Consider the following 56,109-nt stretch of genomic DNA (forward strand, 5'->3'; position numbering starts at 1 on the left):
CGGCCCTGGTAGGACTCCTTGAGTCCCGCGTGCGCGACCACGAGGCGCCCGTCGTCGAGCACGAGGTGGGAGACGAGGTCGCGGCAGAACTCCGCGACCTCGCGCCGGAACTCCTCGGGCTCCTCGGCGAGCTGCGCGAGCGTCGTCTCGAGGCCGTGGGAGACCTTGACGTCGCGCCCGCCGAGCGCGCGCACGAGCTTGTGCTCGTGGTTGCCCGGCACCGCGAGCGCGTGGCCCGCCCGGACCATGCCCATCGCGAGGCGCAGCACGCCCGGGGAGTCGGGGCCGCGGTCGACGAGGTCCCCGAGGAAGATCGCGCGCCGGCCCTCGGGGTGCGCGGCGTCGACGGGCCGGCCCGCCTCGTCACGCACGACGGCGTACCCCAGCTCGCCGAGGAGCGCCACGAGCTCGTCGAGACAGCCGTGCACGTCGCCGATCGCGTCGAACGGGCCGTGCTCGTCGCGACGGTCGGTGAGCAGCGGCGTGCGCACGACCCGCGCGGCCGCGACCTCCTCCTCCCCGCGCAGCACGTGCACGGTGCGGAACCCCTCGCGCTGCAGGCTCTTGAGCGACGACCGCAGCGCCGCGCGCTGCCGCGTCACGACGTGCGCGCCGAACCCGCGGTCCGCACGTGCCGCGTTGCGCTCGACCGCGACCTTCTCGGGCACGTCGAGGACGATCGCGACGGGCAGCACGTCGTGGGCGCGCGCGAGGGCGACGAGGGTCTTGCGGGCCTCGCGCTGCACGTTCGTCGCGTCGACGACGGTGAGCAGGTTCACCTCGAGCCGCTTCGACACGATGGTCTCGAGCACCTCGAAGGCGGCCTTCGTGGCCGCCTGGTCGTTCTCGTCGTTCGACACGAGGCCGCGGCACACGTCCGACGACACCGTCTCGTACGGGCCGAAGTGCTCGCGCGCGAACGTCGACTTCCCCGAGCCGGAGACGCCGACGAGCACCACGAGGCTCGACGCGGGGACGCGCAGGTCGCGCGTCGGTCCCGCGTTCTCGGCCGCGTGCTCCGTCGTGTTCTCGGCCGCGGGCTCGCTCGTCCGCGATGTCGTCCGCTCGCTCATCGGGCCTCCTCCCCCTCGCGCGTGTCGGCTCCTGCCGCGGTCGGCACGTCGTGCACGACGGCCCCCTCCGGCACGAGCGTGAGGACCACCAGCTGCGTGGGCGCCCCGACGTCCGGCGCGAGCGGTCCGACGTCGCGGTGCTCGACCGCGTACCCGTACCGCTCCGCGGCGTCGCCCGCCCACGCGCGCAGCACGGCGCGCGTCCACTCGAACCGGTGGTCGGGGTGCCGCACCCGGCTCCCGCCCGGCCCGTCGAGCAGGTTCGGGTAGTGCACGTTGTACTCCGCGTTGGGCGTCGTCACGACGACGGTGCGCGGCCGCGCGTGCCCCAGCACCGCGTGCGCCAGCGCGTCGAGGCGCGACGGGTCGACGTGCTCGACGACCTCCATGAGGACCGCGGCGTCGAACCCCGTGAGCCTGTCGTCGGTGTACGTGAGGGACGACTGGAGCAGGCGCACGCGCTCGCGCTCGGCGTCGCTCGCGTCGTGCAGGCGCAGCCGGGCGGCCGCGCGCTCGAGCTCGCGCGCGGAGACGTCGGTGCCGAGGACGCGCGTGAACGTCCGGTCGGCGGCGAGCCGGCGCAGGAGCATGCCCTCGCCGCAGCCGAGGTCGACGACGGTCCTCGCGCCGACCTCGTGCAGCACCCCGAGCACCGCGTCCGCGCGCTGCCGGGCGAGCGGCGGCTCCGGCACGTCCGCCCCGGGTGACGTCGCGCCGTCGGGCGAGACCTCGCCGTCGGGCTCGGCCACGTCCGCGGGCGCGGCGCCGTCGAGCGCGGCGAGGCGCGCCGTCGCGTCCTCGACGTAGCGGCGCTGGTGCGCGAGGTAGCGGCGCAGGATCCGCGCGCGCTCGGGGTGGTCGGCGAGCCAGCCGCCGCCCGCGCGCACGAGCTTGTCCACCTCGTCCGTGGACACCCAGTAGTGCTTCGCGTCGTCGAGCACGGGCAGCAGCACGTAGAGCTGCGCGAGCGCGTCGGCGAGCCGTCGCGTGCCGCGCAGGCGCAGGTCGACGTACCGCGAGGCGCCCCACGCCGGGACGGCCGGGTCGAGCGGCTCCGCGGTCGCCGTCACGTGCCAGCCCAGCGGCTCGAAGAGCCGGCGCGCCAGGTCGGGCCCACCCCGGCAGGGCAGGGACGGGACGTGCAGCTCCAGCGGGAGCTCGACGTCGGGCAGCCCGGGCCGGGCGTCGCACCGCCCCGCCATGGCCGTCGCGAACACCTTGCCCAGCGCGACGGCGACCATCGACGAGGCGGCGTACGGCCGGTCGTTGACGTACTGCGCGAGGGCGAAGGCGTCGCCGCCACCGAAGCGCTTGTTCCGCACGATCCCGACCGGGTCGACCTCGAGCAGCAGCGCGACCTCGCACCGCGCCGCCGTCGCCTCGGGGTAGAACACGTGCGCGCGGCCCACGGGCAGGTCGAACACCTGGGCACGGTCCGGGTGCTTGTGCAGCAGGAACCCGAGGTCGGTGGCGTCGTCGAGCGTCCCCGGGGACGCCGTCGCGGCGAGGGTCACGAGCATGGGCGCCATGGTGTCATCCGACGCCGGGCAGGGCACCGGGATTGTGGACGGCCACGCAGCCTGTGGACGGCCACCGTTTTCAGCCCCTCCGCCCATCGACGCGGACGCTCGGGAGGTCTACCGTCGAACCACGGGCGCCGCTGCCCACGGCACGCGCCCGGCCAACGTCCAGCCGGCGGCCGCACGTGGTCGCCACGGCCGAGTGCGGGCCTTCGGGCCCGGGGGACGACCGCAGGGAGCGTCGGCGCTCGGCCGGAAGGGGCGCGCGAGCGGGACCGGTGTACCGTCCGGTGCATGACCGACGTCCGCAGCCGCACCCACGCCCAGGCCGTCGACGCAGCGATCGAGCTCTTCACCCGCAAGGGGTACGAGCAGACGACCGTCGAGGAGATCGCCGACGCCGCCCAGGTCAGCCGCGCCACCTTCTTCCGCCGCTACGGCTCCAAGGAGGACGTGGTCTTCGCGGACCACGAGCTCCTGCTCGACGAGGTCGTCGTCATGCTCGCCGCGACGCGGCCCGTGCCCGACGCGGAGGGCCGGCTCACGCCGGACCCCGCCGTCGACCCGTACGTCGAGGTCTGCCGCGCGGCGCGGCTCGTGTTCGACCACCACGTCGGGCAGCGGGAGACGTCGCTCGCGCGGTGGCAGCTCCTCCAGCAGGTGCCGGCGCTGCGCGACCGCGAGCTCGTCACGACGCACCGCTACGAGCGCGCCTTCACCGCGTACCTGCGCGACGCGCTCCCGCCGGACGAGCGCCGGTCGACCGCGTCCATCGCGTTCGCCGCGTCGGTCGTCGCCGTCCACAACGCGCTCCTGCGCCGGTGGCTGCGCTCCCCCGACCAGGACCTGCGCCCCCAGCTCGAGGAGGCGTTCGCGGACCTGCGCCGCGCCGCCGTCGGCCGGTACGCCGCGCCCGACGGCGCCGCCCAGGAGCGCAGCGGGGACGGCACGCCCACGGCGCGCCGCGTCGTCGTGACCGTGGTGGACGCCGACGCGGACGCGCAGGGCGTCGCGGACGACGTCGCGCGCGCCGTCCGCGACGCGCTCGCGTGACCAGCTGAGATCGGCAGCTTCTGCCGAGTTCGGTCATCGCGACTGCCGACCTCGGTCGTGTGTGCCGATGTCGCGTCGAGCGACCGGTCGGCGCGGCGTCGGGGAATGCGCCGGTAGCATCAGCGGTTGCAGAACGCAGTACGCACGAACGTGCTCCGGGGTCGGTGCAATTCCGAGCCGGCGGTGACAGTCCGCGACCCGCGCCCACGCGCGGTTGACCTGGTGGAACTCCAGGACCGACGGTGACAGTCCGGATGGGAGGAAGCACGTGCGGCGCGGCCTTCCTCGGCCGGGCTCTCGCGAGCCCGCGCGACGGGGCGCGGCCTCGCCGTGGTGAGCGACGCCGTCGGGCCCTCGTGGCCCGGCCCCGCCGCCGGCCCTCACCCCGGAGCACGCGTGCCCGGGAGGACGAGGACATCCGATGGACCTGATCCACGCGCTGTTCGACGCGCAGCTGACGATCGGCGACCAGCACCTGCTGTGGCGCGAGATCGTGGGCAACGGGTTCGGCCTGGCGTCGGCGCTGGGCGGTATGCGGCGCAAGGTGTGGGCGTGGCCGGTGGGCATCGTCGGCAACCTGCTGCTGCTCACGGTGTTCCTCGGCGCGGTCTTCGCGACGCCCAACCCCGTCAACCTGCTCGGCCAGGCCGGGCGGCAGGTCATGTTCGTCGTCGTGTCGGTGTACGGGTGGGTGCAGTGGCGCCGGACCCAGGCCCGGCTCGGCGAGACCGACGCCGACAGCCACGGCGTCGCGGTCGTGCCGCGCTGGGCGTCGTGGCGCCAGCGCGCGTTCCTCCTCGTCGCGCTCGTCGGCGGGACGGCGCTGCTCACGCCCCTGTTCCGGGCGCTCGAGTCTTACGAGCCCGTCTGGGCCGACGCGTGGATCTTCATGGGCTCGCTGCTCGCGACGTACGGCATGGCCAAGGGCTGGGTCGAGTTCTGGCTGATCTGGGTCGCGGTGGACGTCGTGGGCGTGCCGCTGCTGATCTCGGCCGGGTTCTACGCGTCCGCGTTCATGTACGTGTTCTACGGCGCGTTCACGCTCGTCGGGTTCTTCGTGTGGTGGCGCGTCAACCGGCGCGCGACGGCCGAGGCCGAGGCGGCGGGTGCGCCCGCCTGACCCGGGTGCCTGCGGCCGGGTCAGCCGCGGGTCAGTCCTCGAACAGCATCCGGTCCGACGGCGCGGCGCGGCTCGCGCGCAGCGCCGGGTCCGTGCACAGCGCCTCGACGAGCGCGTCGCTCCCGCCCACGTAGGTCGCGGCGGCGTCGATCTCCGTCCCGACGAACCACGACCGGTCCTCGGGCCACCACAGGTTGGGCGGCTGCTCGTGGTCGCGGAACGCGCCGGCGTCGGCGAGCGTCCCCGTCCACAGGTGGTACTCGCGGTGCGGGAGCAGGAGCATCGGGGCGGCCGGGCGCTCGACGAGCGTCGGCGCGAGGTGCTCCCACGCCTCGGCGACCGCGCGCTCGATCTCCTCGGGGGTCGGCCGCGGCTCGTCCTCGGGCCACCCGACGAGCGGCGCGACGCCCGAGCTCGCGCGCGGGTCGGTGCCGTGGTCGTAGAGGAACGCGTGGCCCGTCCACAGGGCGAGGTGCACCGCCTGGTCGCCGGTGAAGGGTGCGAGCGCCGCGGCCAGGGCGTCGGTCCGCGTCGCGAGCGTGACGTCGTCGTCCCAGCCCGGGTGCGGGACGCACGCGTACGCCGCGTAGCCGCGCGGGACCGTGCCGTCGACGCGCGGGCCGAACGCCCCGAGGCGCGGCGCGATCCACGCGCCCGCGGAGGCGTCGTCGTCCCAGGTCACCCGGTCGGCCGTCGTCGTCACGCGCGCACCCTACGACGACGGGAGCGCGCCGCTGAGCCCGATCTCGTTGCCGTCGGGGTCGCGGAACACGGTCTTCACGACCCCGCCGTCGTAGGTCTCGCGGCGGTCCGGCTCGATGCCCCGGCCCGACGCCGCGGCGAGGAACGCGTCGACGTCGTCGCGGAACACCGTGACGACGCCGTGGCCGGCGTGCTCGGGCACCTGCTCGACGACGAGCCACCGGTGCTCGGCGAGCTCCCACACGGACTCGGTGGGCGTCGCGACGAACGTCGGGTCCGACCCGAGCAGGCGCACGTACCAGTCGCGCGCCGGGTCGTGGTCGCGCACGTGCATCGTCACGAACAGGTCGAGTGCCATCTCTCGACGGTAGGACGGAGGTCGCGAGATCGCACGGCGCCGTGGATCCGGTGCGATACGCCGTCTCAGATTGACTGATACCGGGTATCGCTGCACTATGGGAGAGACCGCCGCCGACGCCGGGCCCGCACCCGGGGACCCGCGCCGGAGCCGGTCGCGCACGACCGACCCCAGCCGCCCTCCCAGGGGAGCACCGATGCCCACCACCCCGATCATGCCCGGAGTCACCGAGCCCACCTACGACCTCGCGACCCCGCTCGACCTCGACTACGCCGGCGCGTTCGCCGACGCGACCGAGGAGGACCGCGCCCACCAGCAGCGCGTCCGGCAGTTCGTCCAGGACGAGGTGCTCCCGGTCATCGACGACTACTGGGAGCGCGCCGAGGTCCCGTTCGACCTCGTCAAGCGCATGGGCGAGCTCGACCTCCTGCGCGACGGCGTCGACGTCGAGGGCCGCCCGCGCGTGAGCCTGCTCGGCGCGGGCCTCGCCGCGATGGAGATGTCGCGCGGCGACGGCTCCGTCGCGACGATCTGCGGCGTCCAGGGCGGTCTCGCGCTGCGCAGCATCCAGATGCTCGGCTCCGACGAGCAGCGGGGGAGGTACGCCGAGCCCATGGCGCGCGGGGAGATCCTCGGCGCGTTCGCGCTCACCGAGCCCACCCACGGCTCGGACTCCGTCTCGCTCGAGACGACGGCGCGCAAGGAGACGCGCGACGGCGTCGAGGGCTACGTGCTGAACGGCGAGAAGAAGTGGATCGGCAACGGGTCGTCGGGCCACATCACGGTCGTGTGGGCGCGCCTCGTCGGCGACGCCGAGGACGGAGCCGACGGCCAGGTCCACGGGTTCGTCGTGCCGCAGGACACCCCCGGCTACACGGGCACGACCATCACCGGCAAGGTGTCGCTCCGCGCGATCTGGCAGGCGCACGTCGTGCTCGACGACGTGTTCGTCCCCGCCGAGAACGCCCTGCCCGGCGCGCGGTCGTTCAAGGACACCTCGCGCGTGCTCTTCGCGACGCGCCTCGGGGTGGCGTGGGCCGCCGTCGGGCACGCGGTGGCCTGCTACGAGGCCGCGGTCGCGTACGCGACGCAGCGCGTCCAGTTCGGGCGCCCGCTCGCCGCGAACCAGATGGTCCAGGAGCGCCTCACCAAGATGCTCTCGACGATCACGCAGCTCCAGCTCCTCGTCGCGCAGATGACGCGCCTCGACGAGGCGGGGACGCTCACCGGCCCGCAGGCGTCGCTCGCCAAGTACACGTGCACGCGCGGGGCCCGCGAGGTCGCGGCGAGCGCGCGCGACCTCCTCGGCGGCAACGGGATCCTGCTCCAGAACCGCGTCGCGCGGCACTTCGCCGACATCGAGGCCCTGCACACGTACGAGGGCACCGAGTCGGTCCAGGCGCTCATCGTCGGGCGTGACATCACGGGCGTCTCCGCGTTCGTCTGACGGTCCCGAGGGCGCACGCCCTCCCCCTGCTCCCCGGCGCCGCTCGCCCCTCCTCGCGGCGCCGGGGCTCCTTCCTGTTCGCCCCGTCTCCTCGCCCTCCCCGGATCGGAGTCCCATGAGCACCGCCGCCAGCCCCCTGCCCGACGTCGCCGTCACCCCCGAGGACGAGGTCACCCCGGTCCTCCTGCACGGCGCACGCACCCCGTTCGCGCGCTTCCGCGGCGCGCTCGCCTCGCTCTCGGCCGCCGAGCTCGGCGCGCACGCGATCCGCGGCGCGCTCGCGGCCGCGGGCGTCGCGCCGGAGCAGGTCGACACGGTGATCGTCGGGCAGGTCGTGCAGGCGGGCGCCAAGCAGGGCCCCGCGCGCCAGGCCGCGATCCTCGCGGGCCTCGGCTGGGACGTGCCCGCCGTGACGATCAACAAGCTGTGCCTCTCGGGCCTCACCGCGATCATCGACGCGGCCCGGCTGGTCCGCACGGGCGAGGCGAGCGTCGTCGTCGCGGGCGGCCAGGAGTCCATGACGAACGCCCCGCACCTGGTCGTGGGCTCGCGCGCCGGGTTCGCGTTCGGGGACGTGACGATGGCCGACTCCCTCACGCACGACGGCCTCAACGACCCGTTCAGCGGCGAGGTCATGGGCGAGCTCACCGACCGCGGCTGCGCGACGCGCGGCATCGGCCGCCCCGAGCAGGACGCGTTCGCGCTGCGCTCGCACCAGCGGGCCGCCGCGGCGCGCGACGCCGGGCGCCTCGCCGAGGAGATCGCCCCGGTCGAGGTGCCGCAGCGGCGGGGCGAGCCGGTCGTCGTCGAGCACGACGAGGGCGTGCGCGCCGACACGACGCTCGAGGCCCTGGAGCGCCTGCGCCCGGCCTTCGTGCGGGACGGGACCATCACCGCCGGGTCGAGCTCGCCGCTGTCCGACGGCGCGGCGGCGGTCGTCGTCGCGAGCCGCGCCTTCGCGAAGCGCAACGGCCTGCCGTGGCTCGCCGAGATCGGTGCGGCGGGGCAGGTCGCGGGACCCGACAACTCGCTGCACTCCCAGCCGGCGCGGGCCATCGAGGCCGCCGTGCAGCGCGAGGGGATCGCCGCGGCGGACCTCGACCTCGTGGAGATCAACGAGGCGTTCGCCGCCGTCGCGCTGCAGTCGGTCGCGGACCTCGGCATCGACGCGGACGTCGTGAACACCGACGGCGGCGCCATCGCGCTCGGCCACCCCGTCGGCGCCTCCGGCGCCCGCCTCGCGCTGCACCTCGCGCTCGCGCTGAAGCGCCGTGGCGGCGGCGTCGGCGCGGCGGCGCTGTGCGGCGGGGGCGGGCAGGGCGACGCGCTGATCCTGCACGCCTGACGCCCTCGTCGGGCACGCAAGACCCCGCCGCACGCGCTTGCCCGAGCGACCCACCCGACCCTGGTGCACGATGCTGCACCAGGGTCGGCGCGTTCCGGTCTCCGCGGTGTGACGCAGATCGCGCCGAGGTCGGCCGGAACCGCGTCATGGATCGCGTCGGGCGCGGTCTCTCTCCCTGGAACCACCCCGACGAGAGGACCGCCATGACCACCGTGACCGAGGCAGCCCGCCGCACCGCGAGCCGCGCGCGGCACTCGCACCTGTCCGCCGCCGCCGTCGTGCTCGTCGGCCTCGTCGCCGGTTTCGCCGCGGCGCCCTACCTGCTGGGCTGACCCGGACCGCCGTCCGGCGGGCGCTCGCCGCGGAACGAGTCGACGAACCCCCAGACCGCGCTCCCGACCCCGCTGAGGCAGAGGATCGAGACCAGGGTCAGCATCAGCGCCTCGGCGGCGTCGCCCGCGAGCCAGGCCTGGACCGCGCCCGCCACGACGAAGGGGCTGACCAGAGCGCACAGCACCAGCACCGCGACGGCCCACCAGCGGCGTCGTCGCTGGTCGCGCGGCGGCTTCGAGAGCCCGTAGTGATACAGCGCCACGCCCGGAGCCTACGGCTCGACGGCAGGGTCGCGGGCGTCCGCCAGCCGCTCCTCGAGGCGGTCGAGCAGCGGGACCTGGCCCGCGACGACGAGGCCGCGAGCCCGTGCGAGCGGGAACCAGCCGGCCCGGTCGAGCTCGGGGAACTCCTGCATCCGCCCCGAGCGCGGCGGCCACTCCAGCGCGAACGTGTTGCTGGAGATCGCCGCGACGTCGAGGTCCGCCTCGCGTGCCCACGCCGCGACGAGCTTCCCCGCACGCTGACGCACGGTGCCGAGGTCGAGGTCGGGCGCCTGCGCCGCCGGGGCCGGGACGCCGAGCTCCTCCGCGAACTCGCGCAGCGCCGCGGCGTGACCGTCCTCGCCCGGCTCCACCTCGCCCTTGGGGATCGTCCAGCCGCCCGCGTCCTTGCGCGCCCACAGCGGTCCGCCCATGTGCCCGAGGAGCACCTCGACGACGTCGTCACGGAACCGGTAGAGCACGAGCCCTGCTGACTGATTCACCCCTCCTTCCTACACAGCCGACGGCGGGACGGCCCGTCGGGGGCCGTGCCCCGGGTTTCATCGTGGGCGGGTCGTGGTCCTGGGTGGGCGGGCCGGGCTCCTTTCCCGCCGTGGTCGTGGGTGAAGGCGGGGGCCGGGTTCGTCGCCCGCCGTGGGCCTGTGGGTGGCCGCGCGTAGCGTCGGTCGCCTCAGGACCAGACCGCAGGAGGGGACGACCATGACCACGCCGAGCGTCACGCACCTCAACCCGGCCGGGCTGCACCGCAACCCGGCCTTCTCCCAGGGCACGATCGTCGAGACCGGCCGCACGCTCTACGTCGGCGGCCAGAACGGGACCGACGCCGAGGGCGCGATCGTCGAGGGCGGCATCGCGGCCCAGACCGCGCAGGCGCTGCGCAACGTCCTCGCCGTGCTGGCGGAAGCGGGCGCGGGGCCGCAGGACGTCGCGCGGCTCGCCGTCTACCTCGACCCCGAGGCCGACCTCATGGCGGGCTTCGCCGCCGTCGGCGAGGTCTGGGGTCCGCACCCCGCGGCGGTGACGGTCCTCCGGGTGGGGATCGGCCGGCCCGGTGCTCTCGTCGAGATCGAGGCGGTCGCGGCCCTGCCCGCCTGAGCCGCTCGGGCTGACACCCCTCTCCACGGGCGTGCGGCAATAGCCCCGCCGACGATCGGGCCGTCGGTACGGAACCGCCCCCCTCTCCACGGGCGTACGGCCGTAGCCCCGGCTACCGTCCGGGGGTGCCCGCCGACCCTGCCCTGCGCCGCTCGCTCGGGCGTGCCAGGAGGCGCGCGCTGGGGAGAGCCGCGGCGTACGGGATCGCGGCCTCCGTCCCGGTGCTCGTGCTCGCGTGGCTCGTGTGCGCGGAGTCGGGGCTCGTCGTCGGGGCCGACCGCGCCGCCGTCGCCGCGGCGACCGGGTTCACCGGCGAGCGGCCCGCGTTCGAGCGCACCCTGCTCGTGGGGCAGGAGGTGCTCGCCGCACGGTGGATGAACCTCGCCGCGATGGGCGTGTGCCTCTGGGCGTGGCGGCGCCACGGCCTCGGGACACGGGCAGCCTGGGCGGCCGGGACGATCTGGGGCGCGTGGGCGCTCGGGCTCGGCGCGAAGGAGCTCGTCGACCGCGCGCGTCCCGTCGTCGAGGACGCGGTGACCGTCGTGCCCGGGTCCAGCTTCCCCTCCGGGCACGCGATGAACGCCGCCGCCGTCGGGGTCAGCCTCACGGTGCTCGTCTGGCCGCTGCTCGGCCGTCGTGGCCGCGTGGCCGTCGTCGGCGGCGCGACCGCGCTGGCGCTCGTCACCGCGGCCGACCGCGTGCTGCTCGGCGCGCACTACCCGTCCGACGTCGTCGGCGGCATCCTCTTCGGCGGCGCCGTCGCGGGGGCGTCCGCCGTCGGCTACCACGGGTGGACGTCCGCCCGGTCTGCCCGCTCTTCCGGCTCCGCTCCCAAGAACGAGGTCTGATGCATCCCTTCGTGCACCGCTACGAGCTCGACACGTCCCGACCCACCGCGAAGGAGGTGCTGCGCGACGTCGGGCTCCGGGCCTTCCTCCCCGGCGCGGTCCTGTGGGTCCTCATCGTCGCGACCGGTTTCCTCGTGACCGGTCCGCTGGGCAACCTGCCCGGCGAGGTCGGGGTGAACCGGTGGCTCGAACAGCGGCGCACGCCCTTCTGGGACACCGTGACCGACCTGTTCTCGCTGATCGGGACCACCGAGTTCATCATCGGCGGGACGGTGCTCACCATCGCGCTCGTCTGGTGGCGCACGCGGCAGTGGTGGTTCGCCGTCGTGCCCGCGCTCGCCGTCGCGCTCCAGGCGCTGATCTTCCTCACGTCGTCGATCGTCGTCGGGCGCGAGCGCCCCGACGTCTCGCGGCTCGACGAGGCGCCGCCCACGTCGAGCTTCCCCTCCGGCCACACCGGCGCGTCCGCGGCGTTCTACCTGACCCTCGCCCTGCTCGCGCAGCGCATCACGCATCCCGTCCTGCGCGTCGTCGTCACGATCCTGTGCTGCCTCGTGCCGCTCGCGGTGGGCCTCTCCCGCCTCTACCGCGGCGCCCACGGCCCGGCCGACGTCGTCGTCGGGCTGGTCAACGGCGTCGTCTGCTGCATCCTCGCCTGGAACTACCTACGCCGCGACGTCCGCACCCAGCGCTGAGGGCGACGCCCACCGCGCGAGGTAGAGGCCTGGCCAGACGAGGTAGAGGCCTGGTCGCGCGAAGTAGAGGCCCGGTCGCCCGAGGTAGAGGCCCGGTCGCCCGAGGTAGAGGCCCGGTCGCCCGAGGTAGAGGGCTGGTCCGCGAGGTAGAGGCATGGTCGGCCGAGGAAGAGGCATGGTCCCGCGAGGTAGCGGCCTGGTCGGTGCGCCTGTCCCCGAACGACGACGGCGGGCCCGGTCCTGAGACCGGGCCCGCCGTCGTCGTGCGGTGGTCGTCCGGGCGATGCGCGCGCCCGGACGACCCGTCAGATCACGCGCAGAGACCCACCGGGTCCCACGAGCCCCACGTCACGGACCCGGGCAGCTCGCCCTGGGTCCACCACTGGGCCGTGTAGTTGACCCCGGCGCGGGACACGGTCTGCCCGCCGGTGTAGACGGCCTCGCGCGACCATGCCGGGGCGCAGTCCGCGACCTCGACCTCGGGCGCCGTGCCGCAGGGACCGATCTTCTTCCAGGCGTTGGACGCGCCCGGCTCCTGGTTGCGGGTCCACCACTGGGCCTTGTACTCCGAGCCCTCGTGCGAGACGACCTCGCCACCGGTGTAGACGCCCGTGCCGTACCAGGGCACCGCGCACTCGTCGGCCACGCCGGGACCGGGGGTCGCCGCACGGAACGTCGAGCCCAGCGCGTCACCCAGCTCGTTGCGGTAGTCGCCCGAGAGGTCCCACCACATCGCGCCGCCGTAGCCCTGCGTCGCGACGAACTCGGCCTTCGCCGTCACGGACGCCGGGTCGTCGTAGCTCCACCACTGGTCGCCGTCGTAGAGCCAGCTCGCGCCGATCTCCGGGTCGAAGTACTGCTCGCCGTCGAACGACCGCAGCTCGGCGTACGTCTTGGTGCCGACGTAGCCCGCGGCGGGCTGCCAGCCCTGCGAGCCGTCCTCGACGCCGTACCAGCCGTGGCCGTACGCCGCGAGGCCCGCGTTGACCTGCGACGGGTCGGCGCCCGCGTTGACGTACATGCCGAGCGCGCCGTCGAGTCCGAGGCCCCAGTTCTGCGTGCCGTCGGGGTGCAGGTTGCCCTGGTGGCCCGTCTGGTTCGGTACCCAGCCGCCGTGGAAGTCGTAGCCCTGGACGTTGAGGAAGTCCACGACGGCGAACAGGCGCGGGTCGAGCCAGCCGCCCTGGCCCGCGTTCCAGCCACCGGCCGGCGCGAACGCCGTGAGGAGGTAGTCCTCGCCGTTCGCCGCGCCGCGCGCGTCGAGCGCGGTGCGGAACTCCTCCATGAGGAGCAGGAAGTTCTCCTTGTCCTCGGGACGGGCGTTCGCCGTCTCCCCGCCCGTGACCGGCCACTCCCAGTCGATGTCGATGCCGTCGAAGATGCCGGCCGCGGCGCCCGGGCCGCCCTTGCCGTCGACGACCGGCAGGTTGCCGTCGATGTACAGGTCGAGGCACGAGTCGACGAGCGCCGTGCGGCCCTCGGCCGTGGATGCCGCCTCGGAGAAGTTGTCGGACCAGGTCCAGCCGCCGAGCGAGATGAGGATCTTGGTGTCGGGGCTGACGGCCTTCAGCTTCTTGAGCTGGTTGAAGTTGCCGGCGAGCTTCTGGCCGGGCTTGTCGGCCTTGCCGTCGACGGAGTCCTTGGCCGCGACCTCCGCGACGAAGTCGTTGAGGGGGTCGCCCTCGCCGGGGACGTCGGCGATGTCGCACACGAGGTCGGTCGTGACGTTGCCGAAGGCATAGTTGATGTGCGTGAGGTCCTCGATCGCGCCGGTGCGGACGAGGTCGGCCACGTGGAAGTCGCGGGTCACGCGCGAGTCGGCCATGACGTAGCCGACGCTGCGGAACCCGTTGATGTCCGACGGCCCGGCGACGGAGGCCGCTGGCTTGGCCGTGGGCTGCGGCGCCGCCACGGCGGGCGACGCGAAGGTGGCCGCGGTCAGGGCGAGCGCCCCGGCGACGGCGGTGGCGGCGACCACGCGCGAGCGGGTGGTCGGTGCGGGCGAGGTCTTGGCGAGCGAGCGGCCCGAGGAGGCCGCGCTGGGTGTCGATCGATCGTTCATGAAGGCCTCGTTGCTCTTCGGCCCGGGCTGGGGATCCCGGGATTTGTTCGGTCTCCTGCAACTTACCTGGACAGGAGGTGTTTACGCCAGGGTCCGAACGAAAATCGCCCGCTCGTGGGTTTGTGTCGGACGGTCGACCCGCAGCCCGTGGACGCCCGTCCAGGAGCCGGCGTGGGCCGGCTCCTCGCGGGGGCCGGTCGCACGCTCCCCCGTCGCCGTCCGCCGAGACGTCTTAGCCTGGAAGCGGCCCGTACTTCTCATGCGACGCGCGCGACGAGGGAGTGACTGCGGTGAGGCAGGAGCGGAGCGACATCCAGACCGGTGAGACGAGAACCGGGACAGGCGGGATCCAGACAGGCACGACGGCGAAGGTCGCCGTGGTCGGGGCCGGCTCGGTCGGCGCGACCTTGGCCTACGCCGTCCTGATCCGCGGGGCGGCGCGCGAGGTGGTCCTGTTCGACGTCGACACGGCCAAGGTCCGCGCCCAGGCCCTCGACCTCGCGCACGGCATCCAGTTCATGCCCATGGCACGCGTCGAGGGCTCCGACGACGTCGCGGTCTGCGCGGACGCGGACGTCGTCGTCGTCACCGCGGGCGCCAAGCAGCAACCCGGGCAGACGCGCATCGACCTCGCCGCCCGGACCGTCGGCCTGGCGCGCACGCTCATGCCCCAGCTCGTCGAGGTCGCGCCCCACGCCGTCTACCTCATGGTCACCAACCCCGTCGACGTCGTCACCTACGCCGCCCTGAAGTACTCCGGACTGCCGCGCGCGCAGGTCCTCGGCTCCGGCGCGGTTCTGGACTCGTCACGGTTCCGGTACCTCATCGCGGACCACGTCGGCGTGGCCGTGCAGAACGTGCACGCCTACGTCGCCGGCGAGCACGGCGACACCGCCGTGCCGCTGTGGTCGTCCGCGACGATCGGCGGCGTGCCGCTCCTGGAGCTCGACCCGTTCGACGGCCGGGACCCGCTGACCGAGGAGGTGCGCCGGGCCATCGCGCACGACGTCGTCCACTCCGCCTACGACATCATCGCCGGCAAGGGCGCCACCGCCTACGCGATCGGCCTCGCCGCCTCCCGCGTCGTCGAGGCGATCACCAACGACGAGCACCGCGTCATGCCGGTCTCCTCGCTCCTGAACGGTTACCGAGGCATCGACGACGTGTGCCTCTCCGTCCCGACCATGGTCAGCCACGACGGCGCCGGGACCCTGCTGCGGACACCCTTGTCCGACGGCGAGCTCACCGCGCTGCACCGGTCCGCCGACGCACTGCGAGCCGCGGCAGCCGAGGTCGGGCTCTGAGGGGAACGTGCGGCTAGCGGTGCCGCCCCAGGAAGCGCCGACGGCGACGTCGACCCTCGGCAGGCGCGTCCGCACACGACCACGCCTCCGCCTCCGCGGCGCGTGCGGCCCGGCGGCGGGCCCATGCGGCGACCGTCTCGTCCACGTCCCGCGGCATGGTGACCAGGGGCGGGCCCGCGGGCGGCTGGTAGCGGCCGCGCAGCACGCGCCGGTTGAACTCCTCGACCTCGTGCCGCACGTCTTCCTCGACCCAGATCTCGTCGAGGCGCTCGTCGAGCGCGGCGTCTTCTCTGCGCAGTTCGATGGAGGGTGGGAGAACCACGAGCCGCTCGCGCTTGACGAGGTTCTTCAGCCACCAGTCGGGGTCGTAGCGGTCGGGCATGGGGAGCGGCTTGCCGCTGCCGGGCAGGTCGTCGAACTCGCCGCGTTCGATCGCTCTGCGGATGTGCATGTCGGCCAGCAGGGCGATGGCCACCTCGTCATCGATGGCGACCGCGCACGGGTTGAAGAACGCCGGGGGCGGGTGCGGGTCGGCCATCGCTGCTCCGTTCCGTCGTTGACAATACGGCTGTATTGTGTCACGCGAATCGTCAACGAGGGGGGCCTGAATGCCGAAGCTGGTGGACTACCAGGAGCGTCGCGCGGCGATCGCGCGTGCGCTGTGGCGCGTCGTCGACCAGCAAGGCTGGACCAAGGCCACGATGCGCGAGGTCGCGAGCGAGGCCGGGGTCTCGCTCGGGCACGTGCAGCACTACTTCGCGTCACGCACCGCGTTGTTGACCTTCGCGATGGAGTTCGCCGCCGAGCAGACCGCCGACCGCGTCGCGCGAGGACTGGCCGCGCTCGACCAGCCCCCGCACCCGCGGGACGTGCTCCGGCTGGTCCTCGTCGAGATGCTCCCCCTGCACCCCGATGCGCGGGCGTCGAGCCGCATGAGCGCCGCCTACGTCCTGGAGGCGCTGCACGACCCGACGCTGCGCAAGCAGGCGAGCCTCGGGCTGCGTGACGGCCGCGCCCTGTTGGAACGGCTCGTCCGCGAGGCGATCAGGCAGGGCCAGATCGCACCGGACCGCGACCCGGACATCGAGACGGATCTCCTTCTGGCGCTGACCGGGTTCACTCCGCTGCTCGAGCTCGATGTGATCGAATCCCAAGCTGCGCTCACAGCGATCGACCAGCACCTGAATCGCCTCTTCGCTGGCGCAGGACCGCGTTCCCTGCGGTAGTGCCAGGAGGTCGGCCCAGATCGCGATGTCAGGTGTCGAGCCAGCCTAGGTCAACGAGACCTCGTCGCGTTTCGCCCGAGTCCGACGGAGCGCCCAAGGCCGCGGAGTAACGCAAGCGGACCCTTCGTGCGAGAGTAACGGTGGGCTTGGCGCGTTCCACGCCGTCGGATGGCCGCGTCAGAAACGACCTCTGACTCGCGACGGCTCGCGGGCGCAACTCGGATGGGATTGTGCGCGACACCACCCGCGCTTCCGTTCTCCGCTACGAGCGCCGCGCATGGCTGCATCGTGGGTCGCTTCTGCGGCGCTTCGTACCTGGCAGGACAGGTCCGCGATGTCTGGCCGACAGACTGACATCTCAGATGCTGTTGCGGCCGCAGGCCAGATGGCCAGATGCGCGACGCCCTTTGGTAGCACTGAGGGACACCGATTTGGGCGGGCCGTGGACTGCGAGAGTTCGTGCGTGACGCGGGCGTCCGGGTCGTCGGCGCGGCCGGCGACTCTTGGCGAGGTCAGCGGTACTGGCGGTAACGCATGGTCAATACCTGGCGAGGCGGTCTCGGGATGCCACCGAGGCCGCCCTTACTATATGGGCGCCTCGACGGGTAGGTGTGCGGAGCGCGGGGCTCGCCCGGAGTGCAGCCCGCGCGCGAGCGACACGATTGAGCCAGCATTGACAGCCCTCGACCCATCGGGGCCGAGGACGCATAGCGCGTGCCCCGTCCAGAACGTGTTTGTCGAACAGCTAGGCGTTCTCTGCCGCGCCGTCGTCTACGGCACTCTCGTCGCCTTCAACTTCACCTTCAGGCTCAGAACTCTTCAGGTTCCTGAGCCGAATCCTGTTGTGCAATTCGACTCCAAGCGAAGTCACGCTCCAATACTCACCCTTGTCCGAAACCCCGTGCCGCCGCCTCGACGGCTCGACTAGACCCAGCGCCATGAGATCTGCCAGCACCTCCTGCGTCTGGTTCTTTGCAACGATCCACCAAGCTCGATTCATCTTGTCTTCGCGCAACTCCATCGCCAAGAGTCCGGCCGCCTCCATCAGTTCGACTTCAGTCAAGAGAGACGACGAGAGATAATGAAACAGATCGAGCAGGTTAGTTTCTGCATCGCTCCAGTCGGAATCAGCCTTAGAGTACTTGTAGCTCAACTCCCTCTTATAGCCAGAGATCTCGTCGATCAAGCTATTGAGCTCGGATCTTTGGTCTGCTTCGCGGCTTGCCTCAAGCTTAGAAATCTCGTTACGCAGCCGCGCATTCTCTGCGCTGAGCCTGGTGAGCTCATCAGCAGTCTCAGGGCTCATCGACGCCGCGCCTCTTGACCAGCCTTCCCTTGGATTCGCCGTGAACGCCTTGGATAGGGATATCGAGACGCGCCCGTACAAATCGTCAGCACTCTTCCAGAAGCTAACGGGCTTGGATCTCACCAGGTCCTTAAATTCTCCCAATAGCTTCACCTCAGGGTTCTTTCGGTCGATCTTTGCCGGTGGCCACTCGGCCGAATCGTCGATCACAAACCCCAAGACAGGCACTCCGCATGAGACCGCATACTCATACTCCTTACGAGTAAAGCTCACGCCCTCGACAATCGATCCGTATCGGTGCGCCACAATTACGCAGTAGTAGTCCGATTCTTCGATATGCCGCTCAATAATCTTCCATTGCTCCTCGTCGGCGGCACTAAACATCTCCATTCCGACAGGAATGTGGCCCATTTCGAGAATCGCCTTGATGACTACATCCCGCTCCTCCTTTAGATCCTCGAACGTAGAGCTCACGAAGATCTGATACTTCTTCTCACTCATTCGCCTGCCCCGCATCTCTACGACCCACAACCTGACCTTCCTGCCAAGACCGTCCGTAAATCCGACCGTGGAACTCTGAGATATCCAGGCTAGATCGAGCGTCATCGCGCCGCTCCGCGATGCCATGCGCGAGTGGGAGGACCGCCCCACCCTCGCTCGCGGCCGTCGCAACGTCACGATCCTGCCGCAGATCGTAGACATGTTGCTCGGTACCGGGCTGCGGATCGGCAAACTCCTTGCGATGCGGGATGCGGACGTCGACCTCGATACCGAGGTCCCAACGCTCATCGTCACCGGGAACCGTCGTCCGGGCGGAGGGCTGGCTCGTGCGGCAGCCCATGCCGAAGTCCGACTCGTCACGGCGCACGATCACGCTCCCCGCGTTCGTCGTCACCGCGATCCGCGAGGCGCTGGACCTCGGGCTGGACGGCGGTCCGGACGCCCTGGTGTTCCCGTCCACGCGGGCCACTCCGCGCTCCCCCAGCCGAGTGCGCGACCAGCTCCGCGAGGCGCAGGCCTCCATCGGCACCACGGTCACCCCGCACGACTTCCGCCGGACCGTGGCGACGCAGGTCGCGAACTCCACGACGATCGGCAACGCGACCGCGCTGCTCGGCCATGCCAACGAGGGCACGACCGTCCGCCACTACGTAAAGCGCACGCACGTCGCACCGGACCTGCGGGTCGTCATCGACCAGCTCGTCCAGCAGGCCGCAGCCGACGACCCGCAGGGCAAAACGGAGTAAAAGCGGAGGGCCGGGCACGGCGAAGGGCCCCACAACCGCAGGATTCTGCGGGTGGGGCCCTTCGGGTGGCGGTAGCGGTGGGATTTGAACCCACGGTGGACTTTCACCCACACACGCTTTCGAGGCGTGCTCCTTAGGCCGCTCGGACACGCTACCTTCGCCGGGAAACCCGGCCCAGGAAGGATACCTGGTCAGACCCCCGGACACCGAATCGGCCGGTCACGCCGCCCGATCTGACGCCCGGGAGCCCACCATCACGATCCGCCGAGCGCGTCGGCGAACAGCGGCGTGACGTTGTCGATCGCGTAGATCACGGCCGTGGGCGTGCCGAGCGAGAAGGCGTTGGAGAGGTCCTTGTCGTCGAACACGACGTAGCGACCGTCGGCGACGGACGGCACGGTCTGGAAGATCGGGAGCGCCTCGACGTCCGCGGCGGTGAAGCCGATGGGCTGGATGACGGTGAGGTCGGCGTCGAGCAGGTCGACGTTCTCGGTGCCGAGGTTCGCGGAGAACTCCTCGCCGGCGGCCTCGTCGATCTCGGGCTTGGTCTCGAACCCGAGGCCCTGCATGAACTCGCCGCGGCTGGACGTCGAGACGTAGGCGCCGAAGCCCTCGGCCCAGTACGACCCGATGACGGCGGTCTTGCCCGCGAACTCGGGGTGCTCGTCGCGGGCGGCGACGAACGCGTCGTCGACCTCGGCGAGCAGCTCGTCGCCGGCCTCACTCCGCCCGAGCGCGGCGGCGATCATGCCGACCTGGTCCTCCATGGGCGTGAGGTAGGCCTCGCCGCCCTCGGGGATGGCGACGGTCGGCGCGATCTCGGAGAGACGCTCGTACCGCTCGGGGTCGCCCGACGACTTCACGTCGAGGATGACGTCGGGGTCGAGCACGGCGATCTGCTCGTACGACGGCTCGAGCGTCCCGATGATCTCGGGCGACTCGTCGTACGCGCCGTCGAGCCACGGGCCGACGCCGTCGCCGCCGAACGCGAGCCAGTCGCTCGCCCCGACGGGCTGGACGCCGAGCGCGAGCGCGGTCTCGGCGTCGCCCCAGCCGAGGGCGACGACGCGCTCCGGCTCCTCGGGGATCTCGACGTCCCCGAACGCGGTGGGGATCGTCACGGGGAAGGCGTCCGCGGCGCCGTCGGCGCTCTGGCTGCCCGACGGCGCGGCGTCGCCCGAGTCGTCCCCGGACGCGCACGCGGCGAGCGCGAGGACGGCGAGCGCGGACGTCGCCGCGAGCGCGCGGCGCAGGGTGGTGCGGTGCATGGGACTCCTCAGTCCTCGAAGATCTGGCCGACGGGCTCGCGCTTCTCCGCCTGGAAGCGGTCCTCCGCGCGGCCGTAGGCCCAGTAGCCGGAGAGCGACAGGTCGGCGCGCGGGACGCCGCGCTCGGCGAACACGCGGCGCAGCGCCTTCATGGCCTCGCGCTCGCCGTGCGCGAAGACGTGCACGCGGCCCTCGCGCCACGCGAGGTCGGCGACGGCGTCGGGCAGGAGCGTCGTCGTCCCGGCGGGCGCGTCGCCGCGCAGCACCCAGGTGACCTCGACGCCGTCGGGCGCCTCGAGCGGGAGCCGGTCCGCCTCGGTGCCGACCTCCAGCACGGCGTGCCCGACGGCGTCGCGCGGCATGGCCTCGAGCGCGGCGGCGATCGCGGGGAGCGCGGAGTCGTCGCCCGCGAGCAGGTGCCAGTCGGCGTCGGGGTCGGGCGCGTACCCGCCGCCGGGGCCGGAGAGGACGATGCGGTCGCCGGGCTTCGCGCGCGCGGCCCACGGCCCGGCGAGGCCCTCGTCGCCGTGCACGACGAAGTCGATCGCGAGGCGCTGCGCCGCCTCGTCGACCCACCGCACCGTGTATGTGCGGGTCACGGGCAGGTCCTCGGGCGCGAGCGTCTCGCGCAGCGCCGCGATGTCGTAGGGCGGCTCCAGCCCGAGCTCGGGCTTGGCGAAGATGATCTTGACGTACTTGTCGGTGTGCTCGTTCGTGGTGAACGCGGCGAACCCCTCGCCCCCTGCCACGACCCGCACGAGGTGCGGGGAGAGCCACGCGGTCTCGAGGACCTCGAGGACGGTCTGGGGGCGGGCGCGCCGCGGCGCGGGCGCGGTGGTGGTCGACATGACAACCTCTCGTCGGTGACTTAGGTGAGGCTAACATCACGGCTCGTGCCCTCGCCGTGACCCCGGTCACGAGGCCGCGAGCGCCGCGGCGGCCCGCGTGACCTCGACGCGATGCCCCGCGGAACGGGACTCATACACACGGCCTGTGCCCTCCACAGCGACCGCACAGGCTCCTCCGGCGGAATGGGAACGTCCTCGACCACGGCGCCCAGCGCCCCGGCACCCGGAGGCCTCGTGTCCCAGCCCGTCCTGTACCTCGTCGACCTCGTCGCGGTCACCGTCCTCGCGTTCGGCCTCTACTTCCCGCGTCACCGGCGACGCGACCTCGTGGTCGCGTACCTCGGCGTCAACGTGGGGGTGCTCGCGGTCGCGGCGACTCTCGCGACGAGCAGCGTGGGCGCCGGGCTGGGGCTCGGGCTCTTCGGGGTCCTGTCGATCATCCGGCTCCGCTCGACCGAGCTGTCCCAGACCGAGGTCGCCTACTACTTCGCTGCTCTCGCGCTGGGCCTCCTCGGCGGCCTCGGCGCGACGACCGGTTGGCTGTCCCTCGCGGGCACGGCGCTCGTCGTCGGCGTGATGGCCGTCGTCGACCACCCGCGGGTCCTGCGCCGCGCGCAGAGCCAGAGCGTCGTCGTCGACCGCGCCCTCACCGACCGCGCCGAGCTCACCCGCCACCTGGAGGAGCTCCTCGGCGCGGAAGTCCGCGGCGTGAGCGTGCAGCGCCTCGACCTCGTCAACGACACCACCTGGGTGGACGTCCGCTACACCGAGCCGCGCACCGGCCGTCGTGCGACGCCGGCTCCTGCCCCGGCAGCCGCCGCGCCCCTCCCCGTGCCCGACGGCGCACTCCGAGCCTCGCACGAGGCGGCGCCCTTCGCGCCGATCGCCCCGGCGATCGCGCCGACGCCTCCGACCCCGGCAGGGGCCACGACGCCCGGCCCGGCAGCCCGGCCCGAGCGGACCGAGGCGCGCGCGTGAGCCCCCGGACCGTGACGGCCGACGACCGCGTCCGCGCCGTCCTCTACCCGCTCGACGGCGTCGGCCTGGACGAGCTCGTCGACGCGGCCGCGCTGCTCACCCGGGTCGACCGCAAGTACGTCCTGCCGGTCGACGACGCGGTGACGGTGCTCGACGCGCTCGCCCGGACGGCCCCCGCTCGCGTCCTCGAGATCGACGGCGCGCGCAGCGCGGCGTACGAGTCGGTGTACTTCGACACCCCCGACCTCGCGTCGTTCCGGCTCACCGCGACGCGCCGCCGTCGGCGGTTCAAGGTCCGCACCCGCACCTACCTGGACTCGGGCGCGAGCTTCCTCGAGGTCAAGACCCGGGCGGCGCGCGGCACGACGCTCAAGCAGCGCGTCGCGCACGACGGGTGCCCGACGGCGCTCGGCGCCGACCGCACGTTCGTGGGCCGGACGCTCGCGGCCGAGGGCATCGAGGGCGTGCCGGAGCACGCGCTCGCGCCCGGCCTCGTGTCGCGGTACCGCCGCACGACGCTCCTGCTCCCCCGGGCCGACGGCGCCGCACGCGCCACCGTCGACACGGGCCTCACGTGGGAGCTCGACCAGCCGGGCGCGCACGCGCCGCTCGCCTGGTTGGTCCCGCACCTGGTGGTCGTCGAGACGAAGGGCGGCTCGACGCCGTCGGACCTCGACCGCCTGCTGTGGCGGCACGGCCACCGGCCCGAGCGGATCTCCAAGTACGGCACCGGTCTGGCGCTCCTGCGCCCCGACCTTCCCGACGGCCCGTGGCGCCGCGTGATCCGCCGCCACCTCTCCCCCTCCCCCGACGCGACCGCGCCCGCGGGGACCACGACCCCTCCCGCCCGCACCCCCGGGCACGACGACAGGAGCCTCTGATGCGCATCCGCCGACCCCTGACCACCCTGGCCGTCGCCGCGGCGGCCGCCGTCCTCGCGAGCTGCTCCGTGCTGGGGAGCGGCGCGACCACCGACAGCGCCTCGACCGACACGAACGCGACGACCACCGCGAGCGTCGTCTCGGACGCCGTCGCCGGGCTGACCCCCGACGAGGCCCGCGCCGACAACGCCGAGGTGACGGTGGACGACACCGATCTCGCGTACGACGAGTCCTCCGCGGTGACCGTCACGCTGGACGGCGACACCGCCACGGCGGACGGCGACGGCGTGACCGTCGACGGCTCGACCGTCACGATCACCGCCCCCGGCACGTACGTGCTCAGCGGCACGCTGGAGGGGCAGGTCGTCGTGGACACCGCGGGGGACGGGCTCGTCCAGCTCGTCCTCGACGGCGCGGACGTCACCGCGACGACGAACGCCGCCGTGACCGTGCAGGACGCGGAGAAGGTCGCCGTGATCCTCGCCGACGGCTCCACCAGCAGCCTCAACGACGCCGAGACGTACTCCGCCCAGGACGCCGACGGCGAGCCCGACGGCGCGCTGTTCTCGACGGCCGACCTCGTGATCGGCGGCGACGGCGCGCTCAGCGTGACGTCGCACGCGAACGACGGCATCGTCTCCCAGGACGGGCTCGTCATCGCGGGCGGTGACCTCACCGTCGACGCGGGCGACGACGGGATCCGCGGCAAGGACTACCTCGTCGTCACGGGCGGGACGCTCGACGTCACCGCCGCGAAGGACGGGCTGAAGTCGACCGAGGACGGCGACGAGACCCTCGGGTTCGTCGACGTGCGTGGCGGGACGATCACCATCGCGTCGGGCGACGACGGCGTGCAGGCCGTCACCGACGTCGTCGTCTCCGGCGGGACGCTGTCCGTGACCGCCGCGGGCGGTGCGGGCGCGGCCGTCGCCGAGGACGCCTCCGCGAAGGGCCTCACGGGGGACGTCGGCGTCGTGCTCGGCGACGACGCGACGGTCACGCTCGACTCCGCCGACGACGCACTGCACTCGAACGGCTCCGTGTCCGTCTCGGGCGGGACCGTCGAGCTGTCGTCGGGCGACGACGGCGTCCACGCCGACGGCGACGTCACCGTCTCGGGCGGCGACCTCGCCGTCACGACGTCCGTCGAGGGCATCGAGGGCGCAGCCATCACGATCGCCGGCGGCGACCTCGACGTCACGGCGAGCGACGACGGCCTCAACGCGACCGTGGGGTCGACGACCGCCGAGACAGCGACCGCGACCGACGGCGCGACCGACGGCACCCCGCCGGAGATGCCCGCCGACGGCCAGATGCCCGAGCCCCCGCAGGGCGGCGAGCTCCCCGACGGCACCGAGATGCCCCAGGGCGGCCCCGGCGGCATGGGTGGCGGCATGGACACCGACGACGGCTCGACGCTGACGATCTCCGGCGGCACCCTCACCGTCGACGCGGGCGGCGACGGGATCGACTCGAACGGCTCGCTCACCGTCACGGGCGGCGAGATCGTCGTCCAGGGTCCGACGAACGACGGCAACGGCGCTCTGGACGTCAACGGCACGTTCACGATCAGCGGCGGCTCGCTCGTCGCGGCGGGCAGCGCGGGCATGGTCGTCGTGCCGTCCACGGACTCCGCGCAGGGCTGGCTCGCGGCGGACGTGTCCGCGAGCGCCGGCGACACCGTCACCGTCACGACCACCGACGGCACCGTCCTCACCGAGCGCACGGTCACCAAGGACACCGCGAACGTCGTCGTCTCCTCGCCCGACGTGACGACCGGCGAGACCTACACGGTCACGACACCCGCCGGCTCGACGACCGCCGTCGCCGGCGAGTGGACCGGCGGCGGCATGGGCGGCCGGACCGGCGGGGGCCGCCCGGGCACCCAGGACGGCACCACGACCCAGGACGGCACCACCGAGTCCTGACCCGTCCAGGCCCGAACGCTCTGCCCGGCGGCCACCACAGGCCGCCGGGCAGAACGCTGCCCGCCGACGCTGAACCGTGGTCGTTCCTTCAGCCTTGCGGAGTCGGGTACGCGGCGTCCTCGAGTCTCAAGCCCGCGGGTCGGGTCCGCGGCGCGGGTGGCCTCGGTGCTCGGGGCTGCGGCGCCGTCACCCCGGTCACTCGGCCGTGGGTTCGAGGAGCGCCGCTCTGACGCCCCTTCGCATCCGAGCCCACCCCCACCGCTCGGCGATCGTCTCGCCCGGGACGTCGGTCGCCGCTTGCGACCATCGGGTTGCCCGCCGGAGCAGGGTGCCCGTGGCGGCTCGGCGCGAGGCCGACCAGGCCGTCCTGGTGGGTCGAGCAGGCGACGCGGGTTCGTCCCGCGCGCCGGACGCGCCCGAATCACCTGCTCGACGTGACGGCGCCGCGACCGGCGACCGTCCCGCGCGCGAGGTCGCGCGGCCTGGGCCGAACGCACCCGCGGGCGGTCGCCCACGGTGAGGACCGACCAGGGCGGGACGACGTAGGGCGGGGTGGGTGGTGGTGCCGCGTCGTGGCGGGCCTGGCGGGAGCCGCGAGGAACGAGCGGCGGATGGTAGACGCGGCACCACCACCCACCCCGCCCACCCAGGGCAACCACACGCCGTCGAACACAGAAACCACGGCTCTACCTCGCGCGACCACGGCTCTACCTCGCGCCGTCGTACCGTGGGAGACGTGTCCACCGACCCGACCGCGCCGTACCCGAGTGACTCCACCGAACCCTCGACCTCGTCCCCCGCGCACGTGGCGACGTCGGCGGCGGACCTGCCGCGGTCGACCGTCCCGACCCTGACGTCGCGGCTCGCGTGGCGCCCGAGCCAGCCGCCGCCGTCGGGCACGGAGCCGGAGCCGCCGCTGGGGACGGCGGAGGACGCGGTGCGGCTCCTGCGCGGGCTGCGGGTGACGGCCCTGACGGGCGCGGGCCTGTCCACGGACTCGGGCATCCCGGACTACCGCGGTCCGGACTCGCCGCCGCGCAACCCGATGACGTACCAGCAGTTCGTGCAGGACGAGGCGTTCCGGCGCCACTACTGGGCGCGCAACCACGTGGGCTGGCAGCACGTGCACCGCACGCAGCCGAACGCGGGCCACCGTGCGCTGGCCCGGCTGGAGGACGCGGGGGTGCTCGTGGGGCTGATCACGCAGAACGTAGACCTGCTGCACGAGGACGCGGGCAGCCGGAACGTCATCGACCTGCACGGCCGGTACGACCGCGTGATCTGTCTCCAGTGCGGGCGCGTCATCTCGCGCGAGCACCTCGCGGACCGGCTGACGGCGCTCAACCCGGGGTTCATCGAGAGCATCGGCGACGTCGCGGACGTGGAGATCGCGCCGGACGCGGACGCGGTGATCGAGCAGACGTCGCACTTCCGGCCCGCGCCGTGCGAGTTCTGCGGCGGGGTGCTCAAGCCGGAGATCGTGTACTTCGGGGAGAACGTGCCGCGCGAGCGGGTGGAGCGGGCGTACGCGATGGTCGACGAGGGCGACGCGCTGCTCGTGGCGGGGTCGTCGCTGACGGTGATGAGCGGGCTGCGGTTCGTGCGGCACGCGGCGAAGGCGGGCAAGCCGGTCGTGATCGTCAACCGCGGCTGGACGCGCGGCGACCCGCTCGCGACGCTCAAGGTCGACGCCGGCACCACCGAGACCCTCACGACGCTCGCTGCGACCCTCCCCCGCTGACGCCGAGCACGACACGAGCCCGCGTCGAGCACGACATGAGGGACGTCATCCGCTCGATAGCGACCCTCATGTCGTGTTCGGCGGGGGTCAGCGTCAGCGCTGGGTCGCGAAGAAGGCGCGCAGGAGGCGGGCGCACTCGTCCTCGCGGACGCCGCCCACCACCTCGACGGCGTGGTTGGCGCGCTGGTCGCGCACGAGGTCCCAGACGGAGCCGGTCGCGCCGGCCTTGGGGTCCCACGCGCCGAGCACGAGCCGTTCGACGCGCGCGAGGACGAGCGCCCCGGCGCACATGACGCACGGCTCGAGCGTGACGACGAGCGTGCAGCCCTCGAGCCGCCACTCCCCGCGCGTCGCGGCGGCCTGCCGCAGCGCGAGCACCTCGGCGTGCGCGGTCGGGTCGCCGGTCTCCTCGCGCCGGTTGCGCCCCACGCCCAGCAGCCGCCCGTCCGGCCCGACGACGAGCGCCCCCACGGGCACGTCGTCGCTGGCGAGCGCGTGGGTCGCCTCGTGCAGCGCGAGCCCCATGAGCGCGTCCCAGACCTGGCGGCGCCCCGCGACGGTCCCGGGCGGGAACGTCCCGTCCGCCCACGGCAGGTCGAGCCCGCGTGGCTCCGGGGAGCCGCCGACCGCCGTCGTTCCCGTCGGCCCTTCGGTGCCCGACGCCGTCCCCGCGCCCGGGTGGGCGGGGTCGCCGGGGCGAGCGACGTCGTCGGGCACGGGACCTCCGGTGTGTCAGCGGCACGTCGCGGCGTGCCGCGACGAGGCGCCGACACCTCGGTGGCACGGAGAGCTGTCGGTGCGTCACCAGGCTATAGACCGACGAGGCGCTGACAACTCGCGCGTCGGGCGGTTACCGGGCGGTACGGGAGGGCTCGTGGTCGGATACCGTTGTCGCCATGCGCCTGCACGTCGCCGACCACCCGCTCGTGGCCCACAAGCTGACCGTCCTGCGGAACAAGGAGACGGCGTCCCCGACGTTCCGGCTCCTCGTCGACGAGCTGGTCACGCTGCTCGCCTACGAGGCCACGCGCGACGTGCGGGTCGAGCCGCACGAGATCGAGACGCCGGTGACGACGACGATCGGCGTGCGCCTCGCGGAGCCGCGTCCCCTGGTCGTCCCCATCCTGCGGGCAGGCCTGGGGATGCTCGAGGGCATGACGCGCCTCCTGCCGACGGCCGAGGTCGGGTTCCTCGGCATGCAGCGCGACGAGGAGACGCTCGAGGCGGTCACGTACGCGAACCGCCTGCCCGACGACCTGACGGGTCGGCACGTGTTCCTCCTGGACCCGATGCTCGCGACGGGCGGCACGCTCGTGGCCGCGATCGACTACGTGTTCGCGCGCGGTGCGCGGGACGTCACGGCGGTCTGCCTGCTCGCGGCGCCCGAGGGGATCCAGGTGCTGGAGAACGCGGTCGGCGACCGCGTGGACGTCCAGCTCGTGGTCGCCGCGGTCGACGAGCGCCTCAACGAGAAGGCGTACATCGTCCCGGGCCTCGGCGACGCCGGGGACCGCCTCTACGGCGTCGTCTGACCCCTCCCACCTGGGCGGACGCGCGCGACCGAGCCCCCGGTCGAACGGCCCCGCCACCGCCCGCGCCCGGAACGCGAGACTCCGACCGTCCGCATGATGAGAAGTTGCCGGGCTCCTCTTGGCGTACCGCGCGGTGCACTGCCATGCTCGCTCCCGTGAGCACCTCGACCCGTCCCGCCAGCGCGCCGTCCGGCGCGCTCCCGGGCGCGGTCATGTGCGTCTGTTGTCAGGCCTGAACCCTCTCCCGCACCTCGGTTCAGCCCTCGACCCCTGCCGACCCGCCGGTCTCCCGGCGATGCCGTCGGCCCGACGCACCCGGAGCCACCCATGACGCTCACCGCTACCCGTCCCGCCCGCCGCACCTCGTCCCGCGCCGCCGCGCCCCGGGCCCTCGCACCGCAGCACCCCGCCGCGCCGCGCACCGCGCTCGCGCCGGCCCGCCCGGCCGCCACCGACCCGGCCACGCCGCGCCGCAACCCGGGATTCGTCCTCTACGTCGGCGTCGACGCGGCGCCGGGCGAGCAGCCGCAGGCCCAGCTCGTCGAGCTCGCCGAGGCGCTCGGCGAGCTCGCCCGCGACTGGCTGCCGAGCGCCGAGACGTACACGGCCCTCGCGCTCGCCGAGCCCACGACCACGACGTCGTCGCCCGTACAGGACATCGCGGCGTTCCGCGAGCGGCTCGCGACCCTGTCGCCCGTGCCGCGCGTCGTCATCGACCCCGCGGGCCGCACGGTCACGGTCGAGGGCAGGTCGGCGCGCCTGACGTTCCGGGAGCTCGAGCTCCTGTCGTACCTCGCCCGCACGGCGCACCGCGTCGTGACGCGGGCCGAGCTGCTCGAGACCGTGTGGGCCGACCACGAGGTCGCCGCGGGCAGCCGCACCATCGACGTCCACGTGCGACGCCTGCGCGAGAAGCTCGGGCTGGAGCACGTCATCACCACGGTCCGCGGGCTCGGCTACCGGTTCGACCCGCAGACCCCCGTCGTCCTCGGCGGCACGGGGGACGCCGCCTGAGGACCCGCGCTGCCGGGCCACGGTCGACGTGGGGGTACGTGGGGGACCGCGCGCCCGGCAGCGCAACCCCCGCCCCAGGAGCGCCCGGCGTCCCTGCCCAGATGCCCCGGGACGGCGTCGCTTCACCGGGCGCGGACGCCCGCACGGCGATACGTTCGGCCCATGCGCACAGTCATCGCGGGAGGTCACGGCCAGGTCGGCCGTCGCCTGGCCCGGACCCTCGTGGAGCGAGGCGACGACGTCGTCGCCTTCGTGCGGTCCGCCGCGCAGATCACGGACCTCACCGAGCTGGGCGCACACGTCGCGCTCATCGACCTCGAGAAGGACGACGCCGTCGCGGTGTCGTTCGAGCTGGAGGGCGTCGACGCGGTCGTGTTCGCGGCCGGCGCCGGTCCCGGGAGCGGAGCACCGCGCAAGGACGCGGTCGACCGGGCCGGCGCGGCGCTGCTGGCCGACGCCGCCGAGCGCGCGGGCGTCGGGCGCTACGTCCTCGTCTCCTCCCGCGGCGTCGAGGCCGCGCGGGCCGACGAGCGTCCCGACGACGTCGACGACGTGTTCTGGGCCTACCTGCGCGCCAAGGCTGCGGCCGAGGACGACCTGCGCGCCCGCGACGACCTCGCCTGGACCATCGTGCGGCCCGGGCACCTCACCGACGACCCGGGTGTCGGCCTCGTCGCGCTCGCGCCCGTCGGGGACACGGACAAGCCGCGCGGCAAGCGCCGCAAGCCCGGCGCAGCCGTCGGGGAGCGCTCGGACGTGACGCGCGACGACGTCGCGCTCGTCCTCGCCGCGGTGCTCCACGAGCCGCGGTCCGCCGGGCTCGTCCTCGACCTCGTCGGCGGCGACACGCCCGTCGACGACGCCCTCGAAGGCGTCCTGCCGTAGGGCGGACCGGCTCACCCGTCGCGTCGCCGCTCGGGGCGACCGACGCTCGTCAGCCCTCGCCGCAGCGCTCCCCGCGCTCCCAGAAGAGCCCGATCAGGTCGCGGTCCGGTCGCACGAAGGCGCTGCCGTTGCGCGCCGTGTAGTTCCAGCCGTCGTAGGAGACCTCGGCGTCGTGGTCGTACCAGACGCCCGCCTGCCACTCCGGGGCGCACTCGGCCACGGCGGTGAAGCCCTCGACCTTGAGCTGCTCGGTCCACGAGCGCGTGTGGACGACGTACGTCGCGCCGGACCAGGGCGCCTCGCCCAGGCTCTCGGTGCGCCGCTCCCCGGCTCCGACGGTCCACTCGCCCTTGGCGTGCCCCGTCACCCGGAACGTCACCGGGACGTTCGACCCGGAGTTGTCGAGCAGCACCGACACGGCGCGGTACGAGTGGCCGCGCCTCGCGTCGTAGTACGGGTCGCCGAGGACGAGGCTCGCCGCCGGCTGCTCGACGGCGCAGTCGACCGCGTCGAAGCGCACCGGGAGCGTCTCGGTGAAGGGCACCCCGAGGACCGTGCGCGACAGCACGAGCTCGACCTTGCCGGCCTTGATCGCGAGCGCGCCCGTCGCGAGGTCGGCGCCCGCGCTCGCCCCGGGGGCGACGTCGCCCAGGTCACGGTCACCGAACGGCGTGCGCGCGACGACGTGCATCGCCTCGGTCGAGTCGTTGCGCAGCCCGACGGAGAGCACGACCCCGCCCGTCCCCGGGGCGCACTGCGCGGACACCGTCGGGGTGGCCGACCAGTCAGGCTGGTAGCCGGCACCCTGGTACCGCGCGGTGAGGCGCGCGTCCGCGAAGGGCGTGCCGAGCACGGTGCGCGACTGGCGGAACGTGACGGCGCCGGCCTTCACGTCGAGCGCTCGCGTGTCCACGGTGAGGGTCACGGTCACGCCGGGCGCGACCTGCCGCGCGGGAGCCGAGTCCCCGTAGCCCGCGGCCGACATGACGACGTCGATCGTCTCGGGCGAGTCGTTGGTGAGCGTGCCGACGATCTTCACCGACCCGTCCTGCCAGCCGGCGTCGACCGTCGCCGAGGTCGCCCACCGCGGGTCGTACGTCACGGCGGCGTAGCGGGCCTCGACCGTCGTCGGCGCCGGGCCCGCAGGCGCCGCGCGCTCGACCGTGAACGTCGCCGTCCCGGCCGGGACGGACAGCGCCTTCGCGTCCACGGTGAACGTCGCGTCCGCGCCCGGGGCCACGTCGACCGGTGCGGCGTCGCCGTGCGGCGTCGACATCCCGACGCGGAGCGTGGTCGTCGAGTACGGGTTGTGGAACGTGCCCGTCACGACGGACGTCCCGACCCCGGCACCGGACGGCACCGCCCAGGCCGCCGTCGCGCGCGCCGCGCCCGTGACCGGCTTCCAGTCGAAGCAGTCGATCGCCGGGTGCTCGCCGGCGACGATCTCGTGGGTGAACTGCCGTCCCGCCACCGTGGTCGAGAGGACGACCCGGGCGTCCCCGGCGGGCAGCCAGCCCCCGGTCCCGCCGCGCAGGTCGACGCTCCGTCCCGGGGCGACCGGAACGGCGTCGTGGGCGGTGCCGGCGACCACGAGGGCTGCCCGGAGATCGCCGTAGGCCGTGCGATTCGTGAAGGGGACCGTCACCGATGCGGCACCGGCCTCACCACGGGCGCTGCACTGCACGCGCAGGCCGTCCCCGTCGACCCCCGACGCCGCGCCCTCCCACGGCCGGGCCACGTCGACCGAGGCGTCCGCGCTCCCGGCTCGCGCGTCCGGGGCCGTCCCGCGCAGGCGGACCACGGCCTTCTCGACCGCCCGGTCACGGTCCGCGACGAGCGTCAGCGGGACCGTGGACGCGGCGCCGGGTGCGAGGCTCGTGCCGGAGGGGGCGGCACACGTCACGCTCCGACCCTCGTCCGTGGCGCACGTCCAGACCCCGGCGGACCCGCCGGCGAGGGTGACGCCGGGCGGGAGGTCGACGGCGAGGCGCGGCTCGACGAGCGGCTGGTCACCGCTGTTGCGCACCACGACGCGCAGGACTCCCTCTCCCGGGTTGTCCAGGCGCAGTCCGTCGGACGGCGCCACGACGCGGACCTCGGGCCCGTAGTACCGGACGGGCGCCGACGGGAAGGTCCACGGCTTCGCCGGGATGCCGGTGGCGCGCACGGACGCGGCGAAGGGCGGGTAGTCGCCCCCGGACTCGGCCTCGACGCGGACGACGAGCTCCTGGCTCTCTCCGGGGTCGAGGATGCCGACCGAGCACGTGACCAGGCTCGTCCCGTCCGGCTGGGGCACCGCGCTGCCGCACGGGAGCGAGGCCGCGGACAGGGGGCTGCCGACGACGGTCCCGCGCGCGACGAGCGACGAGCCCGGGGTCGTCACGCCCGCCGGGAGCGTGAGGTCGACGAAGACCTCCTCCGCCGCTCGACCGCCGGTGTTCGAGGCGGTGATGACGAGGTCCGCGGGGACGCGCGCCGCGAGCGTGACCGGGGCGAGCGACAGCTCGAGGGCCGCCGGCGCGGGCTCGGGCGTTCCCGTGCCCGGGTCGGTCGGCCCGGGCGTGCCCGTCCCGGGATCGGTGGGCGCAGGCGTGCCGGGGCCGGTGGACCCGCCCGGCGTCGTCGTGCCCGGCGTCGACCCGACGGGCGTGGAGCCGTCGGTGGACCCGCCGCCGGTCCCGGTCGTGTCGCCCGAACCGGCGGTGGTCTGGTCGGTCGGGGCGGGCGGGATGTTCGTGGGCGACGTCGGGTCGGTGGTGGGGTCCGGCGTCGTCGTGGTCCCCGTGGTCGGTGACGCGGACGGGGACGGAGAGGACTGCGAGGTCGGGGTGGGGGCCGGGTCCGACGAGAACGCGCCGAGCGCGCCCGCGACGCCGAGCCCGGCGACCGTGAGCACGCCGACCGTGACGGCGGCCGCGGCGAGCGGCGCGGACGTGACGAGCGCGACGAGCCCACCGGCACCCGCGGCGGCGAGCGCGCCGCTGCCCGCGGCAGCGCCTCCGGCCGCCGCTGCCGCCCCGCCGACGGACGCCGCGCCGGTCCCGACCGCGGCGCCGGAACCACCGGCCGCGCTCGCGGCCGCTCCCGCTCCCCCGACGGCACCGGTGCCCGCCGCGCCACCACCGGCGCCCGCGCCCGCATCGCCGGACCCGCCGGCCGCACCGGACCCGCCGGCCGATCCCGCGCCACCGCTCGACGAGCCCTGCAGGGCGGCACCGACACCGCCGGCGACGGCCGCGCCGCCGACCGTCGGGAGCGCCGTCCCGACGAGGCCGAGCGCGCCGACGCCGAGGACCAGGGGGGCGATGACGGCGCGCATGCCGTGCGACACGTCGCCCAGCTCCAGCACGAGCGCGCGGCACTCGCCGCAGCCGTCGAGGTGCGACTCCACGCGCGCCGTCTCGCGCTTGGCGAGCCCGCCGCGCACGTACGACCCGAGGAGCGCGTTGACCGTGCGGCACTCCTCGGCGGGCACGGACGTCAGGTGCTGCTGGAGGTACGCCTGCCGCAGCCCCTCGCGCGCGCGGTAGGCGAGCGCGGACACGCCGTTCGCGGTGAGACCCAGGATCGGCGCGATCTCGGCCGGGGAGAGGTTCTCGACCTCCGTGTACCAGAGCACGGCGCGCCACCGCTCGGGGAGGTCCTGGTAGGCGCGCGTGACCGTCGAGCGCTCGAACCCCTCGAGGGTCGGGTCCTCGGTGGACGCCATGGGACCGAACGCCGTCTCGAACGTGCGCTCGTCGTCCGTCGGCTGGGTGCGCCGCGCGCCGTTGACGAGGTCGTAGGAGAGGCGTCGGACGACGGTGAAGAGGTAGGCGCGGAAGGTGACGTCGGGCCCGCCCCCGCCCTGCAGGACGGAGAGCGTGCGGGCGAACGCGTCGGAGACGACGTCGTCGGCGTCGGCGGTCGAGCGGACGTACTGGCGCGCGACCGTCCGGGCCGCGGCGGCGTGGCGCTCGTACAGCACGCCGTAGGCGCTGGTGTCGCCCTCGCGCACGGCGGAGATGAGCTCGGCGTCGCTGAAGGCCTCGCTCCACACCCGTTCCTGCGCCTGCGTCATGTCACCCGCCCCGGAGACCGCCCCGATCCGAGGCGTACGGTGGCCATAGTAGACGGCCGTCCAACTTCGGGGCAGAGGGCGTCCGGCGACGGAACGGTAACGGCCGGAGTCCTCCCCGTTCGCCCGATTTCACCTCGGACCCCGCGTCCCGGAAACTTCTTCGCCGACTCGCGTCATGGATCGGCCGCTCGTCCGTCTCATCGACATGGACCACCTCCACGGGTACACCGTGCCCGCTCCCGACGCGGTACGCGAGCGCTGGCGTCGCGCGAGCGCCGAGAGCGTCTGGCTGCGACCGGGCGACTGGTACCACCCTGCCGTCGACGCCCTCGCCGAGGCGCTGTGCGAGGAGCGGGACGGGACGCCGGCCGCCGAACGGCTCGGCCGGGTGCGGGCCGAGGCGGGGGTCGGGATCGGCGAGGCCATCGACGACGTGGTGTGCCTGTACCGGGCGCACGACCGCGAGCCGGGGACCGACCTGCTCCGCGCGGTCGCGGTCGGGTGGTCCGACGGCTACGAGGCGACCCCCGTGACGCCCGAGGTCATGGACCCCGAGTCCGGCCTCGCGACGTCCCAGTACCTGGTCCAGCGGCTCCGGGAGACGTACGGCGTCGCCCAGCGCGCCGGGGTCGACGCCGCCGCGACGCACGGCCTGCTCGTCGTGGACGTCGCGCTCGACCACCTGACCGGGTGGCAGCGCTTCGCGCGGTCGGCGGCGATGGGTCGCGCGCTCACCCACACGTTCGGCGACGGCCACCCCATGGCCTCGCTCGGCAACGGGCTCTTCGTCGTGCTCGGGGAGCGCGGCGCCGACGACGACGCGCTGCGCACCGTGCTCCGCCACAACATCGAGCGCACGGGGCTCGCGCTGGGCGTCACGGCGATCCTGCGGCGACCGCCGCGCGTCTGGGCCGAGCCGCTCCCCCGCACCCACGCCGCTGCTGTCCAGCTGCTCGACGCGCTCCAGCGCTGACGACCGCCGACGACCGCCGACGACGCGGCGACGCCCCGGCCGCGCGGGCGAGCGCGCGGACGGGGCGTCCGGGGGCGTCTGCGGCCGGTGGGTGACCGGCCGCCTCCGAGGAGGTCGAGGTCGCGCGTCAGCGCGGGGTGAAGGTGAGGCAGTCGGCCTTGTCCTCGCCGGACGCGCCGGCGCCCACGCGGATCGACGGGGCCGAGCACTCGAGCGAGGAGTTGTGGACGCACTCGGTGCGCTGGCACGCCCCGACGTGCGCGAGCACCTTCTCGAGGCCGCCCTTGGTCCCCAGCGGGATGAAGGTCGCGCACTCGGCGTCGCCCGCGTGACCGGCGATGGTCACCGCGCCGGCGTGGCACCCGTGGTCGTGGTTGTAGCCGCAGCCGTCGATGGAACACTCGACGACCTGGGGCATCTCCGTGAGGCTGCTCATCGCGATCTCCTGTTCTCCGAGGACCCGTGGCGGGCCGGGCTTCCGCGTCCACGGTATTCCCGGAATTCTGCGGTGTATAGCAAGGAAGGCCTTGCTAAGAAATGCAGAAATATCCATCAATTAGCGCACGGCATTCTTGCGGAAATGCCTGACCAGGGCTGATGCCGCGGCCCTCGTCAGGAGGGCAGGAGAGGCGTAGCGTCGTTCTCATGGCCCCCTCGCTCGGCGCGCCGCTGTTCTCGGGCGCCGACGCCGACCTGTACGCGGTCGGCGCCGACCGCGTCCTGCGACGCTCGCGCTCGGGGGCCGACTCGGTCGGCACCGCGGAGGTGATGCGGCACGTGCGCGCCGCGGGCTTCCCGGCCCCGCGCGTCGACGCCGCGTCGGACGGCGACCTCACCATGGAGCTCCTGCGGGGCCCGACGCTCCTGCAGTCGATCCTCGGCGGCCGGACGTCGCTCGCCGCGGCGGCCCGGACCCTCGTCGCGCTGCACGACGCGCTGCACGCCGTCCCGCCCCCGGCGCGGGGCGGACCCGCGTACGCCGCGCTCACCGCGCCGTCGCCCGCGGCCCTCGACGAGCCCGCCGCCGGGCGGTCGTGCGTCGTGCACCTCGACCTGCACCCGGCGCACGTCGTGCTCACCGCCGACGGCCCCGCCGTCCTGCACTGGACGAACGCCCGGCTCGGACCACCCGGACTCGACCTCGCCGTGACCGCCGTCGTCCTCGCGGAGGTCGCCGCCGACGAGGACGACGAGCTCGCGCCCGGCGCACGGGTCCTGCTGGACGCGTTCCTCCACCTGGCCGACCCGGCGCTCCTGCGGCACCTCGACGCCGCCGCGCGGACCCGCGCCGCGGACCCCGGCCTCGACCCCTCGGAGGCCGCGCTCGTCCCGGCCGCCGCGGCGCTCGTCGCGCGCGAGGCGCGCCGGAGCTGAGACCTGGGCGGAACGGCCGAGGTCAGGGCCCCGCGTCGTCGGGCCGGGGCCGCCAGATGACGAGCGCGCGCGCCTCGCCGTGCTCGACGAGCGTCTCGCGCAGCGCCTCCTCGACCCCGCGGCGCACGCTGCGCCCGCGCGGCACGACGACGACGTCGCCGCTCGCCGCCGCCGCGAACACCCGGCCGCCGGGCTCGACGCGCGCGGAGAGCGCCTCGATGCGGCGCTCCAGGCGCTCGACCTGCGACTCGAGCGCGAGGATGCGCTGGATGCCCGCGAGGTTGATGCCCTCGTCGTGGCTGAGCCGCTGCACCTCGAGCAGCTTCGCGACGTCGCGCAGCGAGTAGCGCCGGCCGCGGCCCGCGGTCCGGCGCGGCACGACGAGGCCGAGGCGGTCGTACTGGCGCAGCGTCTGCGGGTGCATCCCCGCGAGCGTCGCGGCCTGGGAGATGACGAGGACGGGCGCGTCCTGGTCGACGTCGCTCGCCGGAGCCCGTCCGGCGCCCCGTGGTGAGTCCTCGCCGACCGGGAGGCTCTGAGTCTTCCGGTGGGCCATCACGGCCCTCCTACTCCGCGGCCTGGCGGACCAGGTCGGCCCGCACGTCCTGACCGTCCGTCTCGGCCGCGAACGTCTCGACCGCCTCGCGCGCCGCCTTCGAGAGCTTCTGCGGCACCGCGACCTGCACGGTGACGAGCAGGTCGCCGGTCGCCTTCGCCGTCTTCACGCCGCGGCCCTTGACGCGCAGCGTGCGACCGGACGGCGTCCCGGCCGGGACCTTGACCTTGACCGACGCGCCGTCGAGCGTGGGCACGCTGATCGTCGCCCCGAGCGCGGCCTCGGCGAACGTCACCGGGACGGTCGCCCGCAGGTTGTTCCCGTCGAGCGAGAACACCGGGTGCGGGGTGACGTGGACGGTGACGACGAGGTCGCCGTCGGGACCGCCGGCCATGCCCGGGCGGCCCTTGCCGCGCAGCCGGATCTTCTGGCCGTCGCGCACGCCCGGCGGGATGCGGGTGGTGACGTTGCGGCCGTCGACCGTGAAGGTGACGGTGGACCCCTCGACCGCCTGGCGGAACGGGAGGGTCGTGGCCGCGGCCACGTCCGCCCCGGCCCGCGGGCGGGGCCCGCCGCCGAACTGCTGCGCTCCCGCGCCGCCGAACATCGAGCCGAGGATGTCCTCGAAGCCGCCCGCGCCCTGGCCGCCGGTCGAGTAGCGGACCCGGGTGCCGCCCGGGCCGCCGCCGCCGAACATGCCGCCGAACACGTCCTCGAACCCGGCGCCCCCGGCGCCGCCGGGGCCCGCGGAGAAGCGAGCACCGCCGCCGGCCATCGCCCGGATCGCGTCGTACTGCTCGCGCTCCTTGGCGTCCGACAGCACGGCGTACGCCTCGCCGATCTCCTTGAACTTCGCCTCGGCGCCCGCGTCACCCTGGTTCTGGTCGGGGTGGTACTTGCGCGCGAGCTTGCGGTAGGCCTTCTTGATCGTGGCGTCGTCGGCGTCCTTGGGGACGCCGAGCGCGGCGTAGAAGTCCTTCTCCATCCAGTCCTGTCCGGTCACGGCGCCTCCCTCCTGTCGGTGGTCGTGGTCCTGGTCCTTCGTGTCGTGCCTGCTGTCGATGCTGCTGCTCGTGATCCTCGCGTGCCCGACGGCGGAGCGCACCTCCGCGCGGGAGGTGCGCCCGCGCCGTCGGGCACGCGGGGGACGCCGGTGGTCCCGCCTACTGGGGGCCGACGACCGAGACGCGCGCGGCGCGCACGACACGGTCCCCGATCCGGTAGCCCGGCTCGATGACGAGGTTCACCGTGGTGGCGGTGGCCTCGGGGTCGGGCTGGTGCATGAGCGCCTCGTGGACGGTGGGGTCGAACTCGTCCCCGACCGCGCCGTAGCGCTCGATCCCGAACTTCTCGAGCGACGCGTCGAGCTTGTCGGAGATGGCCGCGAACGGCCCCGTCAGCTCGCCGTGCTGCCGCGCGCGGTCGATGTCGTCGAGGACCGGGAGGAGGGCGGTGAGCACGTCCTCGATCCCCTTCGTGCGCGCGGCCTCCTGGTCGCGCAGCGACCGGTTGCGGTAGTTCGTGAAGCTCGCCCGCTCGCGCTGGAGCGCGTCGAGGTGCTCCGCGGCCTCGGCCTTGGCGGCCAGGACGGCCGCGTCGACCTCGGCCTCGTCGGACGGCTCGAAGTCGAGGCCCGCGAGCGGGTCCGTCTCCGCGTCGTCCCCGGCCGAGCCACGGGCGGAGCCGGCGCCCGCGCCCTCGCGCGGGCGGCCGGTCTCCGGGTCGACCTTGCGCTTGTCGGTGAACTGGAACGGCTTGTCCTCGGGGCCCTGACCGGGCTCGCGCCCGGCCTGCTCCTCGGGGCCCCGGTCCTCGGGGGACGTCACTTCTTGTCGTCCTCGTCGTCCACGATCTCGGCGTCGACGACGTCCTCGTCCGGAGCGGACGTCGCACCCGCGGCCGCGGTGGCGTCGTCCTGCGCGGCGCCGGGGTTGCCGGCGGCCTGCTCCTGCTCGGCCGAGGCGTAGAGCGCCTGGCCGATCTTCTGCGAGGACGCGACGAGCTTCTCGTGCGCGGTCTTCACGGCGTCGGCGTCCTCGCCCTCGAGCGCGGACTTCACCGACGCGATGTCGGCCTCGACCTCGGTGACGACGTCGGCCGGGAGCTTCTCCTTGTTCTCGGAGACGAGCTTCTCGGTCGAGTAGACGAACGCCTCGGCCTGGTTGCGGGTCTCGGCCTCCTCGCGACGCTTCTTGTCCTCGGCCGCGTGCTCCTCGGCCTCCTTGACCATGCGGTCGATGTCCTCCTTGGGCAGCGCCGAGCCGCCCGTGATGGTCATCTTCTGCTCCTTGCCGGTGCCGCGGTCCTTGGCGCCGACGTGGACGATGCCGTTCGCGTCGATGTCGAAGGTGACCTCGATCTGCGGCACGCCACGCGGGGCCGGCGCGATGCCGGTCAGCTCGAACGTGCCGAGCGGCTTGTTGTCGCGCGCGAACTCGCGCTCGCCCTGGAACACCTGGATGAGCACCGACGGCTGGTTGTCCTCGGCCGTCGAGAAGATCTCGCTGCGCTTGGTCGGGATGGCCGTGTTGCGCTCGATGAGCTTGGTCATCACGCCGCCCTTGGTCTCGATGCCGAGGGACAGCGGGGTGACGTCGATGAGCAGGACGTCCTTGCGGTCGCCGGAGATGACGCCGGCCTGCAGGGCCGCGCCCACGGCGACGACCTCGTCCGGGTTGACGCCCTTGTTCGGCTCCTTGCCGCCCGTGAGCTCCTTGACGACGTCGGTCACGGCCGGCATGCGGGTGGAGCCACCCACGAGCACGACGTGGTCGATGTCGGAGACGGAGACGCCCGCGTCGGAGATGACCTTGTGGAACGGGGCCTTCGTCCGGTCGAGGAGGTCCTGCGTCATCTGCTGGAACTGGGCGCGCGTGAGCTTCTCGTCCAGGTGGATCGGGCCGTTCTCGCTCATCGAGAGGTACTGCATCGAGATGGTGGTGCTCGTCGCGGACGAGAGCTCCTTCTTCGCCTGCTCGGCGGCCTCGCGCAGACGCTGGAGCGCGATCTTGTCCTTGGACAGGTCGACGCCCGAGCTGTTCTTCACCTGCTTGATGAGGTGCTCGACGATGCGGTTGTCCCAGTCGTCGCCACCCAGGCGGTTGTCGCCCGAGGTCGCGCGGACCTGGATCGTGGAGAAGTCGTCCTCGTCCTTGCCGACCTCGAGGAGCGAGACGTCGAACGTGCCGCCGCCCAGGTCGAAGACGAGGATGAGCTCGTCCTCCTTGCCCTTCTCCAGCCCGTACGCGAGCGCGGCCGCGGTGGGCTCGTTGACGATGCGGGTCACGTTGAGGCCTGCGATCTGCCCGGCGTCCTTGGTCGCCTGACGCTCGGCGTCGTTGAAGTACGCCGGGACGGTGACGACCGCGTCGGTGACGGGCTCGCCCAGGTACTCCTCGGCGTCGCGCTTGAGCTTGCCCAGGATGCGCGCGGAGATCTCCTGCGCGGTGTACTTCTTGTCGTCGATCTCCACCGACCAGTCGGTGCCCATGTGGCGCTTCACCGAGCTGATGGTGCGGTCGACGTTCGTGACCGCCTGGCGCTTGGCGACCTCGCCGACGAGGACCTCGCCGGTCTTGGAGAAGGCGACCACCGACGGCGTCGTGCGCGACCCCTCGGCGTTCGCGATGACGGTGGGCTCTCCGCCCTCGAGGACGGCCACCACCGAGTTGGTGGTGCCGAGGTCGATCCCGACTGCTCGTGCCATGTGTGCTGCCTCCGTTGTGGATGGGGTGCCCGACGGCGCACGCGCGCCCGGGCACACCGGGTTGAGTCTGCTTCACTCAAGGTAGGCACCGGGTGCGCTCGCACGCAAGCCCGATCACCAGAACTTGAGTCCATCAGGCTCAACCTTCACCCAGGGCGAACTATTCCCCGCTCGTCGCGGCCGCCCGCGAGCGCGCCCGCTGGCGCTCGCGCTGCAGCGCGTAGCCCTCCCGCCAGTCCGGGGCGAGGGCCATGTCGCGGCGCCGGACCTCGTCGACCGACAGCTCGACGGGGAAGCCCCAGGTGTCCGCCAGCACGAACAGGTCGTCCCCGGTGACCGTCGCGCCCCCGAGCTTCTCGAGCTCCCGGAGCCCGCGGTGCACCGTGCGACGGAAGCGCGACTCCTCGTCGCGCAGGACCGTGCTCAGCTCCTCGCGCTGCGCGACCAGGCCCGGGTAGCCGTCGCCGTACGTCTCGGCCACGACGGCGACGAGGTCGTCGGCGAACCGCTCCTCCAGGCCGAGGTGGAGGGCGTGCACGACCGCCCGGCGGACGAGCCGCCGCAGGACGTACCCGTGCGCCTTGTTGCTCGGGCGCACCCCGTCGGCGGCGAGGAACGTCGCGGCCCGGACGTGGTCGGCGATCACGCGGAACGGGCGCGGGTCGTCCTCGTACGCGCGACCGCTGAGCGACTCGAGCCGGTCCACCAGCGGGCGCAGGAGGCTCACGTCGAACACGTCGGCGGTCGCCAGGGCGGCCGCGGCGATGCGCTCGAGCCCGCCACCGAAGTCGATGCTCGGGTCGTCGAGGGGGACGAAGCCCTCGGTGGTCCGGCGGTAGCGCATGAACACCTGGTTGCCGATCTCGACGAACCGGCCCCCGTCGCTCGCGGGATGGGGCTCACCGGCCGCCGGGTCGTGGTGCTCGGGGCCGAGGTCGTAGAAGACCTCCGAGTCGGGCCCGCACGGGTCTCCCACCGGCGTGCCCTCCAGGCCGCCTCCCCGGCTCCACCAGTTCTCCTCGGCGTCGTAGAAGAAGACGCGACCGCCGCGCGTCCCGTCGCGGTCGCCGTCCGCGCGGGAACCCACGTCCACGAGCGGCGCCTCGATCCCGTGCTCGGCGAACACCGTGACCCAGGCGCGAGCCGCCGCGTCGTCACGCGGGATCCCGTGCTCGGGCGCCCCTCGGAAGCACGTGACGTACAGCCGCTCGAGGTCGACGCCGACCTGCGCGAGGAAGTCGGCGAACCACCGGATCTGCTGCTCCACGTCGGCAGACCCCAGGCTCCAGTTGCCCAGCATCTCGAAGAAGGTCGTGTGCCGCCGGTCCCCGACCTCGTCGATGTCCTGCGCCCGCACGCACGGCTGCGAGTCGACCAGGAGACACCCCGCGTCGTGCTCCCGCACGCCCAGCAGGTAGGGCATCAGCGGCTGCATCCCCGCGCCCGTGAACAGCGTCGTCGGGTCGTCGCGGAGCACCAGGGGCGCTCGCTCGATCACGGCGTGCCCCCGGGAGGCGAAGAACTCGAGATAGGCCGCGCGGATCTCCTGGGCGTTCATCCGACGACCCTAGGGACGGCGCCCGCGGTCTTCCAGGGCATATCGTCGTCGACGGGCGACGGCTCTCGCGCGGCGAGGCCGCTCGGGCCGCTCAGGCCCGACGCCGGCTGCCGGACGGGGTGGGGTCGGCGCGCCGGGCACCGACCCCACCCGCGCTCACAGCAGCTCGACGCGGTCGGCCTGCGGGCCCCGGTCGCTCTGGCGCACCGCGAACCGGACGCGGTCGCCCTCCTCCAGGACCTCGTCGCCCCGGACGACCGACACGTGCACGAACAGGTCCTCGCCCCCGGCGTCGGGCGTGATGAACCCGAAGCCACGGTCCGCGTCGTAGCGCGCGACGGTGCCCTCGCCCCCGCGCACCGGCCTGCCGGACCCGCTCGGGCGACCGGAGCGGTCCACGCGGCCGGGTCGACCGCGGTCGGCGGACGGGCGCGCGCCGCCGGAGCCGCGCACGAGCTGCACGTTGCGGGCGTTGGGCCCCTTGTCCCCCGCGACGACGTCGTACGTCACGCGCGCGCCCTCGGCGAGCTCGGACAGGCCGTGGCCGAGCGCGCTGACGTGGACGAAGACGTCGTCGCCACCGCCGTCGGGGACGACGAAGCCGAAGCCCTTGACGTCGTCGTACCAGGACACCGTGCCGTCCGCGCCGTCGGACGCCGGACGCGCGGCCTCCGCCCCGAGCGGCAGCAGATGGTCGGCCTGCGGACCCTTCTCCCCCTCGACGACGAGGAACGCGACCCGCTGCCCCTCCGAGACCACGCCGCCCCCGACGATCGCGGAGCTGTGCAGGAAGATCTCGGCGCTGCCGCCGTCGGGCGTCACGAAGCCGTACCCCTTGCTCGGCTCGTACCACGCGACGGTGCCGAGCACGCCCAGGGGCGCGTCGGCAGCCCGGTCACCCGTGACACGGACACGGCGCGCCTGCGGGCCCCGGTCGCCCTCGCCCACCTCGAACTCGACGGCCTGCCCCTCGCGGAGCTGCTTCGGTCCGTCGTCGCCGACGATCTCGGACGCGTGGACGAACAGGTCCTCCGCCTCGTTCCCGAGGTCGATGAAGCCGAACCCTCGGTCGGCGTCGAACCATCGGACAGTTCCCTGGGGCACGGAGTACTCCTCGTCTTGGCAGGCAGTGCTGCCACCCATTGTCCCCCAGGTCTCGGCGCCCACCGCGCGCCGCCCTTGACGAACCGCTGCCCGGTGCGGGTTCATAAGGAGTGCATCGTTAAGTTCCCTGAGAGTTTGATTCGACCTGCAACGGAGCAGACATGAACAGACTTCGCACCGCCGCCGCGGCACTGGCCGTGGCCCTCGTCACCAGCGTCGCCCTGACCGCCGCCCCCGCCTCCGCCGAGGAGGTGCTGGTCAACGGGGGCTTCGAGTCGGGCACGCTCAGCCCCTGGACCTGCTCGGGTTCGTCCGGGGCCGCCGTCTCCACCCCCGTGCGCACGGGGACCAGGGCGCTGCAGGGGACCCCCTCGGGTCTCGACAACGCGCGCTGCACGCAGTCCGTCCCGACCGTCGCCGGCACGCAGTACACCCTCTCCGCCTGGGTGCGCGGCAGCTACGTCTACCTCGGAGTCGAGGGCGGCACCTCGACCTGGACCCCGAGCGCGACCGACTGGACCCGCCTCACGGTCACGTTCACCGCCGCGGGCAGCACGACGCAGGTCTACCTGCACGGCTGGTACGGCACGGGCGCCTACCAGGCGGACGACGTCTCGCTCCAGGGCGCGGGCGGCCCGCCGCCCGTCGTCCCGGGCACGCCGGGCACCCCCGTCGCCGGGACGGTCACCTCGACGTCGGCCGCCCTCTCGTGGGGCGCGTCGTCCGGCACCGTGACGGGCTACCGCGTCTACGAGGGCAGCACGGTCGTGGCAATGGCCACGGGCACGTCGGCCACCGTGTCCGGGCTCGCCGCGTGCACCCCGCACACGTACTCGGTCGCGGCCTACAACACGGCGGGCGAGTCGCCCCGCTCCGGGAGCGTCACGGTCACGACCGCCGGGTGCGGGACCGGCGTCCCCGGCGCGCCCACCGGGCTGCGCGTCGCGACGACCGCCGACACCTCGCTCGGCCTCGCCTGGACGGCCTCGACCGGGAGCGTCACGGGGTACCGCGTCTACGAGGGGACGGCCCTGCGGGCGACCGTCACCGGGACGAGCGCGACGCTGACCGGCCTCGCGGCCTGCTCGAGCCACACCTACACGGTGCGCGCCTACAACGCGACGGGCGAGTCCCCGGCCGCCACCGTGACGGGCTCGACGAGCGGCTGCCAGACCGGCGCCCTGCCGAAGCACCTGCTCACGGGCTACTGGCAGAACTTCGTCAACGGGGCCACGCCGCTGCGGCTGTCGGCGGTCCCGACGTCCTACGACCTCGTCGCGGTCGCGTTCGCGGACGCCGTCCCGAGCACGCCCGGCGCCGTCACGTTCGGCGTCGACCCCGGCCTGTCCGCCGCGCTGGGCGGCTACACGAACGACCAGCTCAAGGCCGACGTCGCGACGCTGCACTCCCGCGGCCAGCACGTGATCCTGTCCGTGGGCGGCGAGAAGGGCACGGTGTCGGTCGGCAGCGCGGCCGCGGCGTCGGCCTTCGCGACCAGCGTGATCGGGCTCATCGACGCCTACGGGTTCGACGGCGTCGACATCGACCTCGAGAACGGGGTCGACCCGACGTACATGGCCCAGGCGCTGCGCCAGGTCCGGGCGGCGGTCGGGCCGGACCTCATCATCACGATGGCGCCGCAGACCATCGACATGCAGTCGACGGGCAGCTCCTACTTCCGGCTCGCGCTCGACATCAAGGACATCCTCACGATCGTCCACACGCAGTACTACAACTCGGGCACCATGCTCGGCTGCGACCAGATGCAGGCGTACGGGCAGGGCACGGTGAACTTCCTCACCGCGCTGTCGTGCATCCAGCTCCAGAGCGCGCTGCGGCCCGACCAGGTCGCGCTCGGCCTGCCGGCCACCACCCAGGCGGCGGGCGGCGGGTACGTGAACCCGTCGGTCGTGAACGACGCGCTGAGCTGCCTCGCCGCGGGCACCCGCTGCGGGAGCTTCGTGCCGCCCGCGCGCTGGCCGGACATCCGTGGGGCGATGACCTGGTCGATCAACTGGGACGCGAGCAACGGGTACGCCTTCGCGACCTCGGTGGACGCCCACCTGGCGAGCATGCCGTAGCCGCGCCGTCCTCGGACGAGACGTGAGACGTGGCCCCTCGGAGCGTGACCCGGGGGGGCCACTTCTCACGTCTCGGCCCGTCACCGGCACGATGCGGCGAGTCGCTAGCATCCAGGCATGCAGATGACGTTCGCCGTCGGGCAGCACGAGCGCCATCTCGTCGTCTTCTCGTGGGACCAGTTCTGGGGTCGCCTGACGATCACGGTCGACGGTTGGAGCGTCGTGGACCAGGTGCGGATGTTCTCCGTCTCGCGCGTCAAGGTCTACGAGTTCTGGGTCGGCACGCACGAACGCCACCACGTGCACATCGAGAAGCACCGCGAGGTGCTCTTCGCGGGGTTCCGCCCCCAGCCCGTCCTGGCCTACGTGGACGGCACGCTCGTCGCGCGCTCCGACGGCGCGCTCGGCCGCTGACCCGGCGACCGCTCCTCGCCCGACGTCGGCTCGTCGCCCCCGGTCGGCGCGCCCTCGGCAGGCGTCACGTCGGCGACGGGCGACCCGTCCGCGACGGGCGTCGCGTCGGCGGCGGGCGTCCCGTCGTCCGGCCGGGCGCCGTCGACGGCGGGCACGCCCTCGGGCTGGGTGCGACGTCGCGCGCGGCGCCGGACGAGCAGGACGACCACGCCGGCGAGCGCAGCGACGACGAGGAGCACGCTGCCGGTCCCGAGCCAGGGCGCGGCGGCCGCCCGGGACGACGCGTCGTCGGCCGCGGTCGCGGCGTCGTCCAGCCGACCGGCGTCGAGGGCGGCGCGGGCGTCGGCGACGGAGCCGTCGACGTCCAGGAGCAGGCGCCCGAGGTCCGCGAGCGGGCCACCGCCCGAGGCGGCGGCGACCGCGTCGCCGACGGACCCCACGACCTCGACCGCGCGCGGCAGCACGGTCGCGAGCACCGCGTACTCCTCGGCGGACGCCGCGCCCTCGTACTGCTCGCGCACGGCGGCCGGGTCGGGCAGGCCCGCGGCGCGGGCAGCCTCCTGCACCTGCCCGGCGGCCGCCGCCGCGTCGGTGCCGATCGCGGCGCGAGCCGCCTCGGCGTCGTCGAAGGCCCAGTCGGTCATCGCCGCGCGCAGGCCGGAGGGCGGCGACCACGCGCCGTCCGCCTCGTCGAGGACGGCGTACGCCTCGCGGGCGGGGGCCCGCGCGTCGAGCAGGGCGGCCTCGGCGTCGTCGGCGACCCACGTCCGGTACGTCGCCTCGGCGCCCGTCACCCCGCCGCGCACCTCGACGAGGTCGAGGAGGCGACGGCCGTCGGTCACGCCCGGGTGGTCGAGGGCGCCGGGCTCGTCGTAGGCGCTCTCGCCCGCGTACGCCGCCGCGACGAGCCCGCCGAGGGCGTCCTCGTCCAGGCCGCCGACGAGCTCCGACATCGCGGTCCACGCGGCGGCGTAGGCGTACTCCTCGGCGGCGCCCCCGCCGTCGTCGAGGTCGACCTCCTGCCACGCGGCGAGCGGCAGGGCGTCCGCCGCGTCGCGCGCGGGCGCGGGGCGCGGCACCGCGGGGCCGCCGGTCTCGGCGGCGACGCGCTGCCCGACGACCTCGGCCAGGCCCTCGTACACCCACCGGTCCGCGAACCGGTCCCCCGCGAGCCACGCGTGGGAGAGCTCGTGGAACAGGAGCCCGGCGTCCAGGTCCTCGGGGATGACGATCTCCCAGGAGGCCGAGTCGAACCACGCGTACCCGAGCACGCCGGGCGACACGTCCTCGCGGATGCGCTCCAGGCTGCCCGGCCACGGCATGCCCACCGTGCGCTCCAGCACGGGCATGCCGGCCACCACCTGCTCCTCGACGAAGCCGCTCCACTCGGTGTCGCCCGGGAAGCTCTCCAGCACGAGCTCGTTCCCGCCGACGTCGACGCTGGTCTCGTCCGCCTGCTCGGGGTCGCGCAGCGAGACGAAGGCCCAGGTGCCGTAGTCGTCCGTGCTCTCGGTCGCGCGGTGGGTGCGGGTCTCCCCGTCGAGGATCGGCGTGAACCCGTCCCACGTGCTGTCGAAGTCCATCGACGTCGGCGTGGCGATCTCGACCGTGACCTGCCCCGGGTCGCCGGCCGCGTTCACGGCGAACGTCGCGTAGCCGGGCCCGACGCGCGTGTACCCCTCGGAGCGGATCGGCTCGCCCGGGATCGTGTAGGACCACTCGACGGTCCGCTCGCGACCGTAGTTCAGCGGGGAGAACGACACCCCGGCGATGCGGGTCGACGGGTCCTCGGTCGGCTCGAAGGTGACCGGGAGCGTGGTCCCACCGCTCGTGGCGGTGACGTCGGTCGCGCTCGCCGGCACGGGGATCCCGTACGCGTCCCAGTAGTAGACGTACATCCCGCTGGCGGGCTGCTCGTTGCGGATCGTCGTCGTGACCGTCACGCGGACCGGGCCCGACCCGTCGACCTCGTACCGCGTGCGGGACGTCTCCGACAGCCCGTCGCCCGTGTCCGCGGTCGCGACCGTCGGAACGCCGAGGAGGACCGCGCACACGAGCGCGACCCCCGACCCCGCGCGCGCCGTCCACCGCGCGCGACGCACCCGCCCTGCGACCACCCCTGCACCGCCGTCCTCGCCGTAGCGACAGCCCGTCTCCCCGTGCGACGGGGCCGGTCGACGACGACCGGGAACGGGACTCCGGCGGGAACTGTACCCGCTCGCCGACGCCCGTCCCGACCACTCCCCGGGACGAGCGTCGACACCTGCCGGACACCTTGCCCTGGCACGCTGTCCGGGTGACCACCACCCCGGGCCAGCCCTCGCTCGTGCGACGCCTCGGCACGGCGGACGCTGTCGTCGTCGGGCTCGCGTCGATGATCGGCGCGGGCGTGTTCTCCGCGTTCGCCCCCGCGGCCGCCGCCGCGGGCGCGGGGCTGCTCGTCGGGCTGGGTCTGGCGGCGGTCGTCGCGTACGCGAACGCGACGTCGTCGGCCCAGCTCGCGGCGCAGCACCCCACGTCGGGCGGCACGTACGTGTACGGGCGCGAGCACCTCGGCCCGTGGTGGGGCTACCTCGCCGGGTGGGGGTTCGTCGTCGGGAAGACGGCGAGCTGCGCGGCCATGGCGCTCGTGCTCGCCGCCTACGCGGCCCCTCCCGGGTGGGAGCGGCCCGTGGCCGCCGCGGCCGTCGTGCTGCTCACGGCCGTGGGCTACCGGGGCGTGACGCGGACGGCGCGCCTCGCCCGGGCGATCGTCGCGGTGGCGCTCCTCGCTATCACGACGGCCGTCGTCGCGAGCCTCGCGGGCACCGCGCCGCGCTGGTCGGCCGTGCTCGACCCCGACGGCGCGCACGGCGGGGGGTACGGCGTCCTCCAGTCCGCGGGCCTGCTGTTCTTCGCGTTCGCGGGGTACGCGCGCGTCGCGACCCTCGGCGAGGAGGTGCGCGACCCGCGCCGCACGATCCCGCGCGCGGTCCTCGTGTCGCTCGGGGCCGTCGTCGTGCTCTACGCCGTGGTCGCGGTGGTCCTGCTCGCGGTGCTCGGCCCGGACGGGCTCGCGGCCTCCGCGGCGCCGCTCGCCGACGCGGTCGCCGCCGGGTCGTGGACGTGGGCCGGCCCGGTCGTGAGCGTCGGCGCCGTCGCCGCGAGCGCCGGTGCCCTCCTCGCCCTGCTCGCCGGCGTGAGCCGGACGGGCCTCGCGATGGCGCGCACGGGCGACCTGCCCGGGTGGTTCGCGGCCGTGCACCCCCTGCACCGGGTGCCGCACCGGGCCGAGCTCGCGGTCGGAGCGGTCGTCGTGGTGCTCGTGCTGACGACGGACCTGCGGGGCGCGATCGGGTTCTCGTCGTTCGGGGTGCTCGTCTACTACCTCGTGGCGAACCTCTCGGCGCTGCGCCAGACCGCCCCGCACCGGCTGTACCCGCGCGCGCTCCAGGTGCTCGGCGCGCTCGGCTGCGTCGCGCTGGTCGCCACGCTCCCCCTCCCGAGCGTCGCCGCGGGAGCGCTGGTGCTGGCGACAGGCATCACCCTCCGCGCGGTACGCGTCCGCTCATGACAGCGAGATCGGCCCCGCCCGTCGCCAGATCGACCTCCCGAGGGTCGATCTCGGACGCACGGGTCGATCTGCCGACACCGACGGCGTAGACGTCACGCCGCGCGATCGAACCAGTCGCGCGAGAGGGCGGCCACGGCGGCGGGCGCGTCGTCGGTGATGAAGTGCGCGGCGTCGTCGACGAAGGCGAGCTCGGCCCGGTCCGCGTGCCGCTCCGGCGCACGGCAGACCTGTCCCATGAGCTCCTCGGTCCACGGCCGGTCGCGGCGGCCGAAGACGAAGAGGGTCGGCACCGTGAGCCGACGGCGACGGTAGACGCCCCGCATCATGCGCGTGGCCTCCGGCAGCACCATGTGCCGCACGAGCGGACGCACGGCGGCGTCGACCTCCGTCCGACCCATCGGGGCGAGGTGGGCGTCGACGTCGTCCTCCGACAGCGGGTGGGCGACGTACGCGCTGGAGAAGATGCCCCGCAGCGACGCGCCCCGACGGTGCCAGACCAGGGCGGGCAGGTGCCGGAACCCGGGGAGCAGTCGAGGGCTGGGACGCATGAAGCCCGGTGGCACCGAGAGCTCGACGGCCGCGCGGACCCGGTCGGGGTGCTCGTAGCAGAGCTGCATCGCCGTGATCGCGCCCATGTCGTGCGAGACGAGGTGGGCTCGGTCGACGTCGAGCGCGTCGAGGAGGGCGAGCAGGTCGCGGAGCCGGGTCTCGCGCTCGACGTGCGCGTCGTCGGCCGTGGTCCAGCCCGCGCCGCGCAGGTCGGGACACAGGACGCGGTAGCCCGCGGCGGCGAGGACGGGCGCGACGTCGCGCCACTGCCACCAGTGCTCGGGGAAGCCGTGCAGCAGCACGACCGGGTCGCCGGTACCGACGGTCGCGACGTGGGTGCGCAGGCCGGGCGTCTCCACGACGAGGTGGTCGAAGCCCGGCGCCTCCGGGAGCGGCGGGGACCATGCCCGGGCGTCGGCGGGGCGGGTGGTGCGGGGCTGAGGCGTAGTCATGGCGAGCTCCTTCGGGCGAGCGACTACTATGTTCATAGTAGATCGGTCGAGAGAGGGAGTCCATGGCCGCAGCCACCCGGGAACGAGCGCTCGACGCGGCCGTGGAGGTGCTCGGTGCGGACGGCGTGCGCGCGCTGAGCCACGCGCGGGTCGACCAGCGGGCCGGTCTCCCGCCCGGGTCGACGTCGAACTGGTTCCGCACCCGGCGCGCGCTCCTCGCCGGCGTGGTCGACCGGATCGCCGAGCAGGAGCGCGCCGACCTCGACGTGACCGCGATGCCGCAGATCACGAGCGTCGACGACCTGGTCGACGGTCTGTGCGCCATGACCGAGGCACAGTCCGGTCCGTTCGCGTCGCGCACCCGGGCGCGCTACGCCCTCTTCCTCGAGCTCGCCGACGACCCCGAGCTCGGTGAGCCCCTCCGACGCCAGCGCCGCACGTTCGAGCGGTGGACCGAGCGGATCGTGGCCGCCGTCGGCATCGCCGACCCCGTCCCGGCGACCCGGGCGCTCATGGCCCTCGGCGACGGGCTGCTCCTGCACCGCCTCACCGTCGACCCCGGCCTCGACCTGCGCCCCGCGATCGAGCGCACGGTGCGCGCGCTCGCGGCGTCGTGACGGCGTCGGTCCGGGGATGCCGCACCGGCTGCAAGAAACCCGGCGCCGGAGACAGGATCGGGGCATGGACGGACACGAGCCCGGGCGCCCACGGGTGCCGCGCGCCGTCGTCCTGACGTTCCTGGTGTCCGTCCTCGCCGCGGCCTGCACCGTCCCCGACGACGGGACCGTCGGCAGCCCGGGTGACGGCGAGGTCGGTTCGGACCCGGTCGCGCTCGTCGGGATGTGGCGGGTCTCGGGGGCGGACGGCGAGGGCCCCGACACGTGGCTGCGGCTCGATGCCGGGCGGTACACGCTGTGGGGCGACTGCGGTGCGTACGTGGAGGGCGGCTGGGACGCGGCCGGCCGGACCTTCGTCGCCTCCGACCCGTACGCCGCCGCCGGGGCGTGCGGCACGGCCGGGATCCCCGAGGCGCCGTGGCTCCGCTCGGTGGTCGCGTACGAGCCCGACGGCGAGGGCTGGCGGCTCCTCGACGCGGACGGCGACGTCGTCGCCGGCCTGCGGGTCGACGGCGCCCCGGCGCCGATCCCCGACGCCGCGGAGCAGCTCGCGCAGGCGCCGGACGTGACCGACGACGTGCGCGCGGCGTTCGAGCCGCCCGCACCGCTGCCCGACGGCCTCGCACCCGCCTCCGTCCGGGACGTCGTCGGGCGCTGGGAGCCGGTCGCACGCGCCGCCACCGACCCCCACGTCGTCTTCCACGAGGACGGGACGTGGTCGGGCTCCGACGGGTGCAACGGCAGCGGGGGCGCGTGGGCCCTGGACGACGGCGGTCGGCTGCTCGCCACCTCCGGTCTCCAGACCCTGATGTGGTGCGAGGGCGAGAGCGTCCCGGGCTACGTCGCCGCGTCCGCCCGTGCCGGCCTGGACGGCGGCCGGCTGGTGCTCGTCGGCCCGGACGGCGCGGAGATCGCCCGTCTCGTCCGGGGATGAGGCCGCTCCGCCCCGAGATCGACCCGAGCGTCCGAGATCGACCCTCAGGAGGTCGACCTGGCGCCGGACGGGTCGACCTCGGCGTCAGTCTTCGGGTTCCGGGTCGGACGGGGCGCCCAGTGCGTCGTCCGATTCCACGATGCGCGACGACTCGCCCTCCTCGCCCACGGCCGGCAGGCCGCGCTCGTCGGGGGCGTAGTAGCGGCCGGTGTAGCGCGGGCGGAGGAAGTTCTCGGTCGTGAGCACCGCGTCCACCTCCTCCGGCGTGAGCAGGCCGCGCGCCACGACGACGTCGCGCACCGAGGCGCCGGTCCGGGCGGCCTCGGCACCCACGAGGTCGCCGTTGCGGTGCCCGATGATCTCGTTGAGGTAGGTGACGATCCCGATCGAGTCCAGCACGTGGCGGCGGCACACCTCGACGTTCGCCGTGATGCCCGTGACGCACTTGGTGCGCAGCGCGACGCACGCGTTGGTCAGCAGGTGCAGCGACTCGAACATCGACTGCGCGAGCCCGGGCTCCATGACGTTGAGCTGGAGCTGCCCGGCCTCGGCCGCGTGCGTGATCGTCACGTCGTTGCCCATGACCTTGAAGCACACCTGGTTGACGACCTCGGGGATCACCGGGTTCACCTTGGCGGGCATGATCGACGACCCGGCCTGGAGCTCGGGCAGGTTGATCTCCCCGAGGCCGGCGCGCGGCCCGGACGACAGCAGGCGCAGGTCGTTGCAGATCTTCGAGAGCTTGGCCGCGAGCCGCTTGAGCGCGGAGTGCACGGCGAGGTAGGCGCCGTTGTCGTACGTCGCCTCCACGAGGTTCTCGGCCGGCACCGTGGGCAGCCCGCTCACCTCGGCGAGGCGGCGCGTCGCGACCTTGGGGTATCCGGGCGGGGTGTTGAGTCCGGTCCCGATCGCGGTCGCGCCGAGGTTGACCTCGAGCAGCAGCTCGCCGGCGACCTCGAGACGCCGGACCTCCTCGCCCACGTTCACGGCGAACCCCGCGAACTCCTGGCCGAGGCTCATGGGCACCGCGTCCTGGAGCTGCGTGCGGCCCATCTTGAGGACGTCGGCGAACTCGGACGCCTTCTCGTCGAACGCGCGCTCGAGCAGCAGCACCTCGTCCTGCAGCCGCCGGACGAGCTGGTGCACGGCGAGGCGGAACCCCGTGGGGTACGCGTCGTTGGTCGACTGCGAGCGGTTCACGTGGTCGTTCGGGTTGATGACGTCGTAGCGGCCCTTCTCGAACCCGGAGAGCTCGAGCGCGAGGTTGGCCACGACCTCGTTGGTGTTCATGTTGACGCTCGTGCCCGCGCCGCCCTGGAACACGTCCACCGGAAACTGGTCGAGGCACCGCCCGTCGTCGAGGATCGCGTCGCACGCGGCGACGATCGCGTCCGCGACGTCGCGCTGGATCGTGCGCAGCTCGCGGTTCGCGAGCGCCGACGCCTTCTTGACCATCACCATGCCGCGGACCATCTCGGGGACGTCGCTGACGGTCGTCCCCGAGATGCGGAAGTTCTCCACGGCCCGGACGGTGTGGACCCCGTAGTACGCGTCCGCCGGGACCTCGAGGGGTCCCAGCAGGTCCTCCTCGACCCGTGTCCGTGCGCTCGACATGCCCCGACGGTATCGCCCGCCGGGACGCCGCGCGCGGAGCGGACCCCTCAGCCGACTGGTGCGTAGACGAACCGCTCGACCCGGACGACGGACGTCGAGGGCCGTCCCTCGCTCGTCGCGTGCACGCCCAGCCACAGCCCGAGGAACCCTCCGGTCGCGGCGCTGTCGAGGGTGCGGCCGTCCACGGTCGCGAGCGGCTCGGGTGCACCCGCCGGGCCGACGACGAGCCCGTAGTCCTGCCCGCGCACGCGCAGCCCGACGACGACCGGCTCCCCGGGGGCGGCGGCCACCGTCGTCTCCCCGACCACCGCGTCCGCGCCGCCGCGCCGGTGCACCGCGACGACGCGCCGCTCGTCCCCCGGGCCGCCGTCGACGAGGAGCCGCACGTGGTCGTCCTCGGACTGGCGCACGACGACGCCCGCGCGCTCCCCCGCCACGGCCGGGACCTGCACGGTGACCGTCACGTCGACGTCGCGGTGCTGCTGGCGCACGCCGAGGAACGCGGGCGCGCCCGGCTCGGCGAGCGTCGTCGGGCGCACCGGGAGGTCCCAGCCCTCGCCCGCCGGGGTCGCGACGTCGCGCGGCAGGGCGCGCACCGCCGTCCAGCGCGGGTCGTCGGGGCGGACGACGCCGCTCGCCCCGCCCTGGACCGCCGTCCGGGGCGCCGGGCTCGCGAACGGGACCTCGACGGCGTCGGGCACGCGGCCCTCGCCGGGCGCGAGGACGGGCCAGCCGTCCTCCCACACGACGGGGACGAGGAACGTCTCGCGGCCGAGCGGGTAGTGGTAGCCGCCGTCGACGCGCATCGCGAGCAGCACGGCCCACCACGAGCCGTCGGGCGCCTCGACGAGGTCGGCGTGGCCCACGCCGACGACGTCCACGCCGCGCCCGAGGTGGCGGTGCGTGAGCACCGGGTTGGCCTTGTTGCCCTCGTACGGCCCCGTGACCGACGACGCCCGTGCGACGGACACCGCGTGGTGGAAGTCCGTCCCGCCCTCTGCCGCGAGCAGGTAGTAGGTGCCGTCGACCTTGTACAGGTGCGGGCCCTCGGCCCACACGGCGCCGCGCACGGCCCCCGTCCACACGACGTGCTCGGGACCCACGAGCGTGCACGTCGCGGGGTCGAGCTCGCGCACCCAGACCTCGGTCTGGTGGAACCACTCCGGCTCGGTCGCGAGCCGCGTGCCGTGCAGCCAGACGCGGCCGTCGTCGTCGAAGAAGATCGACGGGTCGATCCCCGCGACCCGCTCGCCGTCCTCGTCGCGCAGCCACACCGGGTCGGACCACGGCCCGGCCGGGTCGGTCGCCGTCATGACGAAGTTGCCGCCGCGGGAGTCGTCGTCCGGGTCCACGAGCGTGCACACGAGCCAGAACGTGCCGTCGTGGTGGCGCAGCGTCGGGGCGAACAGGCCGCCCGACGACCGGATGCCGTCGTAGTCGAGCTGCCCGGACCGGTCGACGACGTCCCCGACGTGCTCCCACGTCGCGAGGTCGCGGCTGCGCAGCACCGGCAGGCCGGGCAGGTACTCGAACGTGGACGTGACGAGGTAGAAGTCGTCGCCGACGCGGCAGACCGACGGGTCGGGGTTGCACCCGGGCAGGATCGGGTTCGGGACGAGCGTCATGCGGGGCGCTCCCCCGCCTCGACCGGTCCGGAGACCTCGACGGCGACGAGCCGCTCGTCCGCGGCCGTGACCTCGTGCACGGTCCCGGTCACGGCGAGCGTCGCGCGCGGCGTCGCCGCGCCGGGCACGACCCGCCGCTCGGCCGGCGCGGACTCGTTGACGATCGCGCCCCCGGTCGTCGAGCCGAGGTCCCCGGTGCCGGGGGCGGCGTCGACCGCGCCGGCGTGCGCGCCGACCCACACCTCGACGTCGCCCGGCTCGACCACGCGCACGAGGCGGCGGTCGGAGAACGCGAGCCGCGTCGTCGGGACGCGGAACGTCACGCGGCGCGACTCGCCCGCGGCGAGGTCGACGCGCGCGTACCCGAGGAGCTGCGCGACGGGCCGCGGGACCGACCCGACGACGTCGCGCGCGTAGAGCTGCACGACGTCCGTCCCCGCGACGGCGCCGGCGTTCGTCACGGTCACCGAGGCCGCGAACGTCCCGCCCGCGGCGACGCTCGTGTCGACCGCCAGGTCCGCGTACGCGAACTGCGTGTACGACAGCCCGAACCCGAACGGCCGCACGGGCGTCGGGTCCGCGGACGTCACGTCCGACGGCCCGCCGAGCACGGGGTGCAGGTAGGAGAACGGCTCCGCGCCGCCCGCGCGCGGCAGCGACACGGGCAGGCGGCCCGAGGGGTTCACGGCGCCCACGAGCACGTCGGCCACCGCGCGGCCGCCCTCCTCGCCCGGGAAGAAGCCCTGCACGACGGCGGCCGGGTGGCCGGACGCCGCACCGTCCGTCCCCGCGTGGTCCCCGAACGCCCAGCCGATCGCGTACGGGCGGCCCGTGAGCAGCACGAGCACG

Annotated in this window: 50 protein-coding genes, 1 tRNA gene and 1 riboswitch (2 of these 52 only partly in view); of the genes, 25 read left to right on the top strand and 26 right to left on the bottom strand. The window is 74.1% G+C overall.

What is annotated here, in order from left to right; all coding sequences use genetic code 11:
- Together NHH00_RS15960 and NHH00_RS15965 are read right to left on the bottom strand one after the other, a co-directional pair.
- Positions 1 to 1,073, bottom strand: the start of a protein-coding gene (locus NHH00_RS15960; protein WP_253054052.1) for a polynucleotide kinase-phosphatase. The gene continues 1,654 nt to the left of window position 1, outside the view; the window shows 1,073 of its 2,727 coding nt (coding positions 1-1,073); it begins with the start codon at positions 1,071 to 1,073; its stop codon lies off the left edge, out of view.
- Positions 1,070 to 2,593 (bottom strand): 3' terminal RNA ribose 2'-O-methyltransferase Hen1, encoded by a 1,524-nt coding sequence (locus tag NHH00_RS15965; protein ID WP_253054918.1) that lies wholly within the window; start codon positions 2,591 to 2,593, stop codon positions 1,070 to 1,072. The genes NHH00_RS15960 and NHH00_RS15965 overlap by 4 nt, the downstream gene beginning before the upstream one ends.
- A gap of 294 nt (positions 2,594 to 2,887) precedes the next feature.
- Between NHH00_RS15965 and NHH00_RS15970 the strand changes: the two genes are divergently transcribed.
- Positions 2,888 to 3,646, top strand: a complete 759-nt coding sequence (locus tag NHH00_RS15970; protein WP_253054054.1) for a TetR/AcrR family transcriptional regulator — start codon at positions 2,888 to 2,890, stop codon at positions 3,644 to 3,646.
- Positions 3,647 to 3,793: 147 nt separating this feature from the next.
- Positions 3,794 to 3,917, top strand: a riboswitch (FMN riboswitch).
- Positions 3,918 to 4,067: 150 nt separating this feature from the next.
- Complete coding sequence (gene pnuC / locus NHH00_RS15975; RefSeq protein WP_253054056.1) at positions 4,068 to 4,766, top strand: nicotinamide riboside transporter PnuC; 699 nt, start codon at positions 4,068 to 4,070, stop codon at positions 4,764 to 4,766.
- Between the two features lie 31 nt (positions 4,767 to 4,797).
- Here pnuC and NHH00_RS15980 read toward each other — a convergent pair whose 3' ends face one another.
- Both NHH00_RS15980 and NHH00_RS15985 read right to left on the bottom strand, forming a co-directional pair.
- The gene (locus NHH00_RS15980) at positions 4,798 to 5,469 is read right to left on the bottom strand and encodes a hypothetical protein (RefSeq protein ID WP_253054058.1); all 672 of its coding nucleotides are present in this window, start codon (positions 5,467 to 5,469) and stop codon (positions 4,798 to 4,800) included.
- Between the two features lie 9 nt (positions 5,470 to 5,478).
- Positions 5,479 to 5,826 carry a VOC family protein gene (locus NHH00_RS15985; protein ID WP_253054060.1) on the bottom strand — a complete coding sequence of 116 codons (348 nt, stop codon included), beginning with the start codon at positions 5,824 to 5,826 and terminating at the stop codon, positions 5,479 to 5,481.
- Between the two features lie 196 nt (positions 5,827 to 6,022).
- Between NHH00_RS15985 and NHH00_RS15990 the strand changes: the two genes are divergently transcribed.
- The 3 genes from NHH00_RS15990 (at position 6,023) to NHH00_RS20795 (ending at position 8,950) form a co-directional block, all read left to right on the top strand.
- Positions 6,023 to 7,273 (top strand): acyl-CoA dehydrogenase family protein, encoded by a 1,251-nt coding sequence (locus NHH00_RS15990; protein WP_253054062.1) that lies wholly within the window; start codon positions 6,023 to 6,025, stop codon positions 7,271 to 7,273.
- 115 nt (positions 7,274 to 7,388) lie between these two features.
- Positions 7,389 to 8,618, top strand: a complete 1,230-nt coding sequence (locus NHH00_RS15995) for an acetyl-CoA C-acyltransferase (RefSeq protein WP_253054064.1) — start codon at positions 7,389 to 7,391, stop codon at positions 8,616 to 8,618.
- A gap of 203 nt (positions 8,619 to 8,821) precedes the next feature.
- A complete protein-coding gene (locus NHH00_RS20795; protein ID WP_290445535.1) occupies positions 8,822 to 8,950 on the top strand; it encodes a hypothetical protein in 129 nt (42 codons plus the stop codon).
- Here NHH00_RS20795 and NHH00_RS16000 read toward each other — a convergent pair.
- Together NHH00_RS16000 and NHH00_RS16005 are read right to left on the bottom strand one after the other, a co-directional pair.
- Entirely contained in the window at positions 8,935 to 9,213 is a 279-nt protein-coding gene (locus tag NHH00_RS16000; RefSeq protein WP_253054066.1) for a hypothetical protein, read from the bottom strand. The genes NHH00_RS20795 and NHH00_RS16000 overlap by 16 nt on opposite strands.
- A gap of 9 nt (positions 9,214 to 9,222) precedes the next feature.
- A complete protein-coding gene (locus tag NHH00_RS16005; protein ID WP_253054068.1) occupies positions 9,223 to 9,714 on the bottom strand; it encodes an NUDIX domain-containing protein in 492 nt (163 codons plus the stop codon).
- 217 nt (positions 9,715 to 9,931) lie between these two features.
- Here NHH00_RS16005 and NHH00_RS16010 point away from each other — a divergent pair, with 217 nt between their 5' ends.
- The 3 genes from NHH00_RS16010 (at position 9,932) to NHH00_RS16020 (ending at position 11,870) form a co-directional block, all read left to right on the top strand.
- Positions 9,932 to 10,327 carry a RidA family protein gene (locus NHH00_RS16010; RefSeq protein ID WP_087470003.1) on the top strand — a complete coding sequence of 132 codons (396 nt, stop codon included), beginning with the start codon at positions 9,932 to 9,934 and terminating at the stop codon, positions 10,325 to 10,327.
- A 125-nt stretch (positions 10,328 to 10,452) separates the two neighbouring features.
- Positions 10,453 to 11,175 carry a phosphatase PAP2 family protein gene (locus NHH00_RS16015; RefSeq protein ID WP_253054070.1) on the top strand — a complete coding sequence of 241 codons (723 nt, stop codon included), beginning with the start codon at positions 10,453 to 10,455 and terminating at the stop codon, positions 11,173 to 11,175.
- Positions 11,175 to 11,870, top strand: coding sequence for a phosphatase PAP2 family protein (locus tag NHH00_RS16020; RefSeq protein WP_253054072.1), 696 nt, complete (start codon positions 11,175 to 11,177; stop codon positions 11,868 to 11,870). Before NHH00_RS16015 ends, NHH00_RS16020 begins: the two co-directional genes overlap by 1 nt.
- A 310-nt stretch (positions 11,871 to 12,180) precedes the next feature.
- Here the strand turns inward: NHH00_RS16020 and NHH00_RS16025 are convergent, their stop codons facing one another.
- Positions 12,181 to 13,932, bottom strand: coding sequence for a glycosyl hydrolase family 18 protein (locus NHH00_RS16025; protein WP_253054074.1), 1,752 nt, complete (start codon positions 13,930 to 13,932; stop codon positions 12,181 to 12,183).
- A gap of 311 nt (positions 13,933 to 14,243) precedes the next feature.
- Here NHH00_RS16025 and NHH00_RS16030 point away from each other — a divergent pair, with 311 nt between their 5' ends.
- Entirely contained in the window at positions 14,244 to 15,236 is a 993-nt protein-coding gene (locus NHH00_RS16030) for an L-lactate dehydrogenase (RefSeq protein WP_253054920.1), read from the top strand.
- Between the two features lie 13 nt (positions 15,237 to 15,249).
- On the opposite strand, the gene NHH00_RS16035 is transcribed toward NHH00_RS16030, so the two are convergent.
- Positions 15,250 to 15,774 (bottom strand): DnaJ family domain-containing protein, encoded by a 525-nt coding sequence (locus NHH00_RS16035; protein WP_253054076.1) that lies wholly within the window; start codon positions 15,772 to 15,774, stop codon positions 15,250 to 15,252.
- A 70-nt stretch (positions 15,775 to 15,844) separates the two neighbouring features.
- Between NHH00_RS16035 and NHH00_RS16040 the strand changes: the two genes are divergently transcribed.
- The gene (locus NHH00_RS16040; RefSeq protein WP_253054078.1) at positions 15,845 to 16,462 is read left to right on the top strand and encodes a TetR/AcrR family transcriptional regulator; all 618 of its coding nucleotides are present in this window, start codon (positions 15,845 to 15,847) and stop codon (positions 16,460 to 16,462) included.
- A gap of 745 nt (positions 16,463 to 17,207) precedes the next feature.
- Here NHH00_RS16040 and NHH00_RS16045 read toward each other — a convergent pair.
- Positions 17,208 to 18,374 carry a DUF4062 domain-containing protein gene (locus NHH00_RS16045; RefSeq protein ID WP_253054080.1) on the bottom strand — a complete coding sequence of 389 codons (1,167 nt, stop codon included), beginning with the start codon at positions 18,372 to 18,374 and terminating at the stop codon, positions 17,208 to 17,210.
- Between the two features lie 221 nt (positions 18,375 to 18,595).
- Here NHH00_RS16045 and NHH00_RS16050 point away from each other — a divergent pair, with 221 nt between their 5' ends.
- Entirely contained in the window at positions 18,596 to 19,015 is a 420-nt protein-coding gene (locus NHH00_RS16050) for a tyrosine-type recombinase/integrase (protein ID WP_253054082.1), read from the top strand.
- A gap of 66 nt (positions 19,016 to 19,081) precedes the next feature.
- On the opposite strand, the gene NHH00_RS16055 is transcribed toward NHH00_RS16050, so the two are convergent.
- From NHH00_RS16055 to NHH00_RS16065, 3 genes are all read right to left on the bottom strand, one after another.
- Positions 19,082 to 19,171: transfer RNA gene (locus NHH00_RS16055), tRNA-Ser, on the bottom strand.
- A 98-nt stretch (positions 19,172 to 19,269) separates the two neighbouring features.
- Entirely contained in the window at positions 19,270 to 20,283 is a 1,014-nt protein-coding gene (locus tag NHH00_RS16060; RefSeq protein WP_253054084.1) for an iron-siderophore ABC transporter substrate-binding protein, read from the bottom strand.
- Between the two features lie 8 nt (positions 20,284 to 20,291).
- Positions 20,292 to 21,131: a siderophore-interacting protein gene (locus NHH00_RS16065; protein WP_253054086.1), complete on the bottom strand. Its 840-nt coding sequence runs from the start codon at positions 21,129 to 21,131 to the stop codon at positions 20,292 to 20,294.
- A gap of 234 nt (positions 21,132 to 21,365) precedes the next feature.
- On the opposite strand from NHH00_RS16065, the gene NHH00_RS16070 reads away from it, so the two are divergent.
- The 4 genes from NHH00_RS16070 to NHH00_RS16085 all read left to right on the top strand — a co-directional run bounded on the left by NHH00_RS16070 (position 21,366) and on the right by NHH00_RS16085 (position 26,659).
- Positions 21,366 to 22,109 (top strand): DUF4956 domain-containing protein, encoded by a 744-nt coding sequence (locus NHH00_RS16070; RefSeq protein WP_253054088.1) that lies wholly within the window; start codon positions 21,366 to 21,368, stop codon positions 22,107 to 22,109.
- Entirely contained in the window at positions 22,106 to 22,990 is an 885-nt protein-coding gene (locus NHH00_RS16075) for a polyphosphate polymerase domain-containing protein (RefSeq protein ID WP_253054090.1), read from the top strand. The genes NHH00_RS16070 and NHH00_RS16075 overlap by 4 nt, the downstream gene beginning before the upstream one ends.
- Positions 22,990 to 24,918: a carbohydrate-binding domain-containing protein gene (locus NHH00_RS16080; RefSeq protein ID WP_253054092.1), complete on the top strand. Its 1,929-nt coding sequence runs from the start codon at positions 22,990 to 22,992 to the stop codon at positions 24,916 to 24,918. The genes NHH00_RS16075 and NHH00_RS16080 overlap by 1 nt, the downstream gene beginning before the upstream one ends.
- A gap of 916 nt (positions 24,919 to 25,834) precedes the next feature.
- Complete coding sequence (locus tag NHH00_RS16085; RefSeq protein WP_253054923.1) at positions 25,835 to 26,659, top strand: NAD-dependent protein deacetylase; 825 nt, start codon at positions 25,835 to 25,837, stop codon at positions 26,657 to 26,659.
- Positions 26,660 to 26,752: 93 nt separating this feature from the next.
- Here NHH00_RS16085 and NHH00_RS16090 read toward each other — a convergent pair whose 3' ends face one another.
- The gene (locus tag NHH00_RS16090) at positions 26,753 to 27,184 is read right to left on the bottom strand and encodes a nucleoside deaminase (protein ID WP_253054925.1); all 432 of its coding nucleotides are present in this window, start codon (positions 27,182 to 27,184) and stop codon (positions 26,753 to 26,755) included.
- A gap of 371 nt (positions 27,185 to 27,555) precedes the next feature.
- Between NHH00_RS16090 and upp the strand changes: the two genes are divergently transcribed.
- From upp to NHH00_RS16105, 3 genes are all read left to right on the top strand, one after another.
- The gene (upp, locus tag NHH00_RS16095) at positions 27,556 to 28,191 is read left to right on the top strand and encodes a uracil phosphoribosyltransferase (protein ID WP_253054094.1); all 636 of its coding nucleotides are present in this window, start codon (positions 27,556 to 27,558) and stop codon (positions 28,189 to 28,191) included.
- Positions 28,192 to 28,518: 327 nt separating this feature from the next.
- Complete coding sequence (locus NHH00_RS16100; RefSeq protein ID WP_253054096.1) at positions 28,519 to 29,205, top strand: winged helix-turn-helix domain-containing protein; 687 nt, start codon at positions 28,519 to 28,521, stop codon at positions 29,203 to 29,205.
- 162 nt (positions 29,206 to 29,367) lie between these two features.
- Entirely contained in the window at positions 29,368 to 30,090 is a 723-nt protein-coding gene (locus NHH00_RS16105; protein WP_253054098.1) for an NAD(P)-binding oxidoreductase, read from the top strand.
- A gap of 49 nt (positions 30,091 to 30,139) precedes the next feature.
- On the opposite strand, the gene NHH00_RS16110 is transcribed toward NHH00_RS16105, so the two are convergent.
- A complete protein-coding gene (locus NHH00_RS16110) occupies positions 30,140 to 34,150 on the bottom strand; it encodes a sigma-70 family RNA polymerase sigma factor (RefSeq protein WP_253054100.1) in 4,011 nt (1,336 codons plus the stop codon).
- A 175-nt stretch (positions 34,151 to 34,325) separates the two neighbouring features.
- Between NHH00_RS16110 and NHH00_RS16115 the strand changes: the two genes are divergently transcribed.
- A complete protein-coding gene (locus NHH00_RS16115) occupies positions 34,326 to 35,123 on the top strand; it encodes a hypothetical protein (protein WP_253054102.1) in 798 nt (265 codons plus the stop codon).
- Between the two features lie 127 nt (positions 35,124 to 35,250).
- On the opposite strand, the gene NHH00_RS16120 is transcribed toward NHH00_RS16115, so the two are convergent.
- Positions 35,251 to 35,559: a DUF1540 domain-containing protein gene (locus NHH00_RS16120; protein WP_047234443.1), complete on the bottom strand. Its 309-nt coding sequence runs from the start codon at positions 35,557 to 35,559 to the stop codon at positions 35,251 to 35,253.
- A 209-nt stretch (positions 35,560 to 35,768) separates the two neighbouring features.
- On the opposite strand from NHH00_RS16120, the gene NHH00_RS16125 reads away from it, so the two are divergent.
- The gene (locus NHH00_RS16125) at positions 35,769 to 36,497 is read left to right on the top strand and encodes a phosphotransferase family protein (RefSeq protein ID WP_253054104.1); all 729 of its coding nucleotides are present in this window, start codon (positions 35,769 to 35,771) and stop codon (positions 36,495 to 36,497) included.
- Between the two features lie 22 nt (positions 36,498 to 36,519).
- Here NHH00_RS16125 and NHH00_RS16130 read toward each other — a convergent pair whose 3' ends face one another.
- The 6 genes from NHH00_RS16130 to NHH00_RS21140 all read right to left on the bottom strand — a co-directional run bounded on the left by NHH00_RS16130 (position 36,520) and on the right by NHH00_RS21140 (position 43,421).
- On the bottom strand, positions 36,520 to 36,921 hold the full coding sequence (locus NHH00_RS16130) for a heat shock protein transcriptional repressor HspR (RefSeq protein WP_253054927.1): 402 nt from the start codon (positions 36,919 to 36,921) through the stop codon (positions 36,520 to 36,522).
- Positions 36,922 to 37,063: 142 nt separating this feature from the next.
- The gene (locus NHH00_RS16135; protein ID WP_253054106.1) at positions 37,064 to 38,056 is read right to left on the bottom strand and encodes a DnaJ C-terminal domain-containing protein; all 993 of its coding nucleotides are present in this window, start codon (positions 38,054 to 38,056) and stop codon (positions 37,064 to 37,066) included.
- A gap of 160 nt (positions 38,057 to 38,216) precedes the next feature.
- Entirely contained in the window at positions 38,217 to 38,879 is a 663-nt protein-coding gene (gene grpE / locus NHH00_RS16140; protein WP_253054108.1) for a nucleotide exchange factor GrpE, read from the bottom strand.
- Positions 38,876 to 40,759, bottom strand: a complete 1,884-nt coding sequence (gene dnaK, locus NHH00_RS16145) for a molecular chaperone DnaK (protein ID WP_237840560.1) — start codon at positions 40,757 to 40,759, stop codon at positions 38,876 to 38,878. The genes grpE and dnaK overlap by 4 nt, the downstream gene beginning before the upstream one ends.
- Positions 40,760 to 40,919: 160 nt before the next feature.
- Positions 40,920 to 42,317: an alanine--tRNA ligase-related protein gene (locus NHH00_RS16150; RefSeq protein ID WP_253054110.1), complete on the bottom strand. Its 1,398-nt coding sequence runs from the start codon at positions 42,315 to 42,317 to the stop codon at positions 40,920 to 40,922.
- Between the two features lie 156 nt (positions 42,318 to 42,473).
- A complete protein-coding gene (locus NHH00_RS21140) occupies positions 42,474 to 43,421 on the bottom strand; it encodes a cold-shock protein (RefSeq protein ID WP_308202332.1) in 948 nt (315 codons plus the stop codon).
- Between the two features lie 161 nt (positions 43,422 to 43,582).
- On the opposite strand from NHH00_RS21140, the gene NHH00_RS16165 reads away from it, so the two are divergent.
- Together NHH00_RS16165 and NHH00_RS16170 are read left to right on the top strand one after the other, a co-directional pair.
- Complete coding sequence (locus NHH00_RS16165; protein ID WP_253054112.1) at positions 43,583 to 45,502, top strand: glycoside hydrolase family 18 protein; 1,920 nt, start codon at positions 43,583 to 43,585, stop codon at positions 45,500 to 45,502.
- Positions 45,503 to 45,619: 117 nt separating this feature from the next.
- Entirely contained in the window at positions 45,620 to 45,916 is a 297-nt protein-coding gene (locus tag NHH00_RS16170) for a hypothetical protein (protein WP_253054114.1), read from the top strand.
- Here the strand turns inward: NHH00_RS16170 and NHH00_RS16175 are convergent.
- Positions 45,865 to 48,033 (bottom strand): hypothetical protein, encoded by a 2,169-nt coding sequence (locus tag NHH00_RS16175; protein ID WP_253054116.1) that lies wholly within the window; start codon positions 48,031 to 48,033, stop codon positions 45,865 to 45,867. The two genes, NHH00_RS16170 and NHH00_RS16175, sit on opposite strands and share 52 nt — an antisense overlap.
- A 257-nt stretch (positions 48,034 to 48,290) precedes the next feature.
- On the opposite strand from NHH00_RS16175, the gene NHH00_RS16180 reads away from it, so the two are divergent.
- On the top strand, positions 48,291 to 49,469 hold the full coding sequence (locus tag NHH00_RS16180) for an APC family permease (RefSeq protein WP_253054932.1): 1,179 nt from the start codon (positions 48,291 to 48,293) through the stop codon (positions 49,467 to 49,469).
- 92 nt (positions 49,470 to 49,561) lie between these two features.
- On the opposite strand, the gene NHH00_RS16185 is transcribed toward NHH00_RS16180, so the two are convergent.
- A complete protein-coding gene (locus tag NHH00_RS16185; RefSeq protein WP_253054118.1) occupies positions 49,562 to 50,470 on the bottom strand; it encodes an alpha/beta fold hydrolase in 909 nt (302 codons plus the stop codon).
- 62 nt (positions 50,471 to 50,532) lie between these two features.
- Between NHH00_RS16185 and NHH00_RS16190 the strand changes: the two genes are divergently transcribed.
- Both NHH00_RS16190 and NHH00_RS16195 read left to right on the top strand, forming a co-directional pair.
- Positions 50,533 to 51,087 carry a TetR/AcrR family transcriptional regulator gene (locus tag NHH00_RS16190; RefSeq protein WP_253054120.1) on the top strand — a complete coding sequence of 185 codons (555 nt, stop codon included), beginning with the start codon at positions 50,533 to 50,535 and terminating at the stop codon, positions 51,085 to 51,087.
- Positions 51,088 to 51,151: 64 nt separating this feature from the next.
- Positions 51,152 to 52,021, top strand: a complete 870-nt coding sequence (locus NHH00_RS16195; protein WP_253054122.1) for an META domain-containing protein — start codon at positions 51,152 to 51,154, stop codon at positions 52,019 to 52,021.
- Positions 52,022 to 52,105: 84 nt separating this feature from the next.
- Here the strand turns inward: NHH00_RS16195 and aspA are convergent, their stop codons facing one another.
- The 3 genes in view from aspA to NHH00_RS16210 are tightly spaced (at most 47 nt apart) and all read right to left on the bottom strand, a layout consistent with a single transcriptional unit that may run on beyond the window.
- Positions 52,106 to 53,635, bottom strand: coding sequence for an aspartate ammonia-lyase (aspA, locus tag NHH00_RS16200; RefSeq protein WP_253054124.1), 1,530 nt, complete (start codon positions 53,633 to 53,635; stop codon positions 52,106 to 52,108).
- Between the two features lie 47 nt (positions 53,636 to 53,682).
- Positions 53,683 to 55,260, bottom strand: coding sequence for a glycoside hydrolase family 43 protein (locus tag NHH00_RS16205; RefSeq protein ID WP_253054126.1), 1,578 nt, complete (start codon positions 55,258 to 55,260; stop codon positions 53,683 to 53,685).
- Positions 55,257 to 56,109: the 3' end of a beta-xylosidase/alpha-l-arabinosidase gene (locus tag NHH00_RS16210; protein ID WP_253054934.1), read on the bottom strand. Its footprint extends 1,610 nt past the window's final position; only the last 853 of its 2,463 coding nucleotides appear in the window; its start codon lies off the right edge, out of view — the gene reads right to left on this strand; it ends in the stop codon at positions 55,257 to 55,259. Before NHH00_RS16210 ends, NHH00_RS16205 begins: the two co-directional genes overlap by 4 nt.

Source organism: Cellulosimicrobium cellulans, assembly GCF_024124905.1.
Classification (GTDB): domain Bacteria; phylum Actinomycetota; class Actinomycetes; order Actinomycetales; family Cellulomonadaceae; genus Cellulosimicrobium; species Cellulosimicrobium cellulans_G.

Excerpts from the sequence above, each read along its gene's own strand:
- NHH00_RS15965 (WP_253054918.1), bottom strand. The coding sequence starts at position 2,593 with ATGCTCGTGACCCTCGCCGCGACGGCGTCCCCGGGGACGCTCGACGAC.
- NHH00_RS15970 (WP_253054054.1), top strand. The coding sequence starts at position 2,888 with ATGACCGACGTCCGCAGCCGCACCCACGCCCAGGCCGTCGACGCAGCG.
- pnuC (WP_253054056.1), top strand. The coding sequence starts at position 4,068 with ATGGACCTGATCCACGCGCTGTTCGACGCGCAGCTGACGATCGGCGAC.
- NHH00_RS15985 (WP_253054060.1), bottom strand. The coding sequence starts at position 5,826 with ATGGCACTCGACCTGTTCGTGACGATGCACGTGCGCGACCACGACCCG.
- NHH00_RS15990 (WP_253054062.1), top strand. The coding sequence starts at position 6,023 with ATGCCCACCACCCCGATCATGCCCGGAGTCACCGAGCCCACCTACGAC.
- NHH00_RS15995 (WP_253054064.1), top strand. The coding sequence starts at position 7,389 with ATGAGCACCGCCGCCAGCCCCCTGCCCGACGTCGCCGTCACCCCCGAG.
- NHH00_RS20795 (WP_290445535.1), top strand. The coding sequence starts at position 8,822 with ATGACCACCGTGACCGAGGCAGCCCGCCGCACCGCGAGCCGCGCGCGG.
- NHH00_RS16010 (WP_087470003.1), top strand. The coding sequence starts at position 9,932 with ATGACCACGCCGAGCGTCACGCACCTCAACCCGGCCGGGCTGCACCGC.
- NHH00_RS16020 (WP_253054072.1), top strand. The coding sequence starts at position 11,175 with ATGCATCCCTTCGTGCACCGCTACGAGCTCGACACGTCCCGACCCACC.
- NHH00_RS16025 (WP_253054074.1), bottom strand. The coding sequence starts at position 13,932 with ATGAACGATCGATCGACACCCAGCGCGGCCTCCTCGGGCCGCTCGCTC.
- NHH00_RS16035 (WP_253054076.1), bottom strand. The coding sequence starts at position 15,774 with ATGGCCGACCCGCACCCGCCCCCGGCGTTCTTCAACCCGTGCGCGGTC.
- NHH00_RS16040 (WP_253054078.1), top strand. The coding sequence starts at position 15,845 with ATGCCGAAGCTGGTGGACTACCAGGAGCGTCGCGCGGCGATCGCGCGT.
- NHH00_RS16045 (WP_253054080.1), bottom strand. The coding sequence starts at position 18,374 with ATGACGCTCGATCTAGCCTGGATATCTCAGAGTTCCACGGTCGGATTT.
- NHH00_RS16060 (WP_253054084.1), bottom strand. The coding sequence starts at position 20,283 with ATGCACCGCACCACCCTGCGCCGCGCGCTCGCGGCGACGTCCGCGCTC.
- NHH00_RS16065 (WP_253054086.1), bottom strand. The coding sequence starts at position 21,131 with ATGTCGACCACCACCGCGCCCGCGCCGCGGCGCGCCCGCCCCCAGACC.
- NHH00_RS16080 (WP_253054092.1), top strand. The coding sequence starts at position 22,990 with ATGCGCATCCGCCGACCCCTGACCACCCTGGCCGTCGCCGCGGCGGCC.
- NHH00_RS16090 (WP_253054925.1), bottom strand. The coding sequence starts at position 27,184 with ATGGGGCTCGCGCTGCACGAGGCGACCCACGCGCTCGCCAGCGACGAC.
- upp (WP_253054094.1), top strand. The coding sequence starts at position 27,556 with ATGCGCCTGCACGTCGCCGACCACCCGCTCGTGGCCCACAAGCTGACC.
- NHH00_RS16100 (WP_253054096.1), top strand. The coding sequence starts at position 28,519 with ATGACGCTCACCGCTACCCGTCCCGCCCGCCGCACCTCGTCCCGCGCC.
- NHH00_RS16105 (WP_253054098.1), top strand. The coding sequence starts at position 29,368 with ATGCGCACAGTCATCGCGGGAGGTCACGGCCAGGTCGGCCGTCGCCTG.
- NHH00_RS16110 (WP_253054100.1), bottom strand. The coding sequence starts at position 34,150 with ATGACGCAGGCGCAGGAACGGGTGTGGAGCGAGGCCTTCAGCGACGCC.
- NHH00_RS16115 (WP_253054102.1), top strand. The coding sequence starts at position 34,326 with ATGGATCGGCCGCTCGTCCGTCTCATCGACATGGACCACCTCCACGGG.
- NHH00_RS16120 (WP_047234443.1), bottom strand. The coding sequence starts at position 35,559 with ATGAGCAGCCTCACGGAGATGCCCCAGGTCGTCGAGTGTTCCATCGAC.
- NHH00_RS16125 (WP_253054104.1), top strand. The coding sequence starts at position 35,769 with ATGGCCCCCTCGCTCGGCGCGCCGCTGTTCTCGGGCGCCGACGCCGAC.
- NHH00_RS16130 (WP_253054927.1), bottom strand. The coding sequence starts at position 36,921 with ATGCACCCGCAGACGCTGCGCCAGTACGACCGCCTCGGCCTCGTCGTG.
- dnaK (WP_237840560.1), bottom strand. The coding sequence starts at position 40,759 with ATGGCACGAGCAGTCGGGATCGACCTCGGCACCACCAACTCGGTGGTG.
- NHH00_RS16150 (WP_253054110.1), bottom strand. The coding sequence starts at position 42,317 with ATGAACGCCCAGGAGATCCGCGCGGCCTATCTCGAGTTCTTCGCCTCC.
- NHH00_RS16165 (WP_253054112.1), top strand. The coding sequence starts at position 43,583 with ATGAACAGACTTCGCACCGCCGCCGCGGCACTGGCCGTGGCCCTCGTC.
- NHH00_RS16170 (WP_253054114.1), top strand. The coding sequence starts at position 45,620 with ATGCAGATGACGTTCGCCGTCGGGCAGCACGAGCGCCATCTCGTCGTC.
- NHH00_RS16180 (WP_253054932.1), top strand. The coding sequence starts at position 48,291 with ATGATCGGCGCGGGCGTGTTCTCCGCGTTCGCCCCCGCGGCCGCCGCC.
- NHH00_RS16185 (WP_253054118.1), bottom strand. The coding sequence starts at position 50,470 with ATGACTACGCCTCAGCCCCGCACCACCCGCCCCGCCGACGCCCGGGCA.
- NHH00_RS16190 (WP_253054120.1), top strand. The coding sequence starts at position 50,533 with ATGGCCGCAGCCACCCGGGAACGAGCGCTCGACGCGGCCGTGGAGGTG.
- NHH00_RS16195 (WP_253054122.1), top strand. The coding sequence starts at position 51,152 with ATGGACGGACACGAGCCCGGGCGCCCACGGGTGCCGCGCGCCGTCGTC.
- aspA (WP_253054124.1), bottom strand. The coding sequence starts at position 53,635 with ATGTCGAGCGCACGGACACGGGTCGAGGAGGACCTGCTGGGACCCCTC.
- NHH00_RS16205 (WP_253054126.1), bottom strand. The coding sequence starts at position 55,260 with ATGACGCTCGTCCCGAACCCGATCCTGCCCGGGTGCAACCCCGACCCG.